We start from the raw sequence: 54254 nt of genomic DNA, 5'->3' as shown, positions 1-54254 counted from the left end.
GCTGATCGTGGGTGGCGGCCTTCTGGCGCTCGCCGCGCTCGGCGGGTTCATCTTCGCGCGCTCGATCAGCCGGCCGATCTCGCGCCTGACCGGCACCATGCAGGCCCTGGCTGAAGGCGATCTCAATATCGAGGTTGAGGGTGCGCGCCGTTCCGATGAGATCGGCGCCATGGCGCGCACGGTCGAAGTGTTCCGCGAGAACGCGCTCAAGGTCAACCAGATGACCGAGGCCGAGGCGGCCCAGATCATCGCACGGCAGGCAGAGCGCACCGACATGATGCAGGCGCTGCAGCTCGCCTTCGGGCTGGTGGTCGACGCGGCTATCGCAGGGGATTTCTCGCAGCGTGTCGAAGCGACATTCGCCGACGAGGAACTCAATGCCCTTGCCCGCTCGGTCAATGACCTGGTCGAGACCGTCGATCGCGGCATCGGCGAGACGGGCGAGGTCCTGGCGGCGCTGGCGGACACGAACCTGACCGTGCGTATGGAAGGCGACTATGAGGGCGCGTTCGCGCGCCTCAAGCAAGACACCAACGCGGTTGCCGACAAGCTCGCCGACATCGTTGGGCAGCTGAAGGCGACCTCAGGGGCGCTGAAGGTTGCGACCGGCGAGATCCTGTCGGGCGCCAACGATCTCTCCGAGCGTACCACGAGGCAGGCCGCGACCATCGAGGAAACCTCGGCGGCGATGGAGCAGCTTGCCTCGACCGTGATGGAAAATGCCGGGCAGGCGCGCGTCGCCAGCGATGCGGCGGAGGGCGTAACGCGCACGGCCGAGGAAGGCGGGCAGGTGATGCAAGCGGCAACGCAAGCCATGGAGCGGATCACTACTTCCTCGGCAAAGATCTCCAACATCATCGGCATGATCGACGACATCGCCTTCCAGACAAACCTGTTGGCCCTCAACGCCTCGGTCGAGGCGGCGCGGGCCGGCGAGGCCGGCAAGGGCTTCGCGGTGGTTGCCGTCGAGGTCCGGCGCCTGGCGCAGTCGGCGGCTGAGGCTTCTTCCGAGGTCAAGGTGCTGATCGAGCAGTCGGCAGACGAGGTCAGGGGCGGCTCGCGGCTTGTTGCCGATGCGGCCTCCAAGCTCGAAGCGATGCTTTCGGTCGCGCGCGAAGCCAATACGCTGATGGGTGGCATCGCGCGGCAAAGTCACGAGCAGGCCTCGGCAATCGAGGAGGTCAACTCCGCGGTGCGGCAGATGGACGAGATGACCCAGCACAACGCCGCGCTCGTCGAGCAAACCAATGCGGCTATCGAGCAGACCGAGGAGCAGGCCAGCGAGCTCGACCGCATCGTCGACATCTTTGCCATCGACGGACGCAGAAAGGCAAAGGCGCCTGCGATGCGTGAAGCCCGCAAGGCCGGCGCCTACCGTGCCGACGGCAATGCGGCGCTCGCAGAGGAATGGTCGGAGTTCTAAGCCAGCTCTTTCTTTGGACGGCACCTGCATGAGGCGGCGCCGTCAATAACACTCGCTTAAGTTCAAGTTGCTAGGTTTGTTGTTGATCTGGGGCAGGAGCCCCTTGCAACGGCGCTGAAATAAGCCCTGGGGGATACTCAATTGGCAAAGCTCGCGCGATTCTTCGGAAACATCCGCATGACCACGGCCATCGCAGCCCTGGTCCTGATCTCGATCATCGCATCGATCGCGGCGGTTTCGACGACGCTCTACATCAATCTCCATGCCAGCTCGGTGGAATCGAGCCGCAACCAGCAGGCGATCAACGTCCAGGTGGCGTCTACCATCCTCGAGCGACGCATCTCGGGCTCGGTGCTGAGCTGGACCGAGGAGGGCGAGATCGGCGCCTTCCAGAGCTGGGCCATCCCGCCCTTCTACGACAATGAGACCATCGACTCGGTCGCGCGCGTCACCAAGCAGCACGCCTCGATCTACGTGCTCGATGCCGCCACCGGCGAATTCGTCACCAAGACCACCAATCTCGAAACCCCGACCGGTGAGCGGGCCATCGATACCGTCATCGCACCGGGCAGCGCTCTCTACGACACGCTGATGGCCGGCGAGCGCTATGTGGGCGAAGCCGAGATCAACGGCGAGATGTTCTTCGTGGGCTTGCAGCCCATCGTCAAGATGTCCGGCGAGATCATGGGTGCGATCTTTGTCGGCGAGCACAAGGCCGATGCCGAGGCGGTGGCGACCCAGACGCTGGGGTTGATTCTCATCGCCGGCGCTGTGGTGACAGTAGTGCTCGGCGCTCTCGGCTTCCTCGCCTCGCGCCTCATCACCCGTCCGATCCCGCGCATCGCGGCTTCCATGGCGCAGATCGCCGAGGGCGATTATGCAACGCAAGTGCCCTATACCGCGCTTGGCAATGAGGTCGGCTCGATGGCTCGGGCCGTGGAGGTCTTCCGCGAGAACGGCCAGAAAGTAGCCGAGATGACCGAGGCGGAGGCCGCCCGGATCGTCAAGGACCAGGAAGACCGCCAGCGCATGATGAGCGAACTACAGAACGCCTTCGGCCAGGTGGTCGACGCGGCGGTCGCCGGCGATTTCTCGCAGCGCGTGACCGTCGAGTTCCCCGATGCCGAGCTCAACAGCCTTGCGCATTCGGTCAACAACCTGGTCGAGACCGTCGACCGCGGCGTCACCGAAACCGGCACGGTGCTCTCTGCACTCGCCGACACGGACCTCACCAAGCGCATGCACGGCGACTACCAGGGCGCGTTTGCGCGCCTCAAGGCCGACACCAATGCGGTGGCCGAGAAGCTCTCCGAGATCGTCGGGCAGTTGCGCACGACCTCACGGGCACTCAAGACCGCGACGGGCGAGATCCTTTCGGGCGCCAACGACCTTTCCGAGCGCACCACCAAGCAGGCGGCGACGATCGAAGAGACCTCGGCGGCCATGGAGCAACTTGCCACCACGGTGATGCAGAACGCCGAACGCGCCAACGGCGCCAGCGTCAACGCCACGCAGGTGACGCGCACTGCCGAGGAAGGCGGGCAGGTGATGCACGAGGCGACCGAGGCCATGGAGCGGATCACCGCTTCATCGGCCAAGATCTCCAACATCATCGGCATGATCGACGATATCGCCTTCCAGACAAACCTCCTGGCGCTCAACGCCTCGGTCGAGGCGGCGCGGGCGGGCGACGCCGGCAAGGGCTTTGCGGTCGTTGCTGTCGAGGTGCGGCGTCTGGCCCAGTCGGCGGCTTCCGCCTCTTCCGATGTCAAGGCGCTCATCGAGCAGTCGGCCGGCGAGGTCAAGGGCGGCAGCAAGCTAGTGGCGGACGCGGCCGCCAAGCTCGAGGCGATGCTGGACGCGGCGCGCGCCAACAGTGAGCTCCTCTCCGAGATCGCCACCGAAAGCCGCGAGCAGGCGTCCTCCATCGAGGAAGTCAACACGGCCGTCAGGCAGATGGACGAGATGACCCAGCACAACGCAGCGCTCGTCGAAGAGACCAACGCTGCCATCGAGCAGACCGAGGCGCAGGCGAGCGAGCTCGACAAGATCGTCGATATCTTTGCCGTAGATGAAGAGCAGGTGCCGGTCCGGCACGCGCCCGGCCCGGTGCAGGTGGCTGCGCGAGCGGTTAGCGAAGGCGCGCGCGGGCTGCAGCAGAAGCTCAAGGGCGCGGCTGCCGCCTATCTCACCCAGGGCAACGCTGCCATCGACAAGGAATGGTCCGAGTTCTAGAGCGGACAGAGCGATGAATCGGTGAGGGGGAAGGGACCGCGGTCCCTTCCCCCTTACTGCTTTCATAGTGAATAGCGAATAGCGAAATAGCGAATGGATTTTCGCAGGCACTGTTCTCTCTGCCCTATTCGCTATTCGCTTCTTTTTGGAGCTTGGCGTCGACGGTTCATGAAGCCTTAAGGGGAATCGCTTAAATTAAGTTCTGGACGCAGAAGTAATGGACTCGGTGCCATCCATTCGTGGCGTACACCGAAATCGAGGCCCCTTCCGCGCCGTCCGTTCCAGACGCTTGCGGTACTGTCGATGCCAGCGCGGGCGACTTCTCGCGCCGGTAGCTGTTGCCTCGAAATCGGCGCGGGAGTGGTGGCGGCATTTGGAGCTGACAGGTGAATATCCGTAATCGAATATATTCCATCGTTGTGCTGATGGGCCTGGTGGCCGTTCTTATCGGCGGCATGGCGGCCTATGTAGCCTTTGAATACCACAGCAAGGTCGAGCGCCTCGAGCAGGTGGCCGAGCGGGTGCATCTGGGTGAGCGTCTCAACCGGTTCGTGACCGCGGTGGTCATGGACGCGCGTGGTATCTATGCTTCGCGGACTGTCGAGCAGGCGACCCCTTTCGCCGAAGGCCTGGTGCGCTTCCTCGATGAGATCGACGGCGTGCTCGAGGAGTGGCGGCCGCTGGTTGATGCCGACCAGCAGGCGGCGTTCGATGCCGTCGTCTCCCGCACCGCGGAGTTCCGCGCCTTCCGCGCCGAGACGGCGCGGCTTGGGCGGGAGGTTTCGCCGGCCGAGGCCAACACCCAAGGCAACAATGACGCCAACCGCGCCAACCGGCGCGCTTATCAGGGCGAGATCGACGCGGTCGTCGTGGACGACCAGGAGAAACTGGCCGAACTCAAAGCGGAGATGGAAGCCTTCCAGATGCGCATGCTGATGATCATCGGCGCAACGATCGTCGTCGGGCTCGGGGCGGGCGTTGCTGTTGCCGGTCATATCGCGGGCGCAAAGCTCAGCCGGCCGATCCTGGCGTTGACCGAGAGCATGCAAAAGCTCGCCGGCGGCGATCTCGACACCGAGGTGCCGCTTGCGGGACGCAAGGACGAGATCGGCGCGATGGCCGATGCGCTGCAGGTCTTCAAGGACAACGGGCTGCGCATGCGCGAGATGACCGGTGAGGAACAGTCGCGGGCCCGGCTGACGGCGGAGCGCGCACGCACCATGGAGACCTTCCAGCAGGAGTTCGACGCGCTGGTTGCCGCCTCGATCGAAGGCGACTTCTCGGGGCGGATCGAGAGCCGGTTCGAGGACGCGGACATCGCGCGGATCGCCGCCAACTTCAACTCGCTGCTCGAAAGCGTCGACGGGGGGCTGGCGGAAGCGGGCAATGTGCTCTCGGCACTGGCCCGCACGGACCTGACGCAACGCATGACCGGCAACCATCGCGGCGCGTTCCTGAGACTCAAGGACGATATGAACCGCGTCGCCGACACGCTGACCGATGTGGTGGGGAAGCTCCGCGCCACGTCGCGAGCCGTCAAGGCTGCTACGGGCGAGATCCTGGCGGGCGCCAACGACCTCTCGCAGCGTACCACGCGGCAGGCCGCGACCATCGAGGAGACCTCGGCGGCCATGGAGCAGCTGGCGGCGACCGTGCTCGGCAATGCCGAGCGAGCCGGTGAAGCCAACCGCAATGCCGCTTCGGTCACCCGCACCGCTGAGGATGGCGGGGTGGTGATGGGCCGGGCGAACGAGGCCATGGAGCGGATCACCGCTTCGTCGGCCAAGATCTCCAACATTATCGGCATGATCGACGACATCGCCTTCCAGACCAACCTTCTGGCGCTCAATGCCTCGGTCGAGGCGGCGCGCGCGGGCGAAGCCGGGAAGGGCTTTGCGGTCGTCGCCGTCGAGGTCCGGCGCCTGGCGCAGTCGGCGGCCGAGGCCTCCTCGGAGGTCAAGGTCTTGATCGAGCAGTCGGCCAATGAAGTGGGCTCCGGATCGCGGCTCGTGGCGGAAGCGGCCGGCAAACTCGCCGCCATGCTCGAGGCGGCTCGCGCCAACAACGCGCTGATCGACGGCATCGCCAATGAGAGCCGCGAGCAGGCGACCGCCATCGAGGAGATCACGGTGGCCGTCCGGCAGATGGATGAGATGACCCAGCACAACGCCGCGCTCGTCGAGGAGACCAACGCTGCCATCGAGCAGACCGAGGCGCAGGCCAACGAACTCGACCGCATCGTCGATGTCTTTACCCTCTCCGAAACCGGTGAAGCGCATGAGCGGGCTGCGATGCGGGTGATCCCAGGGGGTCGGCAGCGCCCGGCGCGAGGCCATGCCGTCGCGGGAAACACCGCGATCTCGTCGGACTGGAGCGAGCTCTAGGCTTCAAACCAGCCGCAACGGTCTTGCCGCCCGCCCGGTTGCCGGGACGGGCGGCTCGTGCTTTTAAGATACCAATCGACCGGGAGATCGCTGATGGCGCGGATCGGACTCGTCGCTCACGACGACAAGAAGCAGCAGATGGCCGAATGGGCGTCGGTCAACCGCGCCGCGCTTGCCCGCCATGTGCTCTATGGCACGGGCACCACCGGCGGGCGGGTGAGGCAGGAGACCGGCCTCGAGGTGACGCTCTTAAAGAGCGGACCGCTGGGCGGGGACCAGCAGCTCGGCGCTATGATCGCCGAGGGGCTCCTCGATGCGCTGATTTTCTTCATCGACCCGCTGACGGCGCTGCCGCACGATGTCGACGTCAAGGCGCTGACCCGGCTTGCAACGCTCTACAACACGTTATTCGCCTGCAATCCGGCAACCGCCGACGCGGTGCTGAAGGCGCTCTGAGCGCTTGGCCTTCCGTTCCGGCTGCCGGCGCTCATGTGCGAAGCGGCTGGGAACGACGAGGCCGCAAGCGTATTGTGCCCAGAGCGTTTCGCGTTCCGATTGGAGCGGAACCGCAAAAGTGGTGACCACTTGCTGAAAACGCGGTAGGCGCGCCGGTGGCGCGGTGCAGTCCTAAAAGCGGTTGAGAACCCCGCATCGGCTGGGCTTGTGGCGATTTTGTCCGGATGGTCAAGGTTGACCGCGTGAGGCTCTTGTGAGCAGATGCCACAAAATCGCCACCGGAAACTATCCAGGGCGCAGCGCATCAGGAAACACCAGGACGGGACCTTATTGTCGCAAGACGCAGTTATCGACGTCATCAACGTCTCCAAACATTTCGGCGGGCTGGCCGCGGTCAACAACTGCTCACTGTCGGTCCGGCGCGGATCGGTCACTGGGCTTATCGGGCCGAACGGCGCCGGCAAGTCGACGCTCTTCAACATGGTCGCCGGCAACATCGTGCCGGACGAAGGCCAGGTCATCTTCGACGGCCAGGACGTCACGGGGCTTGCTCCGCACCAGCTCTTCCGGCTGGGCATGCTGCGCACTTTCCAGATCGCGCATGAATTCTCAAACATGACGGCACTCGAGAACCTGATGATGGTGCCGGGCGATCAGCCCGGCGAGTCCCTGGCCAATGTCTGGTTTCGCCCGTTCCTTGCCCGTTCGCGCGAGACGGCGGTGAGGAAGAAGGCCCTCGACGTCATCGATTTTTTAAAGCTCGGACATGTACGAAACGAGCTGGCCGGCAATCTTTCGGGTGGGCAGAAGAAGCTCCTCGAGCTCGGCCGCACCATGATGGTCGATGCCAAGGTGGTGCTGCTCGACGAGGTGGCGGCGGGTGTCAACAAGACCCTGCTCAACGATCTTGCCGCAAATATCGAGCGTATGAACCGAGAGCTCGGCTATACCTTCTTCGTCATCGAGCACGACATGGACCTCATCGCCCGGCTCTGCGACCCGGTGATCGTGATGGCCGAGGGCCGCAAGATCGCCGAAGGCTCGATGGAAGAGGTCCGCGCCAATCCCGAGATCGTCGAGGCCTATTTCGGCGCGCCGGTGGAGGCCGCCTGATGCGCGCATTCCCCGATCCGGATACCGGCTTCCACATTTCGAGGGAGCGCTGAAGTCATGGCTCTCATCGAACTGAAACACGTCGTCGGCGGTTATGGCGGCGCGCCGATCCTCAATGGCGTCGACATCGCCATCGAGCAGTCGGACATCGGCGTCATCGTCGGCCCGAACGGTGCGGGCAAGTCGACGACGCTCAAGGCCATCTTCGGGCTCCTCAAGGTCATGGGCGGCACCATCACCTTTGCCGGCGAAGAGATAACCAATTCGCTGCCCGACAGGTTGGTGCCCAAGGGGCTCTCGTTCGTTCCGCAGGAAAAGAACGTCTTTACCTCGATGACCGTCGAGGAGAACCTCGAGATGGGGGCGTTCACCCGCACCGACGACTTTTCCGATACCATGGGCTGGGTCTACCAGATGTTCCCGATCCTTAGGGAAAAGCGCCGGCAGCCGGCCGGTGAACTTTCCGGGGGGCAACGGCAGATGGTGGCCATGGGCCGGGCGCTGATGAGCAAGCCGAGGCTCCTGATGCTCGACGAGCCTTCCGCGGGCTTGTCGCCGCGATACGTCATCGAGATCTTCGAAACGATCGTCAAGATCAACGGCGAAGGCGTCGGCATCCTGATGGTCGAGCAGAACGCGCGCCAGGCACTGGCGTTCGCCTCGCGCGGGTTCGTCCTCGCCAACGGGCAGAACCGCTTCACCGGCACGGGCCAGGAACTCATCGCCGACCCCGAAGTCGCCAGATCGTTCCTCGGGGGCTAAAGCATGGACGAACTGATCTTCTTTATAAACCGCGTGTTGATCTCGGGCACGGTGCTGGGGTCGATCTACGCGCTCGGTGCCATCGGTATCACGCTGATCTTTGGGATCCTGCGCTTCGCGCATTTTGCCCATGGCGACATGATGACGATGGGCGCCTTCATCGCCTTTGTGCTGGCGGGCGTGTTGGCGAGCGCGGGGATCGTCACGCCGCTGCCGACCGGCGTCGTCGTTCTGCCCGTTGCCATGGTGCTGGCGGCGATCATTGCGCTCGGTATCGACAAGAGTTTTTACGCACCGCTTCGCCAGCGTGGCGCGCGCCCGGTGACACTCCTCATCGCCTCGATCGGTGTCACGCTGATGATCCAGGGGGTCATTCGCCTGATCTTCGGCTCGGGCACGCGCAGCTTCTTTGCCGACGAGACGAAGGACATCTTCCGCATCGACATGAGCTGGGCAGGCGCGCAGCGGCCGATTTCGGTCACCGAGCCGCAGGTCATCATGTTCGTCGTCACTGCGCTGCTGGTTGTCGCGCTGCACCTCTTCCTTACCCGTTCGCGGCTCGGCAAGGCCATGCGCGCCATGGCGGACAATGCCGATCTCGCCCAGGTCTCCGGTATCAACACTGCCCTCGTCGTGCGCGTCACATGGGTGATCGCGGGGAGCCTCGCCTGCGTTGCCGGCACGATGCTGGCGCTCGACGTGGCGCTGATGCCCGATCTTGCCTTCAATATCGTGCTACCGATCTTCGCGGCCGCGATCGTCGGCGGACTGGGGCATGCCTACGGAGCGATCGTGGGCGGCTTCCTCATCGCCTTTGCCGAAACGCTGGCGGTATTCAACTGGACGGCCGTGCTGCGTCCGCTCAACGCCGTGCTACCCGAAGGCATGGCATTGCCGCCAAACCTGTCGCTGGTGCCGACGGAATACAAACTCACCGTGGCCTTCATTATCCTGGTCATAACCCTGCTGGCGCGACCCACGGGCATCTTCAAGGGAGCTTCAACATGAGCGCCGCTTCCACCGGTACCGGTTGGGACACGTCGCTCAGGCGTGGCCTGCTGCTGTTTGTTGCCATGTTCGTCATGATCGTGATGGTCGGCATGGTGCAGGGAACGGCCTCGATGCTGCTGATCCTGACGCAGGCCACCGCCTATGCCCTCATCGCGCTGGGACTGAACATCCAATGGGGCTATGGCGGCCTGTTCAATTTCGCCATCATGGGCTTCCTGATGGTCGGCGGGGCCTCGACGGTCTTCCTTTCCTATCCGGTCAATACGGCGTTTTGGGACAGCGACGGGCCGATGCTCCTCGGGCGTGCCCTGGTCGCGCTGCTGATCGGCCTCGGGCTTGTGATGCTCGCCCGGCAGAGCCGCCGGATCGGGATTTCCGGCCGCATCAGGACCGCGCTGATCGTACTGGCCTGGTTTGCCGGCTACGTGATCTATCGCAGCCAGATCGATCCGGCTGCCGCCTATATCGAGTCGACCGCCGGCTTCATTGGCGGGCTCGGCCTGCATCCGGTGCTCGGCTGGGCCTTCGGCGGGCTGGTCTCGGCTGTCATCGCCTTCTTCGTCGGTCGCATCAGCCTTGGGCTGCGCACCGACTATCTCGCCATCGCCACCATCGGTATCTCGGAAATCATCCGGGCGCTGATCAAGAACATGGACTGGCTGACGCGCGGCACCATGACGGTCTCGCCAATGCCCTGGCCAACACCGCTGCCGCAGGAACTGCGGGCGCTGGGGTTCACCATTCAGGACAGCTTCATCATTGCGCGGCTCGGGTTCCTGGCGCTGACGGCGTTGATCCTTGTCGGCATGTTCTTCTTCGTGCAGCGCGCCTATGGTGGCCCCTGGGGCCGCATGATGCGGGCGATCCGCGACAATCACATCGCCGCGGCCTCGATGGGCAAGAACGTCACCGGTCGTCAGCTCGAGCTCTTCGTCCTCGGCTCCATCCTGATGGGCATAGGTGGCGCGATCCTCGCCACCTTCACGCAGATCTTCGACCCTTCCGGCTACCAACCCATCAACCACACCTTCATGATCTGGGTCATGGTCATCGTTGGCGGGGCCGGCAACAATTGGGGCGTGGTGCTGGGCGCCTTCCTCATCTACATCGTCTGGGTGATTTCCGACCCCTTGGCGCAGCTTATCTTCGTCAACCTGTCGGTGCTGACCCAAGAGCTGGGTTGGGGCGCCATTCCCGAAATCGATTCGCGCGCGCTGCAGATGCGCGTCTTCGTGCTCGGCGTCGTCATTACCATCGCGTTGCGCTATGCCCCGCGGGGCATTCTGCCGGAGACGGTCAGGCGCGAGGCCTGAGGCGAATAAATGATCTGAAGCAGGCGTTCTTGCATTTGTCCAAAATTGGACTATATCCGAGTTCGGACGATGCAAGGAGGCTCTTATGGCCCGGTCCAATGTCAAGCACCAGGGAATCTCGGACGCGCCGCAGACGGGTTTCGTTGCGGGAGGTCCGGCAATGCTCGATACGACGCGTTTCGCGCCGGCAAACCGCAAGCGGCTGAGCGCTCCGGCGTTGCGCACCTTCCTTGCCATCGCCGGCCTTTGGGGCCTCAACGAGGAGCAGAGGCGGCTGGTGCTGGGCTATCCCTCGCGCTCGACCTACCACAACTGGGCCAGGATCGCACGCGAGCACGGTGCCATAACCCTCGATGTCGACACGCTGACGCGCCTGTCCGCCTTGCTCGGCATCCATCAGGCGCTCGCCCTCCTCTTCGAGCGCGAAGCGGAGGGCGTTGAGTGGCTCAACGATCCGCACGATGCGCCGGTCTTCGGCGGCCAGCCGCCCATGGCGCTGGTGACGAGCGGCACGCTCGACGGGCTGTTGGCGGTGCGGCGCTTCCTCGATGCGGCGCGCGGGGGGCTCTACATGCCGCCCAATGCGCTCGATGCGGATTTCGCGCCGCTTGCTGACAAGGAGATCGTCTGGCGGTGAGAGTGCCCGACACCGAGGCGCCCCAGCCCAGCCACCGGCTGATCCCCTCGCGCTTTCCGCCGGTCGGCCTCTTCGATACGGTCACCCGTGCCGCCGACCTCGAGGCGGTGATGGAGCTTGCCGGCTGGACCAACGACCGGCTGGTCGCCGAGCGCGTTGCGCGCCTGCCGCGGCGGGAATGGGTATTCGGCCGGCCTAATGCCTCCATCGTCATGGCCGCCTTCCTCCACGCACCGCCCGGCGGCACGCGCTTTGCGGGGCCGGACCTTGGCGCGTGGTACGCTTCTGCAAGGCTCGAGACGGCGGTTGCCGAGGTTGGCCATCATCTGCGCCGCGAAGCTGTGGCACGCCGCAGGAGCGAACTCACCCGCCGCTACCGCGCCTACCGGGGCCGGCTCGATGGGCGCTATCGCGACATAACAGGCTTGGCCGGCGAGATGCCCGAGATCTATGCCTCCGACGACTGCACCCGATCACAGGCCTTCGGCGAAAGCTTACGCAAATCGGGCGCCGACGGCATCGTCTATGATAGCCTGCGCCACGCCGGCGGCGTCAATGTCGTCGCCTATCGCCCGACGAAGGTTCTCGACGTGGTGCAGGCCGAACATCTCGAGGTCACGGTGCGCCGCGACGAGCGGCAGATCACCGTGCGCCGGCTTACCGCCGCGCCATGACCCAGAGCCAGCGCGTCGGCCGGCCGTCATAGCCGCCGCCGTCGACCTCCTCGATGTCGAGTTCGGCCCAGGCGGCAGCATCGCGATAGTGGACGAGCAGTTCTTCCCGGCCTGGATAGTTATAGTAACGCCCGAAGCCGTCATGGCCGGGGCCGTTGCCCGCCTTGAAGCTGGCAAGGAAATGTCCCTGCGGCTTGAGGGCGCGGTGGATGCGCCTGAGGTCCTCGGTCAGCTCCTCTGGCGGGGCGTGCAGCAGGCAGGCACTGGCCCACACGCCGTCATAGGCGGCTTCCGCCTCGAGCTCGTCGAAACGCATCACAGCGACCGGCCGACCGATGAGCCTCTCGGCCTCGACCGCCAGTTCCGGCGAAGCATCAGTCGGGGTCACGTCGAACCCTTGCGACAACATCGCCAAGGCATCCTGGCCACCGCCGGTGCCGAGCTCAAGGATGGACGCGCCGGGTGCCATGAGGGCGAGGAAGGTAGCAAGCCGCTCGCCCGGCAAGTTACGCTGGCGGCGGGCATAGGCCGCCGCATTATCGGCATAAAAGCGGAGCGTCGCTTCGTCGGCCACACGTTTCTCCGACAGGGAAAGGCCCGGGAGCGTACCCCCGGGCCGAAAATCCCGTTAGCGACCCGCCTACTCGATCAGACCCTTGTTGACCACTTCGCCGCCTTCGATGACGAAGTAATTGATGGCGCCGGCGACGTCGCCCACGTCATCGAACTCGATGGTGCCCGAGGCGCCCTCGTAGTTGATGTCCGTGCCAGCCGCGATCAGTTCCTTGGCCTTCGCCCATTCACCGGGCAGGATGGTCTCGCCCGGAGCGTTGGCGACCTCACGCAGGGCGGCAGAGACACCTTCACGGTCGGCCGTTCCTGATTTCTCGATGGCCAGGCCCAGCAGGAATACGGCGTCGTAGGACGTGGTCACATAGGTGCCGTTAACATCCTGACCAGCCGATTCGGTGAGGGCGGCCAGCGCATCGAACGCAGGGCCAGCGGCCGGAGCCGCCTGGGTGAGGATCATTCCTTCGAGGGACGCGGGATCGCGGTTGGCGACCAGCGCTTCGCCGGCCATGCCGTCCCCACCCACGAACTGGGTGAAGGAGCCCGCCTCGACCGCCTGGTTGAGGATCGCGCCGCCGCCGGCATTCTCATAGCCATAGATGACGAGCGTGGTGGCGCCCGAGGCTTCGACCTGGCCAATTTCCGGGCGGTAGTCGGCCTTGCCGTCCTCATGGGCGACATTGGCAAGCACAGTGCCGCCGCCGGCTTCGAAAGCATCGACGAAGGCGGTAGCAAGGCCCGAGCCGTAGTCGTTGTTGACATACGTCACGCCGACTTCGTCGATGCCCTGAGCAAGCAGCAGCTCGGCAGCCTTCACGCCCTGGATCGAATCCGGAACCACAACGCGGAAGACGAGGTCGTTGTCGTTGAGTTCGGCAACCGCCGGAGCGGTCGAGGCCGGCGAGATCATCACCACATCGCCCGGAATGGCCGAGCCGTTGGCGCCGGCGATCGTCGCGCCGGAGCAATAGCCGCCGAAGATGGCGACGACCTGCTCGGTGTTGACCAAGCGGTCGGCCGCCGGACCGGCGGCGCCGCCGTCACAGGCGCTGTCGGCCAGCACCGAACTCAGGTTCTGGCCGTCAAGCACGCCGCCCTGCTCGTTGATGTTCGCGATGGCAAGGTTGCCCGCATCCACCATGCCGGGCGCAAAGCCGGCGATCGGACCGGTGACGTCGGCCAGGAAGCCGAGCTTGACTTCCTGCCCAAGTGCCGGCGCGGCGGCGGCCAGGACGGCGGCGGCCACGGCGAATGAAAGGCTGGTCTTGAACTTTTGCATAGATGTCCCTCTATTTGCTTGCCCGCGCCGGGCGGCCTTCCGGGGCTGCCTTCTGATCAGCGCGAACAATGATACCGGGGGCACGCCCCCGTGCCCCGCTGGGGGGCGACTTTGGCACACTTTTCATTTGCGAGTCACGGGACTAATGCGGGCAGGATTATGACGTGGATGTGTTGCTTAACACGGGTGGCGCCCGTCCTTACGGTCCTCTGCGCGACGCTTTCCCCTGTCGCGGCTCAGCAAGGCTTTACTGTGCTCGACGAGGCGCAGGATGCGTTGACGGTCCCCCAGGGCGAGGCAGCGCCCTGCGGCGGTCGGCCGCTGGCGATCGCGCGCATGCAGTGGCCCTCGGCGGCGGTGCTGGCGGAAATCCATGCGAGGTTGCTCGCGAGGCATTTCGATTGCGAGGTGCAGGTGGTGCCGGGCGACATGGCTGGCAGCGGTTCGGCGATGGCGGCGACCGGCCAGCCGGCGGTGGCGCCCGAGCTCTGGATCGCCCGTATAGCCGACGTCTGGAACCAGGCGGTCGAAACGCAAACCGTTCGCGCTGCCGCCAACACCTATGACATGCAGGTGTTCGAGGGGTGGTACATCCCCGGTTACCTTGCCGAGCAACATCCGGATCTGACGGGCACCGCCGCGCTCGCGACAGGCCCGGCGTTCGATGCAACGCAGGGGGGGCGGGCGCGGTTCATCTCCTGTCCGCCGGACTGGGGTTGCGCCATCATAAACAGGAACCTGGTGGCCGCGCTCGGGCTCGAAGACAGGTTCGAGCTCGTCGAACCCGCCAACCGCTTCGAGATGGACCGGCTGATTGCCGAAGCGGTCAGCCGGCGCGAGGCTTTCGTTGCCTATTACTGGGCGCCTAACGCGGTCATCGACCAGTTCGGGTTCAAGAGGCTCGACCTTGGCGCATATGACGCCGAAGCGATGCAGTGCCTCGCCGATGCCGAATGCGCGGCGCCCGCCGTTTCGGACTTTCCCGCCGAGACGGTCGTGGTGGCGCTTGCCGAATGGGTGTTCGACGAGGCGCCGCGGGTCGCTGGCTATTTCCAGCGCGCCAGCCTGCCGCTTGCCGAGATGGACAAGCTTCTGGCCGAAATCGGGACGTCCGGCGCCACGCCTGAGGCGGTGGCCGAACGCTTCGTTGCCGAAAAGGCAGACATATGGTCGGCGTGGGTCGGTGCAGAAAGCCAGGAGGGGCAGGCAAGCGACTAGAGCGCGATGCGATTTGATTGAATCAAATCGCGCTATCGCGCGCTCTAACTCTTTGTTGTCGCGGGATTCGTTGCGAAAAAACCGGTGCCCACTTTTTTCGCATCCCGCTCAAAAAAACCGGGCCTTTAGCGGCCCGGTTCGCGTTTGGTCGCACTGTTGCGTCGTTACGATGCGGCGGCACGGGCCTCTTCGAGCCAGCCGTCGACGAGATCGCGGTTCTCCTCGATCCAGGCCGAGGCCTGAGCCTCGATGTCGTCTTCGCCCGCGTTCATGGCCGCGTTCTGCTCGAAGATGTCGGTGAGCGGAATGGAGACGGCCTCCAGCAGGGCCCCGACAGCGGGGTTCTGCTCAAGGAATTCCGAGTTGACCACCGGCACGATATCGTTGGCCGGGAAGCCCAGCGTGCACGGATCCTCGACGCATCCCTCGACGCCTTCAAGGGTGGCGGCGTCGGCCAGAGACATGTCGGGCAGGTCGACCTCGGGCACCTCGATCCACATCACGTCTTCACCCGGAACCAGGGCATTGACGGTCCAGTTGGGCGTCCAGGTGTAGAAGAGGATGTGCTCGCCGTTCTCATAGGCGGCGACCGCGTCGGCCATCGAGGCCGAATAGCCGGCCTTGATCGGATTGATGTGGTCGCGCAGGTCGTAGGCATCGAGGTGATGCTCGATGTTGACCTCGCAGCCCCAGCCCGGCGGGCAGGCGACGAGATCGGCCTTGCCGTCGCCATTGCGGTCGAAGGCTTCCTTGACCTCGGGGCGCTTGAAGTCCTCGAGAGTCTTGATGTCGAACTCCTCGATGGCGGCTTGGTCGACCAGGTAGCCCTCGAGGGCTCCACCCTCGGCGACGGCACCAACCTTTTCGGCCCCGCTCGAGAAGGTATCCTCATAAGTGTTGTGCAGCGGGAACCAGCCGTTGACCCAGAGGTCCATGTCGCCCTGGGCGACGGCCTGGTAGAACGGCGGGTTGTCGAGCGTCGTCGGCCCTTCGACGGTGTAGCCCAACTCCTCGAGGAGCTGCTTGTAGATTTCGGCATGGAACCAACCGGTGTCCCAGGTGGCGCGGCCCATCTCGACCGTGGTGCCTTCGCCGGGAGCATCCTGGGCAAGGGCGGGGCTGAAGCTGGCGGCGCCGAGAAGCGCGGCGGCGATGGTCGCGGAAATGGTTTTGAGACTGAACATGAAGTCTGCGTCTCCCTTTTTCGTTTTGAGGATCCGCAATTGAGCGGATGGTGGAGGAAGGCTCAGCCTCCCATCTAGAGACGCGGGATTGTCAGCGAAAAACCGGTACCCACTTTTTCGCATCCCGCTTTGTGACGGGCTGTCAGCCCGCCTTCTTGGTTTCGTCCGCCATGGGGCGTAGGCGAAACAAAGAAGCTAGTGTGGCGCGCAGCGACACCGTCTCGACCGCGTTCTGCTCGCCCAGTCCCTGGGTAATGCGGTCGAGGATGATGGCGAGGATGACGATGCCCACGCCCCCGGCCGTCGCGCCGCCGACATCGAGGCGCCCGAGGCCGGTGTTGACGACGAGGCCGAGGCCGCCCGCACCGATCAGGGCGGCGATCACCACCATCGAGAGCGCCAGCATCAGGGTCTGGTTGAGGCCGGCCATGATCGTGCGCAGCGCCAGGGGAAACTGCACCTCGGTCAGCATCTGCCAGGCGGTCGATCCGAACGCCTCGGCGGCCTCGATGAGATCGGCCCTGACGTTGCGGATGCCGAGATTGGTCAGCCGGATGATCGGGGGCAGCGCAAAGATGATGGTGGCGATGATTCCAGGGGCCATGCCGACGCCGAAGAGCATAACGATCGGCACCAGGTAAACGAAGGATGGGATCGTCTGCATGATGTCGAGGATCGGGCGCGTGACCTTCCAGACGACGTCGTTGCGCGCCGCCAGGATCCCGACCGGAATGCCGATGATTGCGCAGAACAGCACAGAGGTGATGATCATGGACAGTGTCGTCATGGTCTCGGACCAGAGATCGATCATGTCGATGAAGATGAAGCCGACGATGGTGAAGAGCGCCATCCAGCGCCCGGCAAACTTGAACGCCAAAAGCGCGAAGACGATCGTGGTGATCGGCATCGGCACGAAGGCGAAGAAGTCGTCCAGCCAGTTGAGGACCAAGGTGATCGGCACCTGCAGTGCCCGGAAGAATGGCCGGAAATTGGGCACGAGCCAGTCGCGGACCAGGAAGTTCACCCAGTCGTCGAAGGGGATGATGTAAAGATCGGAGGGGCTCAAGCCGCGTCTCCTTTCCTGGATGGTTTTTCTGCAGTGTCTGCCGTCTTGGCAGTCTCAGGGATTTCGACACTCTCACCGTTGGGCGTCACCTCGTTCGAGAGCTGGGCGAACACGGCCTGCGGTTCGACGACGCCGACCAGGCGGTTCTCCTCGTCGGTCACGGCGATAGGCAGGCCCGCGCTTGCAGACCCATAAAGGTCGGCCAGGTGCGTATCGGGATCCGTGCTCGGATACTCGGTGATCAGCACCTCGTTCAGCACGGCCTCGTTCGCGCCGCCGTTCTCGCGGCCGGCGGCAGTCAGATCCTGGTAGGTCACGACCCCGGCGATCTCGTCGCCATCGAGTACATAGAGGGCGTTGCGGTTCAAATCCTCCATGTTCTTGATGGCGTCCTCGGCACTGTCGGTCTTGAGCTGGAGAGCGGCCGGCGCGTCGGCGACCGTCTCGGCGGTAAAGACGCGCCCGCGGTCGATGTCGGCAACGAAGGCGGCCACATAGTCGTCGGCCGGCTCGGAAACGATCTCCTGCGCGGTGCCAACCTGCACGAACAGCCCATCCTTCATAATGGCGATGCGGTCGCCCAGGATCAGCGCCTCGTTGAGGTCGTGGGTGATGAAGACGATGGTTTTCTTCAGCGTCTTCTGCAGGGTCAGCAGCTCTTCCTGCATCTCCTTGCGAATGAGCGGGTCGAGAGCGCCGAAGGGCTCGTCCATCAACAGGATCTGCGGCTCGGTCGCAAGGCCCCGTGCCAGGCCCACCCGCTGCTGCATGCCGCCCGACAGGTCGGAGGGACGGCTGTCGGCCCAGGCGGCAAGGCCTACCTGCTCGAGGGCGGCCAGCGCGCGCTCGCGGCGCTCGGCGGGCTTGACGCCCTTGATCTTGAGGCCGAACGCCGCGTTCTCGGCAATGGTGCGGTGCGGAAAGAGCGCGAAGTGCTGGAAGACCATGGAGATCTTGTTGCGGCGGACCTGGCGCAGCCGGTCGGCCGAGCAGCTGGCGACGTCGTCGTCGTCGATGAGGATCGCTCCCGAGCTCGGCTTGATGAGACCGTTGAGCATGCGCACGAGCGTCGACTTGCCGGAGCCGGAAAGCCCCATGACCACGAAGATCTGGCCTTCTTCGACTTCGAAATCGGCATCTTGGACGCCGACGGTGAGGCCCGTCTCGGCAAAGATTTCTTCCTTGGACTCGCCGCGCTCCAGGCGCTCCAGGGCGAGCGACGGATCACCGCCGAAGATCTTGTAGACGTCCTTCACTCTTAACTTGGCTGTCATCGGCCCTCTTTTTGCGGGGTTCTCATGAATATAGTTTTCGGGCAGGTGAATAGTCCTATGGCTTTCAAGCGCGAAAACGACCTTTGCCAAAATCCTCTTCGGAAGTTGGCTCAGGAATTCCAAATGCTACTTGCGTTGACGGGGACAATAGGGATGGGTGGCGACTGATTCAACCATAAAAATGTCGAAATGTGATTCAGGTGCCTGCCTGGGGCGCCATTTCTATGCGTCACGATCCGCGACAATGCCGCCTAAATGCTGGAAAAATACTGATCACTGGCGAGCCAGGGGAGTGCGCCGTTTCGGACTGAGTTCCGTCGGTCGCAAACGAACCTGGGTTAAGGGTGTCGGCAAAACGGCGGCGCCGCTGCCTGGTAACGGCTCGTTTCGAGGCGCGGCAGTGCGCGTCTTTGTGGAACGGCTTTGGTGCAAGCGGCCTCAAGCCTTCTTCCAACGTCGCAGTTGCGTCATAAACGCACCGGTGGATATAAAGGCGCCCATATGCCGGCCGGCGGGAATTGGGAGTAGACGCCTTGGACGTGAAGCGGATCAACGATCACATCAGCGTTTCGGGCCAGATTGCGCCCGAGGATATCGCGGCGCTCAAGGCTCAAGGGTACACCACCATCATCAACAACCGGCCGGACGACGAGGCGCCCGACCAGCCGGCGGCCGCCGAGATCGAGGCCGCGGCGACGGCCGCAGGCCTTGCCTACCATCACATTCCCCTGGGGCGCACGGGCGTCACCGCCGAAATGGTCGAGCAGACCAAAGCCGCGCTCGCGCAAAGCCAGGGCCCTGTCTTTGCGTTCTGCCGCTCGGGCACGCGCTCGACGACGCTCTGGGCCCTATCGCAGGCCGGTGAGATGGAGGCCGGCGACATCATCGGCCAGGCCGCGCGTGCGGGCTATGATCTCAGCCATCTGGCGGGCCATCTCGGCCAGAAATAAATTTGTCGGGACTGTGACGCGGGCCCCAAAAAGCCTCCGCCGGGCGCGGTCGCCCTTTTCGCCTCCCTTTGCTCGGGACTGACCCATGCCGATCAAGAAGATCCTCGTCGCCAACCGCAGCGAAATCGCCATCCGCGTGTTCCGCGCCGCCAACGAACTCGGCCTCAAGACCGTCGCGGTCTTTGCCGAAGAGGACAAGCTGGCCCTGCACCGGTTCAAGGCGGACGAGGCCTATCTCATCGGCAAGGGCAAGGGACCGGTCGAGGCCTACCTGCAGATCGACGAATATATCCGCATCGCCCGGATCTCGGGGGCCGATGCCATCCACCCGGGCTACGGGCTTCTCTCCGAGAGCCCGGAATTCGCCGACGCCTGTGAGGATGCCGGCATCACCTTCATCGGTCCGCGCGCCCAGACCATGCGCGACCTCGGCAACAAGGTTGCCGCGCGCAACATGGCGATCGCGGCGGGCGTGCCGGTGGTGCCGGCGACCGACGCGCTGCCCGACAATCTCGAGGAGGTCGCTCTGATGGCGGCCGAGATCGGCTACCCGCTGATGCTCAAGGCCTCCTGGGGCGGAGGCGGGCGCGGCATGCGCCGCATCATGAATGAGAAGGATTTGAGGAGCGAGGTTTCCGAGGGCAAGCGCGAGGCCAAGGCCGCCTTCGGCAAGGACGAGATGTATCTCGAAAAGCTGGTTGAGCGTGCCCGCCACGTCGAGGTGCAACTGATCGGTGACGATCACGGCAATCTCGTCCACCTGTTCGAGCGCGACTGTTCGGTGCAGCGCCGCAACCAGAAGGTCGTCGAGCGGGCGCCCGCGCCCTATATGTCCGAGGAGGTGCGCAGGAAGCTCACGGAGGCGGCCGTGCGGCTGGGCAAGGCGGCCAACTATCGCGGTGCCGGCACCGTCGAATTCCTGATGGATGCCGACAGCGATGCGTTCTATTTCATCGAGGTCAATCCGCGCATCCAGGTCGAGCATACGGTCACCGAAGAGGTCACCGGTATCGACATCGTCAAGGCTCAGATCCACGTGCTCGACGGGGCGGTGCTCGGCACGCCGGAATCGGGTGTGCCGGCTCAGGAGGACATCCATCTCCACGGCCATGCCGTCCAGTGCCGGGTGACCACCGAGGATCCGGAAGAGAATTTCATTCCCGATTATGGTCGCATCACCGCCTATCGCGGCGCGACAGGGTTTGGCGTCCGCCTCGACGGTGGCACGGCCTATGCCGGCGCCGTCATCACCCGCTATTACGATCCGCTTCTCGAGAAGGTCACCTGCTGGGCGCCGACGCCCGAAGAGGCGATCGCGCGCATGCACCGGGCGCTGCGCGAGTTCCGCATAAGGGGCGTTTCAACCAACCTCGCCTTCCTTGAGAACGTCATCACCCACCCGGACTTCGTCTCGAACCGCTATACGACGCGCTTCATCGACACGACGCCCGCGCTCTTCGATATCAAGAAGCGCAAGGACCGGGCGACGAAGCTCCTGACCTATATCGCCGACGTCACCGTCAACGGCCATCCCGAGGTTCGCGACAGGCCGCGTCCGCCGGCCGATGCGCCCGAGCCGGTGGTGCCCGACTATCCGCCGCTCGCCGTGGTCGACGGCAGCCGGCAGGTGCTCGAACGCGAGGGTCCGGAGGGGCTCGCCCGTTGGATGAAGGCGCAGGATCGGGTGCTCATCACCGATACGACCATGCGCGACGCGCACCAGTCGCTGCTGGCCACCCGTATGCGCTCGTTCGACATCACCCGTATCGCGCGCGCCTATGGAAGCGGCCTGCCCAACCTCTTCTCGCTCGAGTGCTGGGGCGGGGCGACGTTCGATGTCGCCATGCGTTTCCTCAACGAGGATCCGTGGGAGCGCCTCAACCGGATCCGCGAGGGCGCGCCAAATATCCTGACGCAAATGCTGCTGCGCGGCTCGAACGGGGTCGGCTACACCAACTATCCAGACAATGTCGTCAAATTCTTCGTCCGCCAGGCCGCGGCAGGCGGCGTCGACATCTTCCGCGTGTTCGACTGCCTCAACTGGGTCGAGAACATGCGCGTCTCCATGGACGCGGTGGTCGAGGCCGGTAAGGTTTGCGAGGGTGTGCTCTGCTACACCGGTGACATGCTCGATCCCGATCGGGCCAAATACGACCTCAAATACTATGTCGGGCTCGCCAGGGAACTCGAGGCGGCCGGCGCCCATGTGCTCGGCATCAAGGACATGGCGGGGCTGCTGAAGCCCGCGGCGGCAACAAAGCTCATCGAGACGCTGAAGCAGGAGGTGGGCTTGCCGATCCACCTTCATACCCACGATACGTCGGGAGCGTCGGCCGCCACGGTGATGGCGGCGGTCGCGGCCGGGGTCGACGCAGTCGATGCGGCCATGGATGCGCTTTCGGGCACCACAAGCCAGCCGACGCTCGGCTCGATCGTTGCCGCGCTCGCCGATACCGGGCGCGATCCGCAGCTCGACGCCAAGGTGATCCGGCAGATCTCGTTCTACTGGGAAGCCGTCAGGACCCAGTACCGCGCCTTCGAAAGCGACCTCAAGGGCGGCGCCTCGGAGGTTTATCTCCACGAGATGCCCGGCGGCCAGTTCACCAACCTCAAGGAGCAGGCGCGTTCGCTGGGGCTCGAAAGCCGCTGGCACGAAGTGGCGCAGACCTATGCCGACGTCAACCAGATGTTCGGCGATATCGTCAAGGTGACGCCCTCGTCAAAGGTCGTCGGCGACATGGCGCTCGCCATGGTTTCAGCGGGGCTGACCCGCGCCGAGGTCGAGGACCCGAACCGCGACATCGCCTTCCCCGATTCAGTCGTCGGATTCTTTGCCGGCGATCTCGGCCAGCCGCCGGGTGGCTTCCCGCCGGCTTTACAGAAAAAGGTGCTCAAGGGTCGCGAGCCGATGCGTGAGCGCCCCGGCTCCTACCTTAGGGACGTCGACCTCGAGGCCGAGCGGCGGAAGGTTGCCGACGAAACGGGCATGGAGATCGACGATTTCCGCCTCGCCTCCTATCTCATGTATCCCAAGGTCTTCACCGACTTCGCCAGGACCCAGGATCATTATGGACCCACCGAGGTGCTGCCGACCCCGGTCTATTTCTATGGGTTGGCCGAAGGGGATGAACTGCTCGTCGATATCGAGAAGGGCAAGACGCTGGTCCTCCAGTATCTCGGGCGCACGCCCACCAACGAGAAGGGAGAGGTCAAGGTCTTCTTCGACCTCAACGGCCAGCCGCGCACCATTGCGGTGCCGGATCGGCTGAAGGCCGGCGAGGTCGTCGCCCGCGCCAAGGCCGCTCCGGGCGATCCGAGGCAAGTGGGCGCGCCGATGCCCGGCGTCATCTCGACCCTTGCCATCAAGCCGGGCCAGTCGATCGTTGCCGGCGACGTGCTGCTTTCGATCGAAGCCATGAAGATGGAAACGGCGCTGCACGCGGAGGTCGACGGCATCGTCGTTGAGGTGCTGGTCAAGCCCGGCGACCAGATCGACGCCAAGGACCTGCTGGTCAGATTCGAATAGGCAGCAAAAAGCCCGGCAGCGCCGGGCTTTTTCGTCAGAGCCGCCGTGCGGTGCCGTCGATCGTCCGATCGCGGTTGGCGCGGGCTTCGGCCCGGCGAGGCAGGCGCGAGACGATCCAGCTCACCATCAGCGGTACCAGCACCAGGTCATCGATGATGCCGAAGAACGGCAGGAACTCGGGAATCACGTCGAGCGGATTGACGAGATAGAAGACGACGAACAGCGTCGCAGCCTTCAGGTGGAGCGGCGTTTCCGGCGCGCGGAAAGCGTGCCAAAGCATCACCGCTTCCTTGCGGAAGCGCAGGATGCGGGGAACGAAGGTCGAAGTCAGTAGCTTGAACATAGCCCTTAAATGGGGAACGTCGGCGGCGGTTCAAGCCCTTCTCCTGGCGCGGAGCCTGCCCCCGGGGGCAACGCGACCTGGGGTGACATTTTTCGCCCTGAGGGACGAGGTGAGGGCGGATCACTCCGGCATCGGATCGAGCTGCGGCCAGCCGTCCTCGTCGAAGCGAAGCGGCGCCACCTGGAGCTTGGGCATGCCGCCCTGGTCGCGGTCGTAATAGTGGTAGGCGAGCCACGGTTCGTCGCCGACCATGAACACCTCCTGTCCGCCCGGCCCGCGATAGCGGCCCTCAGCCGCCTGCACCAGCGTGCCGCCGCCTTCGAGCATCGGCTTGCCGTCGCGGTCGAGATAGGGGCCGGTCACCTCATCGGCGCGGCCGACCATGATGCGGTAAGTCGACGCGATGCCCCGGCAGCAGGAATCGAAGGAGACGAAGAGGTAGAACCGCCCGTCGTGCTCGAGCAGGGCCGGCGCCTCGATGGCCCCGCCCCCGCGTGAGGCAATGGGGATGAGTTCAGCGTTGGCTGCGGGCTTGCCCGATTGTGGGTCGAGCTCGATCATGCGAATGCCGTTCCAGAACGAGCCGAAGGCGAGGAAGGCGCGCCCGCCGGTGTCGATGCGGAAGGGGTCGATGGCATTGAAATCGTCGCCGCGGTGCGAGCGCAACACCATGCCCTGGTCCTGCCAGCCTTCGGTCGGGTTCTTGGGATCGAAGGCTTCGTTGGTCATCAGGCCGATGGCGCTCTCGTTGGAGCCGAAGGTCGAGGCCGAATAGTAGAGGTAGACGGTTCGCTCGCCCGCAAAGACGGAAGGCGCCCAGAGGTTCTTCGGCCGATAGCCGAGTTCCTCCTCGATCCAATCGGACAATCCGCCGGGCAGGGGGCCACTCTCTGTCCAGGCGAGGCCGTCCGGCGAGGTCTTGGTGCGCGGTGTGCCCTCGTCGGGAGCGTTCTCGACGCCGGTTGCAAAGGACACCCAGCCCGCGTCGGTGACGAGGATCGACGGGTCGTGGATGGCGATGTTGCCGGAAAGCGCCGGCTGCGTCTGCGCCGCGGCCGGGCCGATCATGGCCAAAGCCAGCAGCATCGTGGCTGCGATCACATGCATGGCATCGTCTCCCCCGTCATCACCCGGCAACATTGCGTGGTTAGGCGCTTGGGTCTATCTCTGGCGCGCGTAGAGCCGTTTCCGGCTCGACAAGGCGCCTTAAAGAACACAATCGGTGAAGTTATGGCAGGCCCGGCAGAACGGCGGAAATCGGTAGGTGTCAATGTCGGCGGCGTCATGGTCGGCGGCGGCGCACCTATCGTTGTGCAGTCGATGACCAATACCGACACCGCCGATATCGATGCGACCGTCCGGCAGGTGATGCAGCTGGCCCGCGCCGGCTCGGAGATCGTCAGGATCACCGTCGATCGCGACGAATCGGCGGCCGCCGTGCCGCATATCCGCGACCGCCTCGCCTCGATGGGCTATGACGTGCCGCTGGTTGGCGACTTCCACTATATCGGCCACAAGCTCCTGACCGATCATCCGGCCTGCGCCGAGGCGCTCGCCAAGTATCGGATCAATCCGGGTAATGTCGGTTTCAAGGCCAAGCGCGACCTGCAGTTCGGCACGTTGATCGAGCTGGCGATCAAAAACGGCAAACCGGTGCGTATCGGCGTCAACTGGGGCTCGCTCGATGAGGAGCTGCTGACTCGGCTGATGGACGAGAACGCCACCTCGCCCAATCCGATGTCGGCCGCGGCGGTACAGCGCGAGGCGATCATCCAGTCGGCGCTGCTTTCGGCCCAGCGGGCCGAGGAGATTGGCCTCCCGCGCGAGCGCATCATTCTTTCGACCAAAGTGTCGGACGTCCAGCACCTCATCGCGGTTTACAAGGATCTGGCCAGCCGCTGCGACTATGCGCTTCATCTCGGCCTCACCGAAGCGGGGATGGGCTCGAAGGGCATCGTTGCCTCCTCGGCCGCCATGGGCATCCTGCTGCAGCAGGGGATCGGCGATACCATCCGCATCTCGTTGACCCCGGAGCCGGGCGGTGACCGCACGCTCGAGGTCAAAGTCGCGCAAGAGCTGCTGCAGACCATGGGCTTCCGCCAGTTCCTGCCGGTGGTTGCCGCGTGCCCTGGGTGCGGGCGCACCACCTCGACCACCTTTCAGACGCTCGCCAAGGACATCCAGGATCACCTCAATACCTCGATGCCCGAATGGCGCGAGCGCTATCCGGGCGTCGAGACGCTGTCGGTCGCGGTCATGGGCTGCATCGTCAACGGCCCGGGCGAGTCCAAGCACGCCAATATCGGCATCTCGCTGCCCGGTACCGGCGAGCAGCCGGCCGCTCCGGTGTTCATCGACGGCGAAAAGGTCGCAACGTTGCGCGGTGCGGACGTTGCCGACCAGTTCAAGGCGATGGTCGCCGACTATATCGAGAGGAAGTTCGGCGCCGGTCGAAAGGCAGCGGAGTAAGGCCTGTGACCGGCAAGATCATTTTCCTGCATGGTGCGTCCAGCAGTGGCAAGTCGACGATTGCCCGCCGCCTGCAAGCGCGGATCGATCAGCCGTTCTTCCACTATTCGATCGATCATCTGCGCGACTCGGGTGTCCTGCCCATGGCGCGTGTTGCCGCGGGCGAACTCCAGTGGAAGGAGATTCGCGCTCCGTTCTTCGACGGGTTCCATCGCTCCATTGCGGCGTTCGCATCGGCCGGCAACAATCTCATCCTCGAACATATCCTTGATACGCCGGGATGGCGCGAACAACTGGCCGAACTCCTCGCTCGGCAGGACATGTTCTTCGTTGGTGTACACGCCTCACTTGCCGAGCTCATCCGCCGCGAGAAGGCGCGGGGTGACCGCAAGGTCGGCAGCGCCGAGGTCGACTTTCATAGCATCCACAAAGACGTGCGGTACGATCTGGAGCTCAGCGGGGAGGCGGATGCCGACGAGAACGTCGATCGCCTCATTGCGGCATGGCACGCGCAGCGGGTGCGAAGCGCGTTCTTCGATCCTGCGTGATGCTGGGGCTCGAATGAGCGATCCTTTCATCGAGATGAGCGAGGCTGAGCCGGAACTCGTCGACGAAATCGAGCGCAAGCTCCTCGCTGCGATCCGGTCCAGCCAGAAGCAGGCGCTCAATTCGAGCTTTACCCTCGGTATGCGCGACGAGAGCGGCGTGCTGATCGCCGGGCTTGCTGCCTCCACCGCCTATGGCTGGCTGCTGATCAAGCTCATCTGGGTTGACGAAGGCCACCGGGACAAGGGGCTCGGCAGGCGTCTGATGGCCGAGGCGGAAGCGGAGGGCATCCGGCGCGGCTGTCATGGTGCTTGGCTCGATACCTCGATGCCCGACTCGGCAGGGTTCTACGTGCGGCTGGGCTATGAGACGTTCGGAACGCTGGAGAATGCGGCGGGCGATGTGGTGCCGGGGCACAGGCGTTGGTTCATGCGGAAGCGGTTGGTCTAATCGTCCCCTCATGCCACCTCCACCGGCACCGCGCACGCATCCGCCCACTTGCCCCCGCACAGTTCCGCCAACCGCGTCACCGTCAGGCGCACCGACGAATGCGTCGATCCGGCTGCCGGGATGACCTCGTCATAAATCCTGAGCGAGACGTCGCAATAGATCGGCAGCTTCTGCGGCAGGCCGAAGGGGCAGACGCCACCGACCTTGTGGCTGGTCAGAGCCTCGACCTCCTCGGCCCCGAGCATGCGCGGGCGCCCGCCGAAGGCGGCCTTTGCCTTCTGGTTGTCGAGCCGCGCATCGCCTCTCGTCACCAGCAGCACCACCTCGCCGTTGACGCGAATGCAGAGCGTCTTGGCGATCTGGCCGGGCTCGCATCCGTGCACTTCGGCGGCGAGCTGTACCGTTGCGGTCGAGGCCTCGGTTTCAATGACGGAGAGGTCGGGAGCGCGGGCGGCGAGGTCGGCTTTGACGGAGGCAAGGCTCATGGAATTATTCTCTGGCAAATCTACAATGAATGAAATCAGCTGTTGCGGCTGGCAAAATAGCGGGCGGTCGCGCGCAGCCCGTCGGCACGCGGGCCGAAGGTGCGCAGCGCCATCACCGCGTCGTTGACGATGGTATCGAGCTCGCGGCGAGCCGCTTCGAGGCCCATCTGTGCGACCAGTGTCTGCTTGCCTTTTCCGGCGTCTTTGCCGGTCGCCTTGCCCATGGCCTCCGAAGTGGCGGTGACGTCGAGAATGTCGTCGGCGAGCTGGAAGGCGCGGCCGGCGGCTTGCGCATAGGCAGTCATGGCCGAAAGAGCGCGCGGGTCGGCGCCGCCGAGGATGGCGCCCATCCTGACGCTGGCGCGGATCAGCGCGCCGGTTTTCATCGCCTGCATCACTTCGATGTCGCCGTTGGAAAAGCCGCCCTTCTCCCCCTCGATGTCGCGCATCTGCCCGCCGACCATCCCGCCCACGCCACTGCCGGCGGCAAGCTCGGCAACGAGGCGTATCCGCACGGTCGGGTCCGGATGACAGGTCTCGTCGGCGAGCAGCGCAAAGGCGTGAGTCAGAAGTGCATCGCCGGCAAGGATGGCGGTCGCCTCGTCGAAGGCGACGTGCACCGTCGGCTGGCCGCGGCGCAGGTCGTCGTCGTCCATGGCCGGCAGGTCATCGTGGAGCAGCGAATAGCAGTGCACCGCTTCGACCGCGAGGCCCGCGGGCATTGCAGCCTCCGCCGGGACGCCAAAGACCTGCGCGGCCTGGCGCACGAGGAGCGGCCGCAGGCGCTTGCCGCCGTTAAGGCTGCCGTGGCGCATGGCCGCGACGACGCGCCGGGCCGCGGGTCCGGGGCCGGAAAGGCGCTCCTCGACCAGAAGACGGTCGAGCGCGGCCTCGACAGCGCGGGCACAATCGGCGATTTCAGCAGCAAAATCGTAGGACGGCGGCATGACACGACAGCTAACCAATTGCCGCGGTGGGGGCAAGACAAGGCGGCCCCATTGTGGCATCAAGCCGGCTGATGGCAGAACGCAGGAAACATAAGCGGCCGCTGCGCCGCGCCCTCGGCTGGGTGGCGACCGTTCTCGCCGTCCTTGCTGCCATACCGCTCATTCTGACTCCGCTCTATATCGTCGTCGATCCGGTTTCCGCGCCGATGCTGACGCGCTACCTCACTGGACAGCCCGTCCGGCGCGAATGGCGCGATATCTCGGACATTTCCGACCGGCTGAAGGCGGCGGTGGTGATGAGTGAGGACGGACAGTTCTGCCGCCACTGGGGCATCGACCTCGCTGCCCTGCAGACCGAGATCGAGGATTTCTTCGCCGGCCGGCCGACCCGCGGCGCCTCGACCATCACCATGCAGGTGGCCAGGAACCTCTTCCTCTGGAACGATCGTTCGGTCATCCGCAAGGGTCTCGAGGTTCCGCTGGCGGTCTATATCGATCTCGTGCTTTCCAAAGAGCGCATCCTCGAGATCTATCTCAACATCGCCGAGTGGGGACCGGACGGCGAGTTCGGCGTCGTTGCAGGGGCGCAAGCCGGCTTCGGCATCGAGCCGCAGAACCTGCCCTGGGACCGGGCGAGCCTGCTGGTCACGGCGCTGCCCAATCCGCATGTGCGCCTGCCGGGTAACCCCGGACCAAACGTGCGGCGTATCGCCGGCATCATCGAGGAGCGGGCAAGGGAATATGGGCAGCGAGCGGCATGCGTGTCGCCCCAACTGCGGCTGGAGCTTTAGGCATCGGCTTGCGTGCACACTGCCAACTACCCTCTAGCCAAGGGGCTCCCGTTTCTGTATAGAGGCCGCCAATTCCAAGACAGACATGCGTCTGTTGGCCGCCATGCGGCGCGAACCTTATTGAATTCGGAGTAACAGCCATGGCAGTGCCAAAACGCAAGACCTCGCCGATGAAGCGTGGTTTCCGCCGCTCGGCCGATGCGATTGCCGCGCCGGCCTATGTCGAGGACAAGGATTCGGGCGAGCTGCGCCGTCCGCACCACGTTGACCTGAAGACCGGCATGTATCGCGGCCGGCAGGTTCTCGAGCCGCGCAAGAGCTGAAGGCTTTTTTGCCTTTGCGGCCGAAAGTCACAAGAAAGGGCCGGTTTCCCCAGGGAAACCGGCCCTTTCTCTTTGTCAAATCGTCTTGTATTTGCCGGCGCGCAGCGCTAGGCCAAGCGCGCAAACCAGCGGAGACAACAAAGCCGATGAGCATGCGGGTTGAATCGGATTCCATGGGCACCATCAACGTGCCGGCCGAGAAATATTACGGCGCACAGACGGCGCGGAGCCTGGCTAATTTCGATATCGGCGGCGAGCGCATGCCCACCGAGATCGTCACCGCCTTCGGCATCCTCAAGAAAGCCGCAGCGCTGGCCAACCACAAGCTCGGCCTGATGGACGAGGCAACGCGCGATCTGATCATTGCGGCCGCCGACGAGGTGATCGCCGGTAAGCTCGCCGACCACTTCCCGCTCGTCGTCTGGCAGACGGGCTCGGGCACCCAGTCCAACATGAACGTCAACGAGGTCATCTCCAACCGCGCCATCGAGATGGCCGGCGGGCAGATGGGATCGAAAAAGCCTGTCCATCCCAACGATCACGTCAACATGAGCCAGTCGTCCAACGACACTTATCCGACGGCCATGCACATCGCCGCAGTCGAGGCGCTGGAGGGCTATCTCTTCCCGCGCGTCGAGGTGCTTCGCGCAACGCTCGATGCCAAAGCCAAAGAGTTCGCCGAAATTGTCAAGATCGGCCGCACGCACCTGCAGGATGCAACGCCGCTGACGCTCGGCCAGGAGATGAGCGGGTGGGTCGCTCAGCTCGAGCTGGCCGTCAAGGCGATCAAGGCGACGCTCCCGCAGTTGAAGGAGCTGGCGCTCGGCGGCACCGCTGTCGGCACGGGGCTCAATGCGCATCCGGACTACGGCGTCACGGTTGCCGGTGAGATCGCCCGGCTCACCGGCCACGACTTCGTCACCGCGCCCAACAAATTCGCCGTTATGGCCGGGCACGACGCGTTCGTTGGCACTTCGGGCGCGTTGAAGCAGCTTGCTGCTGCGTTGATGAAGATCGCCAATGATGTGCGCTGGCTGGCGTCCGGGCCGCGCTCGGGCCTTGGCGAGATCACCATTCCCGAGAACGAGCCCGGCTCCTCCATCATGCCCGGCAAGGTCAATCCCACCCAGTCGGAGGCCATGACCATGGTTGCCGTGCAGGTGATGGGCAATGATGCGACCATCGGCTTTGCAGCGAGCCAGGGCAATTTCGAGCTCAACGTCTTCAAGCCGGTCATCGCCTACAATTTCCTGCAGTCGGTGCGGCTCCTAGCCGATGCGGCCAAGAGCTTCAACGACCACTGCGCCATCGGTATCGAGCCCGACCGCAAGCGCATCGCCGAGCACCTCAACAACTCGCTGATGCTGGTCACTGCCCTCAACCGCAAGATCGGCTATGACAACTCAGCAAAGATCGCCAAGAACGCCCACAAGAAGGGGACGACCCTGAAGGAATCGGCGATCGAGCTGGGCCTGCTGACGGGTGAGGAGTTCGACGCGGAAGTGCGCCCCGAACGGATGGTGGGGCCGATGGCGGGCGAGAAGTAGAAGCCCGCTACCGGCTCTCAACAGAACCTCACCCCGACCCTTTCCGACGAGCAGAGAAGGGAGAGTGCAGGTTTCCCTTCACGCCCTCTTTGCTCTCTGGCATGCTGGCGCTGCTGACCGAGACGGGAGAGACGCCTTGACCGAACATGTCTATGTGCCGCCGACTGGCGTTCGTCCGGGCAGGCGTGGGCCGTTCATCCCGCCGCTGCTGATCATCCCGTTCCTTATCTACAATGTGGTGGCGTTCCTGTTCCTCGGCGGCAATCCGGCCGGCTGGAACAACGTGATCCTCAACGTCGCCATGGTCTCGGGCACGCCCTGGGCGGTGACGCTCGGGGACCTGCTGCTCGTCGGCTCGCTGATTCTTCTCTTTTTCGAACTGTTGAAGTCGACGCGGATCGGAACGGTCTCGATCCTCGAGCACATGATCTCGATGATCGTGTTCGTGCTCTTTCTCGTCGAGTTCCTGCTGGTCGGCGCAGCCTCGAGCTCGGTTTTCTTCCTGCTGCTGGTGATGAGCGCCATCGACGTCGTTGCGGGCTTTACCATGTCGATCGCCAGCGCCACGCGCGACATGGCGGTGGGATAGCGGGCCCTCCCTGAAGCGTCAGATCACCAGGGTCTTGCGGTAGCCCGTGGGCATGCGGCGCACAGTAATGGCCGAGCCGGTGCGGTAGGCATCGAGGGCGATGTCGATCGGCGCGCGGCGCAGAACGCGCTGCGGGTCGAGCCGTGAGCGGGCAGCCAGCAACTGGCTGAGGAATTCGACCGCGGCCGAGGTGCGCAACAGCGACGGACGCGGCGCCTGCGGCTCGAGTGGTACCGGCAAGGCAAATACCGGTTCGGCAAGCTTTGGCGCCTCTTCGTGGGACATTTCTGGGCAACCTGTTCCGTTGCGGGCCGCCCGTCCCTTTATGGGACTGTCTCTCGGCCCTATGCCAATAACGTGGCAATCGGCGTGCCGGCTGCAATGGAATTGAGAGAGAACTGCCCAGGAACCTGGCGGCGTGGTTAACGCCGACGAGAGCGCTCAGAGGGCCAGCCGCATAACGTGGCGGCGCGTGCCGGCCATGCCAGCATGGGCAAAGCCTGCCGCCTCGAAGGCGGGAACGAACCCCATGAAGCGGTAGCTCGGCGAGTCCGGATCGACCGGGTAAGCTTCGAGAACGGTTGCGCCGCCACTGTGCGCGTGCGCGATCGCGGCGGCGATCAACTCGTGGGCTAGGCCTTGCCCGCGCAATGGACGCGGCACGAACATGCAGGTCAAAGACCATGCCTGCTCGTTCGGCTCCGGCAGCGGACCGCCGAGGCCTCGGAAGATCGCTTTAGGTGCTACTGATACCCAACCGACCGGTGTACCGTCCCGATAGGCGAGGAGCCCGACGGGTGTGCCGGCGGCGATCCTGCCCAGCATTTGCTGGCGTCGCGCCGGCCCCTTGGCGTCACGCAGTTCCTGGCTCGTTGCCCGCCAAGCCATGCACCAACAGTAGCTGGGGCTGCCGCGGGCGCTGAACAGCGCCTCGAAATCGGCCTGCGTCTCGTGTGTTACCGGCCGAAAGACCAGATGCGCAGACATGGGTTCAGGAAAAGTTGTCCTTGGCCTTGCGGATGGCGGCGAAGACCTCGGCCGGGTCGGCATCTTCGAGCCCATAGAGCTGCGCAAAATAGGGGTCGTCGGCTCTGAGGAACGGGTTGGCGGCCTTTTCGATGTCGAGCTGGGCGGGAATGGTGAACTTGCCGGCGGCGCGTAACGCCTCGATCTCGGCGGCGCGGGTCTTCAGCGTCTCGTTGCCCGGGTCGATCGAGAGGGCGAAGCGGGCATTGGCGGCACTATATTCGTGTCCGCAATAGACGAGGGTCTCGTCGGGCAGGGCGCGCAGGCGCTTGAGGCCTTGCCACATCGGGCCGGGCATGCCCTCGAACATGCGCCCGCAGCCGAGAGAGAAGAGCGCATCGCCGCAAAAGAGGTGCCTGCCCTCCGGCTCGAAATAGACGATGTGGCCGAGCGTATGGCCGGGCGTGGCGATGACTTCGAAGCGGCTTTCGCCTAGAAGCACCGTGTCACCTGCCTCAACCAGCCGGTCGAGGCCCCCGATCTTGCCTTCTTCGGCGGCTGGCCCCGTTACCGTCGCGCCGAACTCGGACTTGAGCGCGGGGATCGCCTCGATGTGGTCGCCATGGTGGTGGGTGATGAGGATGTCGGTCAATCGCCAGCCGCGATGGAGGAGGGCACTGCGAATCGGTTCGGCCTCGGGCGCATCGATGGCGGCGGTGCGGCCGGTCCCCGCGTCATGGGCGAGATAGCCGAAATTGTCCTGGCGGGCAGCGAAGACATCGACGATGAGGGACATGGGAGGGCTCCGCGCTATGGTTTGGCCCCAAGGCTAGCGGTTCGCTCGCCCTCGTGACAAGCACCTCGGCTTGCGGCAGACTTCGCGTCTCATGAGCATCGACGTCACGCGCCTCATCGCCTATTACAAGTCGCCTCTCGGGCGCCTCTCGCGTGCGTTGGTGCGCGAGCAGGTGATTGCGCTTGCCGGCTCGGTCAGGGGCCGGCGGGTGCTGGGCTTGGGCTTTGCCACGCCCTACCTGCGCTTCACCATCGCCGATGCCGAGCGGGTCATTGCCTTCATGCCCGCCCGCCAGGGCGCCTCGGCCTGGCCGCGCGAGGGCCCGTCACACACTGTACTCTGCGATCCGCTCGAGATGCCGCTGACCGACGCCGCGATCGATCTCGTCATCGCCGTTCACGCCTTCGAGCATATTTCGGATGCCGAGGAGCTGATGCGCGAGCTCTGGCGAGTGGTGGCGCCGGGCGGGCATCTTATCCTCGTCGTACCGCGCCGGCGAGGCATTTGGGCGCAGCGGGACAATACGCCCTTCGGCCAGGGTCACCCCTATTCGGCCGGGCAGATCGAAAAGCTCCTGCGCGACCACTCATTCGTGCCGGAAAGCTGGCGGGACGCGCTGTTCCTGCCACCCTTCCAGTCCGGCCTCGTGCTGCGCTGGACTCGGGTGTTCGAACGGGTCGGGAGACTCTTCGGCCCGGCCATGTCCGGGGTCATTTGCGTGCGGGCCAAGAAGGAGAACTTCCCGGCCGTGCCGCGCCGCAAACGCGCTGAGCGCTATGTGCGGGTGCCGGGGTTGAGCGCGCAGGCGGCGCGGGAGATGACGGCGCGGGAACCGATGCCGCCTGTCGCGCTTTGAGCTCCAAATTCCTTGAATTGTCGCGTTTTCGAACCGCAAAAGTGGTGTCCACTTTTGCTGAAAACGCTCCAAAGGAGAGCGCCAATGGCCACAAAACGGCAATGGTCGCAGGATGTCACCGAGAACAGCGATGCCCTCGATCTTGAGGAAAACGTCTTCGAATCGCATGATCCCAAGCGCATCGCCCGCTCGCTCAAGCGCTCGGCGGAGGCCAGCCAACGACGCAAGAGCGAACCCCATCGCTCGGCCATGTCCATGCTGACCTTCTACATCAATCGGGCCGGCAAGAACCTGCCGACAAAACAGAAGAAGGTGCTCGAAGCTGCCAAGGACGAATTGCGCGCCGCCTTCGGACGCAGCCAAGCGCATTGAGCGGCGAAGCGTTTCGAACCGACTTCCCCTGCGGCTGCAACCGCACTATGGTCCGCCCGGTTTTTAAGGCCTAAGGCGTTCCAATGACAGCCCCTTCCGCTCTACCAGACCGTCCGACGCCGCAGCCGGGTGTCCGCGCGATCGCGGCCTACGTACCCGGCAAGTCCGGAGCGCCTGGCGCCAATTCGATCAAGCTTTCAGCCAATGAGAGCCCGCTCGGTGCCAGCCCGAAGGCCATCGATGCCTTCCGCGCGGCGGCGGACCATCTCGAAATCTATCCCGAAGGCTCGTCGAGGGTGTTGCGGATGGCCCTGGCCGAGGTGCATGGCATCGATCCCAATTCGGTCGTCTGCGGCAACGGTTCGGGCGATCTGCTGCTCCTCCTCGCCCAGTGCTACCTCGGTGAGGGCGACGAGGCGGTGATGAACCGGTATGGCTTCTCGCTCTATCCCATCGTGACCAAGGCGGCGGGCGCCACCATCGTCATGGTGGACGAGACGGACTATACCGCCGACGTCGATGCGCTGCTGGCGGCTGTGACCGAGCGGACCCGTATCGTCTGGCTGGCCAATCCCAACAACCCGACCGGCACCTACCTCACCAGCGCACAGGTGCGGCGATTGCATGCGGGGCTGCGCAAGGACATCCTCCTCGTCATTGATAGCGCCTATGCCGAATACGTGACTGCCGCCGACTATTCGGTGGGTCTCGATTTGGTCGGCAAGTCCGATAACGTCGTCATGGTGCGCACCTTCTCCAAGATGGGGCTGGCAGCGGCCCGCATCGGCTGGATGGTCGGTCCCGCGCATGTCGTCGACGCGGTCAACCGCATTCGCGGACCGTTCAACGTCAACCTGCCCGCGCAACTGGCGGGGGCCGCCGCGGCCCGCGATGTCGCGTTCACCGAGCGGCTCAAGGCGCACAATGCGCAATGGCGTGACTGGATCGCCGCCGAACTCGATACCAATCACATGCGGGTGGTGCCGAGCCAAGCCAATTTCGTCATGGTGCTGTTTCCCGATGCCGAGCATGCGACCAAAGCCTTTCAGGCGCTGTGGGAGCGCGGACTCATCGTGCGTGAGATCGGCAATTCCTACGGCATCCCGCAGGGGTTGCGCATTTCCATCGGTACGGAGAGCGCCATGCGCGCCGTCGCCGAGGTGTTGAAGGACTTTCAATGACGGTCAAATTCCGCAAGCTCGCCCTCATCGGCATCGGCCTCATCGGTTCGTCCATCGCGCTTGCCGCGCGCCGGCAGGGCCTTGCCGACGTCATCTCGATCACAACGCGCAAGGCAGAGACGCTCGAGGAGGCGCGCGCGCTCAACCTTGGAGACGTCTATTCCCTCGATCCCGCTGAGGCGGTGGCCGGGGCCGATCTGGTGATCCTGTGCACGCCGGTCGGCGCCTATGAATCCGTGATGAAGGCGATTGCTCCGGCGCTGAAGCCCGGCACAATCCTGTCCGATGTGGGCTCGGTTAAGCGGCATGTGCATCAGGTGGTCGGGCCTTTCGTACCCGAGGGCGTCCACTTCATTCCCGGGCATCCGATGGCCGGCACGGAACATTCGGGGCCTTCGGCCGGGTTTGCCGAACTCTTTTCAGGGCGCTGGTCCATCCTGACACCGGAGCCACAGGTGGACCGGGCGGCGGTTGAGCGCGTGGTCGCGTTCTGGGAGGCAATGGGGTCCGATGTCGAGCTGATGGATGCCGCGCACCACGATCTCGTTGTGGCCATCACCAGCCATGTTCCGCATCTGATTGCCTACAATATCGTCGGCACGGCCGACGAACTGGAATCGGTCACCAAATCGGAAGTCATCAAGTTCTCGGCGGGCGGCTTCCGCGATTTCACCCGTATCGCGGCGTCCGATCCGGTCATGTGGCGCGACGTGTTCCTCACCAACCGCGATGCGGTGCTCGAGATGCTCGGGCGGTTCCTCGAGGATCTCTCCATGCTGCAGCGGGCGGTGCGCGTCGGTGACGGGCCGGCACTGGAAGAGCTCTTCACCCGCACCCGCGCCATCCGCCGCTCGATCATCGACGCCGGCCAGGAAACCGCCGCTCCCGACTTCGGCCGCCCGCACGAAGCCCCGCCCGCCCCGGAGCTGCCCAGATTCGTCAAGGAGCATGGCGGCGGCGAGGACGCTTAGGCCAGATCAGAACAGCGGTGGGATCATGCCGGCGGGCATCAGCCCTGAGGTGATGACGCCGCCGCGGAAGTTGACGGTGTTGGTGTAGCTGCCGTCCTGCGCAGGGTTGCCGAGCAGCAGGCGGCGATAGGGCTCGGGAAAGAGCCCCTCGATGCGCTCGACCACCCCGAGCGAGGCGATGCGCAACTGCCCTTCCACCTGACCGGCGTCATTGAGCATCAGCTCGCCATCAGCGCGCAGGTAATCGGTGTCGTCCGTGGCGTTGAGCGAGACGATGCGCAACTGGCCGTCCGCCTGCTGCCAGAGCCGAAGCCCGTCGGGCTCGCCGAGGACCCTGATGTCGGCCGGCAGCCCGGTCAGCTCGATTTCGAGTTCGGCCTCCCCCCCGTTGATTGCAAAGCCCGGCGCGGTGACCGCCTGGAAGCGGGCATAGCCGGCGAGCGCGGCGCGGCCGGCTTCGGCATCGAGGGCTTCGGGCATATCGATGAGGTGGATTTCCCCGTGCTCGCTCGAGGCGATCAGCGCTTCGCCGAACAGCGTGTCGGTCCAGGAAATATCGTCTGCGACCAGCGAGACGCGCTCGATGCGCCAGTCGGTGAGCCGCAGGCTCGCATCGAGCCCGCTCCAGGCGATCTCATTGCGAGCGCCGGTGAACGCGTCGGTCAGCGTAGCCGGCCCTTGCGCGGCAGCGATCAGGTGGGTCGGGCGATAGACCAGCGCGCTGGCCCCGATCTCAGGCATGGTGAGCCGCAGATCGCCCGAGATGATCTCAGCGCCGGCGCAGTCGATATCGAAGCGGAAAGGAAAGCCGCCGACGTCGAGCCGCTCGCAGGTCAGCCGCGCCGTGATTTCGCCGTCGGCGCTCGCAAGGGCCTCGACGTTTCGGCGCACTTCGCCGGCAAAGTAGAACCAGCCGCCCGCCCAGAGCGCGACGAGGAGAAGGAGGCCGAGGGCGAGATAGGCGAATCGGTTCATGGAGGCCTTTTATCCTGACAGGTGCTGTCGGGCGAGATCGATATTGGGTGCTTTCCGGGTCGCGGCAGGAGCGCTTTTCGGGCAGGGTCTGCACCGCTGCATGGCCGCCAGACGAACCCGTGGATTGCGGTCGGCGGGCGGGCGCACAATGTTTGTCCGGCGCGCTTTTGAAGCAAATGGTGTCCACTTTGCCGAAAGCGCTCTAGAATTGGGGTCAGGTTATGGCAATGGACGCAATCGAGATCGAATCAACCGCCCATTGGGTCTTCGGCTACGGGTCGCTGATCTGGAATCCGGGATTTGCGCATCTGGCTGCCCGGCCGGCGGTGCTGTTCGGTGCCCACAGGAGCCTCTGCATCTATTCGCATCGCCATCGCGGCACGTCGGAGCGGCCAGGGCTTGTCTTCGGCCTCGTTTCCGGGGGCTCATGCCGCGGTATGGCCTTCGCCGTCGCCGATGAGGAGTGGCCGCAGGTGCGCGATTATCTGAGGGATCGCGAGCAGGTCACCGGCGTCTATCGGGAGGCGCGCAGGCAGGTGCGGCTTGACGACGGCCGGCAGGTCGAGGCACTCGCCTTTCTGGTCGACCAGCAGCATGCCCAGTTTGCCGGGCGCCTGCCGCTTGCCGAGCAGGCACAGATGGTGGCCGGCGCTGTCGGCGCCTCGGGCCACAATGTCGACTATGTGCGCAACACAGCGCTGCACCTTGCGGAACTCGGCATCCGCGATCGTCAGGTGATGGCGCTCGCGTCGCTGCTCGAAGCAGCGAAGGCGGAAGACGTGGAGCTGGCGCCGGCCTGATCAAACTTAGGCGGCGGATAACTCCGCCGCCGGTTCGGCGCCTTCGAGGTCCCAGATGGTGGCCAGGCGCGTCGCCTCGTCCTCGGTCTCATCGACCCGGTAGATGCGGTCGGCGCAATCGAGCGCGAGGCGGAAGCGGGTGCGGCTCATGGGATCGGCGACCAGATCCTCCGAGGAGCCGACCCAGAGCACCAGATTGCCCTTGGCGATGAGGTAGAGTGCTTCGTCGACGAGGGCGAAGCGGTCGAGGCTCTCGATTGCGAGGGCATAAGCCCGGCCGGAGCGTCCGTGCCAATTGGTCCGCCGCCGGTAGGGTGGGATCGGACCTGTCATGTCGGCGACTGGAGCCATCGGCGTTCCCTCTCGTGCCGCGGAAAAGAAGAACAAAATTAGAACAAAATGCAAGGCATGTCAAGTGCCTCGTCAGCGGCACGCTACATCTATGGAGATGGATACAGTTTTTGTCAATATATTGTGGCTAATCACCATCCTGGCGCAAGGCGTCAAGGCGCACGCGCAAATCCGGCGGCATCGGGCGGTCGAGGCCGCGTTCATCGGCCGATCGGATCAGCGCGTTGCTCCCGCTCTCGATCGCTTCCTTCAAGCGGGCGAGGAAGACATCCGGCTTCAGGCCCGGCTCGATGGCGGGCAGAAACCTGGCCTCGGCTTCGCCCGGCCAGAGGACGAGGCTGTTGCGGCCCCAAAACAGGCCCGAATTGAGGGCGACCGGCACCACGGGGACCTTGAGCTCGTCATAAAGGCGCGCCACCCCGAAGCGGTAGTCCGGCGGGGCGAGAGGCGCCCTGCGCGTGCCTTCGGGGAAGATGACGATGCGGCAACCGCGCTCGATGGCGCCCCTGGCCTGGCGCATCATCTCGGGGATCGCCTCGGCGCCCTTCCTGCGGTCGACCTCGATGCAATCGAGCGAGCGGGCGGCCCATCCGAAGAAAGGGATGCGCATCAGCTCCTTCTTGACGATATAGGCCGGACGCCCGGTATGCGGGAACACCGCGAAGACGTCCCAGTCGCTCTGGTGCTTGCTGGCGATGATGCAACCGCCTTCGGGGATGTTCTCCTCGCCCGTCACCCTGGTGCCGACCCCGGCGACCATCTTCATCAGCCAGGTGTTGGAGCGGCACCAATAGCTGGCGAGGGCCCAGCCGACGGAGGTGCGCCGGCGCGCGAGGATGCCGATGGTGCCTATGACGATGGCCAGCACCACCGTCTGGCCGAGGAACAGCAGATAGAACAGGGCCGAGCGTACGGCCTGGATAGCGGTCTTCACATGTATTCTCCGGCCGGCCTCACACCGGCCTCTCCTCATAGCGGCGCGCGGCGACGATGGCGAGGAGACCGCGCAAATAGGGTGAACTGTGGCGGGCTTGGTGAGGTTGCGACCGCGCGCAGACTATCTGCGTGAGCAGCCTAACTCAGAAATCCAGCGTTTGCCGGATGCTCTCAGGAGGTCTGCGAGAGGAACCGGCGTACGGTCATACGCGAAGTCACCGCGGTCAGGGCCGCGATGACGAGGACGACGGCGAGGACGCCGACAATTCCATCCCAGCCCAACACGAAGCGGCCGAAGAGAAAGCCCACCTGAGCGCCCGCCGCCTCGGGGATGACGCTGCCGGCCGCCATGCCGACAAGGAGGAAGAAAACGACGGCGGCGAGACCCCCGATAATGCCGCCGCGCAGGCCAATGGCGAGAAACCGCCCTTGAAACTCGCCGGCGATGAAACCGTTGGAGGCGCCGATGAAATGCAGGACGTCGACGATCTCGCGGTTGGAGGCCATGGTGCCGCGCGTGGCAAAGATGATGGCGAGCACCGTCGCCACCGCGATCAGCGCCAGCGCCAGGAGCCCCGAGACGACGATGGTACCGGCCATGGTGTTGAGCTGCTGGCGCCACGCGGCGTGGGTATCGAGGCTCGCCCCGTTGATCGCGCCAAGGTTGCGTCGCAGCCCCTCGATGTCGGCGTCCACCGGGTCGGCGAGCTCGACAACGACGAGCCGAGGGATTTCGATGGCGGTAAGGTCGAGCCCAGCCCCGAGCCACGGCTCGAGCAGTTGCTGGCTCTCCTCGAGCGTCAGGGCGCGGGCCGAAGCGACGCCGGGCGTCGATTGGGCGAGCGATACGGCGGTGCGTAGATTGCTCTCCATCACCTCGCCGGCGATCGGGCGGATCTGGATGGTCACCTCGCGCCCGACCTCGGCGGACCAGGCGATGGCGGACTTCTGCACCAGCAACACGCCGCCGAGGGTCACCGCCGAGAGAAACGTCATGATGGCGATGAGTAGCAGGAGCGTGCGCCCGGCCACGGATTTATCCGGCACGATCGGCGCGCCCCGCTTGGCGAGCGGCAGGCGGAACGGCAGGCGGTCGAGAAGGCTGCTCATCGGTTCTCACTCATGATCGTTCACTCGTGGATCTCGAGCTCGCCCTTGGTGAGCACCATGCGTGGAAAGGAAAATCGCTCGAGCAGCGGGATTTCGTGGGTGGCGAGGATGATGGTCATGCCCAGCGTACGGTTGAGCTCGGCGAAAAGGTGCACCAGCCGCGAGGACAATTCCGGATCGACATTGCCGGTCGGCTCGTCGGCAAGCAGCACCTTGGGCCGGCCGATCACCGCCCGGGCGATGGCGGCACGCTGCTTCTCGCCGCCCGAGAGCAGTGAGGGCAGGGCGTCCATGCGTTCGCCCAGCCCTACCCAATCGAGGAGCTCGGTCACGTTGGAGCGGTATTCGCTCTCGGCCTGGCCGAGCACGCGCAGCGGCAGCGCCACGTTCTCGTAGGTCGTCAGGTGGTCGAGCAGCCGGAACTCCTGGAAGACGATGCCGATATGGCGGCGCATCTGCAGGAGCGCGTCCTGCGAGAGGTCGGACACATCCTCGCCGAACATGGTGACCTTGCCGCGTGTCGGCTTCAAGGAGAGGAGCAGCAGCCGCAGAAGCGACGTCTTGCCCGAACCCGACGGGCCGGTCAGGAAATGGAAGGTTCCCGGCTCGATGGCGAATGTCAGGTCGCGCAGGATTTCCGGTCCGTTGCCGTAGCGCAAGCCGACGTCGGAAAATTCGATCAAGGCGCTTGGGCTCCAGGTTGGCGAAGGCGAATCAACTCGGCCGCATCATATCAGCACCAGCGAACCTGACGCGGCCATCCGGGGCTTTGGGTGTGGATTGCGACGCAAATGTGATGCGGCGCGATGCGATTGGATAAAAATCAAATCGCGTGCTGGGGGATGTTTCATGAAAAACTGGTTCCCATCCCGGATCAAGGCCGGGACAGGCTTTTTCGCCTCCCGCTTTAGCGGATATCCGGTTTGAGGAGTTTTAACCTCGCGCCGTCTAGGGTGACGCCTTCCGCAACCGGCCGGCGCCGCCATGATCATCACCTGTCCGCACTGCAGCACGCGCTACCAGGTGGCCTCCGAGGCCATCGGCGCGGCCGGCCGCAAGGTGCAATGCGCCACCTGCCACCAGGATTGGCAGGAGCAGCGGCACCCCCCCGAGCCGGAAAGCGCGGACGATGCGCTCTTTGACAGTCTTTCCGAGGATGGGCTCGACGAGGCTCTGATGGCTGAGGAGCGCGCCGTCTCGGTGCGAATCGAATCCCGGCTCGCCGTCGAGAGGGCAAAGTCGGAGGCTGCGGTTGCGCCTCACCCTTCCCCGCATGCCCCGGACGATCCGACCACGGCCCGGCGCCGGCAGCGCGCCTTCAGCAAGCGGCGCAAGCTCCTCAACCGCGACCTGCCGATGGCCCGCATGCGGCGCATTGCCCGCTGGTCGGTGCTCCTGATTTTGACCGCACTTGTCGGCGGGCTCTATTTCGGGCGCACACCGGTGGTGCGGCAGTTCCCCGAGCTTGCCGGGCTCTATGCCGCGCTCGGCATGAAGGTCAACGTCCTCGGGCTGAATTTTGCCGGCGTCGAGGCGCAGCGGGTCGTGCGTGACGGCCGCGAAGTGCTCAATGTCGGAGCCAGGGTCGCCGGGCTCGAAGCGCGGCCCGTGGTGGTCCCGCCGGTGCTGGTGGCGTTGACCGATGCCGAAGGGTCCACGGTCTACCAGTGGAGCGTCACCCCGTCGGTGCGAACGTTGATCGCCGGCGAGGACGTGCGGATCGAGACCCAACTTCCCGCGCCTCCGGCCGAAGCGGTTGGCATAAGGCTGAGTTTTGCGGGCGCAGCGGCGGCGGCCGTCTCCAATCCCGCCAATGCAGGAGCACGCTGATGGCAAGAATTCTGGTGGCTGAAGACGACGACTCGGTGCGCGCCTTCATCGACAGCGCCTTGAGGATCAAGGGTCACGACGTGGTGCTTGCCGAGGATGGCGGCCTTGCCGCTGAGATCCTCGGCGAGGAAGAGGGGCGCTTCGACTTGCTGCTCTCGGACATCAAGATGCCGATCATGGACGGAATCGCCCTTGCTCTCGACGTCGGCGCGCGTTTCCCGAAACTGACCATCCTGTTGATGACCGGATTTGCCGACCAGCGCGAGCGCGCCCATGGGCTTGACGCGCTGATCTACGACGTCATCACCAAGCCCTTTACACTGACGGACCTGATGGCGAAGGTCGAAGACGCACTTGCCGGTACGCCGGTCGAGGTCGTCTCGCTCGGGCGCCGGGCGCTCGACGGTTGACATTACATTTGTATGTACAAATGTATAGCGAGCCGGTATGATCGGCGAGATTGCCGGTTTCGACTGGGACGACGGCAACTGGCCCAAATGCGGCAAGCATGGGGTGTTGCGCGAGGAGATCGAGAGCGTGTTGCTCGGTCGTTCGCGATCCGGCACCGGATGAGACGCGTTTCCGTGCCATTGGGCGGTCGGCTCTATGGGCGCTATGTCTTCATCGCCTTTACGATCCGCGAGATCGAAGGCGCCAAGCATATCCGTCCCATCAGCGCCCGCTATATGCACCGCAAGGAGATCGAGCGTTATGAAAAAGGCTGAACTGAAGCAGATGCCTCCCCTGACGAGCGACGAGGAAGCGGAGCGGTTCGTGGAAGAGGCCGACCTTTCCGAGTACGACCTCAGCGTCTTCAAGCCGATGCGGTTTGAATTCGCCAAGAAGTCCGCGGTCCTCAACATGCGCATTCCACCGAAGCTGCTCGAGGCGGTCAGGCGCAAGGCCCAATCCAAGGGCATGCCCGTCACCCGCTATGTGCGCATGCTGATGGAAGAGGACGTATCGCGGCAGTAGCCTTCGGCCTCGCTGTTTATTGCGGCGCGTACTTTATCTCACCGCCCTTTCCGTCAGTCATGAAGCCGACGAACGCCTCGGCCTCTGCTTCCAACGCAGCCTTGTCGCGCCCGACGAGGGGAGAGCCGACGCGGATGTCGAGTGTGGCGCCCGCCTTCGTCCTGGAAAATCCCCAACTCGCCCCGACCATGCCGTCGATCAGCACCGAGCCGCGATTGGTCTCGCCCTGCAAGAGCCGGCCGACATCGGCGGCATCGATGATGCGCGAGCGGTCGGCGTAGCCGAGAATGACGTTGTCGTAGACTGGGAGAAACCGAACCGGCGCAGCCGTATCGGCAGGCGGGCGTGGCGCATCGGGCAGGTCGTAGAGGGTGCGGCCGGTTTCATCGGCGAACGTGATCAGTTGGTTGCGGACCGCAGCAAAGTCGGCGTCGAGCTTGGTCAGTCCGCACCAGGTCTGCATGTCGGCAACGCTCGCGGGGCCGAAAGCGGCGAGATAACGCAGCACGAGCTCCCGCCGGGTGATGGCGGGCTTGGGCGGTTCGATCCAGTTGCCGATGCGGGTGAGGATCGGGGCGTGACCGGAGCCCCAGATGCGGGTCGGCGGGATTTGCACGAGGATATCGCTGACCTGCAGCAGCACTGTCATCGACAGCGGATCGGGTTCGGGGAAGCGCTTCACCAGCCCCTTGCGTAATGCGTTGGCAGTCATCGGTCCCTTGTCGAGCAGGCGCCGTCCCGCCCGGATCACCGCCGGCCGATTACCATCACCGAACCTCTTGGCGAAGTTGCTTTGCCACATGCGGTCGAGCACCGGCTGCACGAGCTTCCTGATGCCGACCATGTCGGGAACGGTATGGAGATGCAGCGTGCCACGCATGGAGGTGGCGCGCAGCAGTGTCTTGTCTTCGATGAGCCGCGTCAGCTCCTGATGGCGGAAGCCACGGAGCCGGCTCCACAGCGCCTGGTACGGCCCCTCGCTGATCTGCGCCTGCGGCCCGAGAAGGAACGCGATGGTCTCGGCGATCGGCCGATCGGCACGCTCGAGCAGCATCTGCCGGGCGAGGGTGGCGCGGTTCAACTGGCGCCGGGTGAGGACGGGCGCGGACATGATCGGTCTCCCAATGTGACGAACATAATCCTCTACCAGGGGTGCTGACAGAGTGTGGCAGCAGACCCTGCGCTGGAACTATCCGGTTCTAGGGACGGCCCAGCAGCATCGGTATCCACGGCCCCAGCAGGCGCGCAATCATTGAGACGGGATAGCGACGGTAGCTCGGGATGCTTGTGGTGACCGGAGCGGGCGCCGAGCGATATTGGGTCTGGACGTTCATTTCGGGCGGCGGTGCGCCGCCGGCAAAACTGCAGTCGAAAGCCGAGACCCAGAAGGGACCACCATCGAAGTCGACGAGCATGGCGGTGTTGCAACAGCTTGCAACGTTCCGTTTGGTTGGCGAACCGGGCTTGAGCTTGATCGGGCGCAGCAGGTCCCTGCCGGCAACATAGTCGACCCGGTCCCGCCGGAAGAGCACCAGAGGTGTGCCGCCATCCTCGGTGCGGCAGGGTTGGGCACGTGGCAGCGCCTCGATCAGCCTGCCGCCCGCCTGACAGTCGTCGCAATAGCAGATGACACTGGCGATCGGGTCACCGCGATAGTCGATGCGGACCTTGCCACACGCGCAGTGCGTTTGCGTCTGCACCGATTCCGCGCTCATGCTGCATCCTTTCGTGCGTGCGAACCCCTAGCCCAGCCACTCTGGCACGCTGTCGAGAGCAATCAGCTCCTCGATGCTCTTTCTCGGCCGGATGACGTGGTAGCGGCCGCCGTCGACCAGCACCTCGGGCACTAACAGGCGCGAATTATAGGTCGAGGCCATCACCGCGCCATAGGCGCCCGCGCTCATCACCGCCAGCAGGTCGCCTTCCTCCACCCCGGCGATGGTGCGGCCCCTGGCCAGATAGTCGCCGGTCTCGCAGACCGGGCCGACGATGTCGGCGGTGAGCGGCGGCAGGTTGGAGGGGTTGACCGGCTCGATGTCGTGATGCGCCTCATAGAGGGTCGGGCGGATGAGATCGTTCATGGCCGCATCGACGATGACGAAATTGCTCGCGCCGCGCTTGACGTATTCAACCCGCGTCACCAGCACACCGGCATTGCCGACGATGAGGCGCCCCGGCTCGATGACGAGCTTGCAATCCAGCTGTCCGACCTTATCGCGCACCATGGCGGCATAGGCCTGCGGGTGGGGTGGCGCCTCCTGGTCGTGGTCGTAGGGAATGCCGAGCCCGCCGCCGACATCGACATGCTCGATATGGTGCCCGTCGGCCCTGAGGTCCTTTACAAGCTCGGCCATCAATTGGAAGGCGTTGCCGAAGGGCTCGAGGTCGGTGATCTGGCTGCCGATATGCATGTCGACGCCAACCGCCTCCACATTGGGCAGCTCGGCGATGCGCCGATAGACTTCGCGGGCGCGCTGGTAGGGGATGCCGAACTTGTTCTGCGCCTTGCCGGTCGAGATCTTGGCGTGGGTGCGCGCATCGACGTCCGGATTGATGCGGACCGAGACACGCGCGGTCAGCCCCATGTTGGTGGCGGTTGCCGACAGGCGCTCGATCTCGGGCTCGCTCTCGACATTGAAGCAGGCAATGCCCGCCTCGAGGCCCCGGCGCATTTCGGCTGCTGTCTTGGCGACGCCGGAAAAGACGATCATCTCGGGCGCGATACCGGCGGCGAGCGCCCGCTCGAGCTCCCCGAGCGAGACGACGTCGGCGCCCGCGCCCTCATTGGCCATGAGCCTCAAGACCGCCTGGTTGGAATTGGCCTTCATGGCGTAGGCGAGGAGCGTCGGGATCCCTTCGAACGCGTCCTTGACCACCCGCACGTGCCGGCGCAGCGTTGCCGCCGAATAGACGTAGAAGGGCGTGCCGACCGCCTCGGCCAACTGGTTGAGGTCGATACCCTCGGCGTAGAGGACGCCGTCGCGGCGGGTAAAGTGGTGGACCAAGGGTGTCTCCTGTCGAGATCGGTTTGCGCTGGCGATTCGGACCCCTCGGCCGTCTCGTCTTCAGGCGGATGCGGGGTGCTCCAGCACCGATCTGCCGACGGTCCTAAATCACCCCCGGCGAAAACGAAAGCCAATCAGTTCAATCGCTGCCATAAACGGCTTCAATGTGCTCGGCCACCAACTCCTGCAGCTCCCAGAGATGGGTGTCGTGCAGGCCCAGTTCCTCGAGGTGGCTGACGGTGGCGTAGAGATATTCAGCCATCGAGCCGCGCGAGCCAGCGGCTTTGGCGAGCACGGCGGCGACTTCATGGGGCGTGAGGCCGGTCACGTACCGGCCTGAATTGCGATTGACGCAGAAGGTCATGGCCCGCACGTTGCCATGGCTGGCGGCCACGTTCACCCAGCGCGGCGGGAAGGCCGAGGGCTTCCAGGCCATCTCGCGCTCGAAGAGTTTGACGATATTCTCCTCGAGTGTCTCCGACGGCAGGCGGTAGAGCACACCCTTGCAGGCGCCGCCCCGGTCGAGGGCCAGCATCAGGCCGGGGTTCTCCTCGCTGCCGCGCCAGCGGGTATTCCAGCCGAGGCAGAAGGCGCGGTGCCAGCCGCGCAGCAGCCCCACCTCGATGTCTGTGACTTCGCAAGCCGGTTTCCAGATCAGCGAACCGTAGGCGAAGATCCAGACGTCGGCCAGGTCTGGTTCCTGGGCGGCGAGCCGGGCCCAGGTCGCCAGGTGATCATCGAGCGTTGCGCGCTCATAGCCCGGCTGCGGGTCGGGCATCTCCTCGTCGATGATCTGCGGCTGGACGAAGGCGACGTGCCTTTGGGTCAATCGCAGCGGACGGCGCTTGGGCATGGTTCCCCTGTCGCGTCACTCAACCCCGCCGTCACCATGCCCGTGGCCGCTCCTGCCCGTCAAGGCGCGCGGCTCGACCTTCTTGCCGGTGAGGATTTCCTTCCAGCGTGCCGCCTGCGCCAGGACATTGGCGGGCGCGGTGCCGCCATAGCTCGAGCGCGCGGCAACGGAAGCTTCGACCGTCACCACTTTATGGATGCGGCTGTCGATGCGCTGGTCGATGAACTTGAAGTCCTCGATGGTCAGTCCTTCGAGCCCGCAACCCTTCTGCTCGGCCAGCGCCACGATCTGCCCGGTAATGTGGTGCGCGTCGCGAAACGGGATGCCAGCCTGGCGTACCAGCCAGTCGGCAACGTCCGTCGCCGTCGAGAAGCCGGCGCTGGCGGCAGCCCGCATCGCCTCGCGGTTGACCGTCAGATCGCCAACCATGCCGGTCATGGCAGCAAGCGACAGCGAGAGCGCATCGAGGGCGTCGAAGGCGACTTCCTTATCCTCCTGCATGTCCTTGGAATAGGCGAGCGGCAGGCCCTTCATGACGACGAGAAGGCTGGTCAGTGCACCCATGATGCGGCCGACCTTGGCTCGGATCAGTTCGGCGGCGTCGGGATTACGCTTTTGCGGCATGATCGAGGAGCCGGTGGTGAACTTGTCCGAGAGCCGCACGAAAGCGAACTGGGCCGAGGACCAGACCACCAGTTCCTCGGCAAAGCGCGACAGGTGCATGGCGCAGATGCTGGCGGCCGTGAGCGTTTCAAGCACGAAGTCGCGGTCCGAGACGGCATCAAGCGAATTGGCGGTCGGCCGGTCGAACCCCAGGGCCCTGGCCGTCATGTCGCGATCGATGGGATAGGGAGTGCCAGCAAGGGCAGCCGAACCCAGCGGGCTCTCGTTGAGGCGCTTTCTTGCGTCCTCCAGTCTGCCGACGTCGCGCCCGAGCATTTCGACATAGGCGAGCAGGTGATGGCCGAAAGTCACCGGTTGGGCGCTCTGCAGGTGGGTGAAGCCGGGCATGATGGTCTCGGCCTCGTCCTCGGCTCGCTCGATGAGCTTTGCCTGCAGCGTCCTGATCTGGGCCACCAGCATGTCGATGCAGTCGCGCACATAGAGGCGGAAGTCGGTCGCCACCTGGTCGTTGCGCGAGCGGGCCGTGTGGAGCCGGCCAGCGGCTTCGCCGATCTTTTCCTTCAGCCGCGCCTCCACATTCATGTGGATGTCCTCGAGCGCGCGCGAGAACGTGAACGTTCCTGCCTCGATTTCAGCCTCTACCTCGGCTAGACCGGCAACGATAGCATCGCGGTCGTTTTGGGTGAGGATCCCGGTCTCGGCGAGCATTCTGGCATGCGCGATCGAGCCGGCAATGTCCTGGCGGTAGAGGCGCTTGTCGAAGCCGATCGAGGCATTGATCTCTTCCATGACGGCGTCGGGGCCGGAGGAGAACCTGCCGCCCCACATGCGATTGCTCATAAAAGGCGTCCCGGAGTTGAAAGAGTGACCGAAAGCAACGCGCGCACCCAGGAAAAATCGCCGCTGCCGCGGCTGATCCTGACCTTGGGGCTCGCCATTGTCGCGGTTGGTATATCGGTCTGGGTATTCCTAAGCAATGCCGCGCCCTCGGCGCGCGAATGCCCGGTGCAGACGGAGGCCGCCGGCAAGCTTGACGCGGCGGCGGTCGGCGAACTTGCTGCCCTTCTCGGTACCGGCGAGGGGCGCGGCTACAGGAGCCTGACCTTCAAGAAGGCCGACGGCACCGACACCTCGATCTCAGCGTTCTCGGGCAAGCGCCTGCTCGTCAATTTCTGGGCGAGCTGGTGCGTGCCCTGCCGCGAGGAGATGCCGGCGCTCGATGCCATTGCCGGCAAGTACAACTCGGACACCTTCATGGTCCTGCCGATCAATCTCGACATGGGCGAGGGCGGTCTGACCAAGGCCCAGGAGTTCCTGGCCGAAGGCGCCTACCAAAACCTGCCGCTCTATGCGGACAACACCTTTGCCGCCTTCGAGCGCCTCAAGACCGACGCCGTCGCCATCGGCCTGCCGGTGACGCTCCTGCTCGATGAGATGGGCTGCGAACTCGCCGTGCTGCCGGGTCCAGCCGAATGGGCGACGCCCGACGGCGAGGCGGTGGTCGAGGCGCTGATCGGACTCTAGAGCACTTCCCGTTCCGACTGAATCGGAACGGGAGCTCTAACTTATTGAATTGGCGCGTTTTCGAACCGCAAAAGTGGTATCCACTTTTGCTGAAAACGCTCTAGCAGGTTCTTCAGCCGCGAGCCCCGGCCGGTCAAGCCGTCTTGTCGACGGCAATGGCGGTGCTGGCTGGGGGGTCGGTATTGGCGGCGTGCGCCAGCCGATCCATGATTGAATTTTGCACCTGGCCACGGCGCAGAGCGATCAGCGCGAGGCGCGTCTCTACTGAAACGGCTTCCTGGCTGGCGATACGGTGGACACCGAGGTCGAGGTTTGTGCTGGCGCTCATGGCGTCACGCCTGCTTGTCGACCGCCAGTCCCTGGCCGGCGGGTGCCGGTGCTTTGACCGCGGCTTCGAGCATGGTGACGACGTTCATCTCCATCTCGTGGGCCTTCTTGACCATGGCGATCTGGGCCGCGTGGTGTGTGGAGGCGGTTTGCGCGGCAACGAGCTGGGCTGCAAGATCCGTGTTCATGGCGCACCGAGGCGGTTGCAATACGCCGTGGAGCCTAGACCCTCAGTGTAAACGAAGAGTTGCCGGGTGCTCGCTCTAGCGCCCGCCGAGCAGAACGACTTCCCGGCGCTTCAAGGCCAGCGCCAGCGCCACGCCGCCGGCAAAGCCACCCAGATGCGCCCACCAGGCGACCGGCGCATCGGGCGCGGCAAAGAGATAGAAGAGCTGGGTCAATATCCAGAAGCCCAGCATCCAGAACGCCGGCACCGGCAGCGGGATGGGGATGATTATGCGGGCGAGCACGAACACGCGTGCGTGCGGATAGAGAAGCACATAGGCGCCCATCACCCCGGCCACCGCTCCCGAGGCGCCGATCAGCGGCCCGTTGGCATCGAGGTTGAAGGTGAGGTGGGCGAGGGCGGCGATGACTGCACAGGCGAGGTAGAAGAAGAGGAACCGCAGATGCCCCATGGCGTCTTCGATATTATCGCCGAAGATCCACAGGAACAGCATGTTGGTCAGGAGATGCATCCAGTCGGCGTGGAGGAACGCGTAGGTTATGAGCGTTGCCCAATCCGGCAGCCAGGGCAGGGGCTGCGGGTAGACGTCGCGCACGACGATGGGGATCATGCCGAAATAGATGGTTGCCTCGTCGAAGGCTTGAGGGGGCAGCAGCCACTGGACGAGAAAGACGAGTGTCGTCACCGCCATGAGGGCGTAGGTGACATAGGGGAATTTGACGTGGCGGATAGGGTTTCTGTCGTGCAGCGGCAGGAACATTACGGTTCCGCCCTAGAGCGCAATGCGATTTGACAGAGTCAAATCGTGCACTTTGGTTCTTTGTTGCCGCGGGACTTCCCGCGAAAACCTGATTCCCACTTTTTCACAGCCCGCTTCAGTCGCCATTGGACTGGGTGAAACTGCCCGGCACCCAGAGCACGTCCTTCTCGCCATTGGCGTTGGCAAGGCGGGCGAGCACGAACAACAGGTCCGAGAGCCGGTTGAGATAGACGATCACCTCTGTGTTGACGTCCGGCTCGACGCTCGTCAGTTCCACGGTGATGCGTTCGGCGCGGCGCACGACCGTTCGCGCGATGTGGCAGGCGATGGCCAGTGCGCTGCCGCCGGGCAGGACGAAGCTCTTCAGCGGCGCGAGCTTTTCGTTGGCGTGGTCGATCTCGCGCTCGAGCCATTTGGTCTGTGCCTGCGTCACGCGCAGGGACTTGGCGCCGTCCGGAGGGTCCTCGCCCGGAGTGGCGAGATCGGATCCGAGGTCGAAGAGATCGTTCTGGATGCGCGCCAGGATCCTGTCGATCCTCGGCATGCCGCCCGTAGACAGCCGCGCCTGCCCGATGAAGGCATTGGCCTCGTCGACCGTGCCATAGGCCTCGACCCGCAGGTCAAACTTCTCGCGCCGGGGCCCGCGCACGAGGCCGGTCGTGCCATCGTCGCCGGTTCTGGTGTAGATCTTGTTGAGCTTGACCATCGCTATCCCGGCCGTCCGAAGAGGAAGAGGGCGCCCAAAAGCAGCACGATGGCCACCGCCTGGCCGATGACGCGCAGGCGCATCAGCTTTTGGCTGGTGTTGCCCGGCCCACCCTTGATCATGTTCCAGAGGCCGAGGCCCAGGACGCCGACCACGAAGATCAGGGCGATGGCGATGGCGAAGTTGATGGCGTATTCCATGGATGACCTGCCTCCCTGCGCTTGCGGTCCACACGCCCTCATAGGTGCTGACCGCAGGCTCGTTTCCGCCCGTTGCGACCGTCATGCGAATTTATCACAACGCTGCAAAGCATTGGACCGGCGCCACGCCCGATCAAGCTATCCCCCTCATAACGTCTCCCGCAAGGGGGAGGCGAAGCGTAGGCTTCGACTATCCGATATATCCCGTCAGCGCCTCGGCCAGCGCATCGTAGATCGCCCGTATCCGATGGCTGGTGGCGAGCTCACGGTGGCTGGTCAGCCAGACCTCGAGCGGTGCCACCTGCATTTGCGGCAGCAGCGCGCGCATGCCGGGCGTCGCCCGCACCAGCTGCGCCTGGCCGAAGCCGATGCCTAGGCCTGCGCGGATCAGTTCCCACAGATGCGTCTGGCTGTCCGAGCGCAGGCGGAAGTGCTCGCGCTTGAGGTCGTAACCTTTCTCGCGCGCGATGCGGATGATGAGGTCGGAGCGGTCGAGCCCGATGAGGTCGTGGGCGGCCAATTCGGCAACCTCGCTCGGCGTGCCATGCCGCTGCAGATAGCTTTCATGGGCGCAGCAGACGATGGGGACCTCGCCAAGCTTTCTGGTCACCAGTTCGAGCTGGGTTGGGCGGAACATGCGGATGGCGATGTCGGCCTCGCGCAGCAGGAGGTTTTCGGCTGAGTCGGAGGGCACGATCTCGAGAGCGATGGCGGGATAGGCCTCGCGGATAGGCTTGAGCATCTGCGGCAGCACATAGTTGGAGACCATGGTCGAGGCGGTGATGCGCACCGTGCCGCCCGGGTCCGGCTGGGCGCCCTCGGCGCGGATCGCCGCTTCGGCAAGCGCGCGTTCGGCCGTCTCGACCGGCTCGTAGAGCCTCAGTGCCGTCTCGTTGGCCTTGAGGCCGGAGAGCGTGCGCTCGAAGAGCGTCACGCCCAGCGTTGCCTCCAGCGCCTCGATATGCCGCCCGACGGTCGGCTGCGAAAGGCCGAGCTTGCGGGCAGCAGCCGAGAGCGAGCCCTCGCTCACCACGGCGGCGAAGCTGCGCCACAGCGCCCAATCCGGCTCTCTATTCACTATTGTATCTCGTCGCTGCGCACATGGTAGATGTTAAAACGATTGTGAATGGCACACCTTGTCCTCGTCAACCACAAGGAGAATGGAAATGCGCAAGGACAGGGTTCTCATCATCGGTATCAACGGGCATGTCGGACATGCCGCGGCTCAGGCGTTCGTCGATGCCGGCTGGAGCGTGACCGGCTTCGGACGCTCGAACCGGCAGCCGATCGCAGGCGTCGATTTCGTTGCGGGCGATGCCGACGATGTTGGCGCGCTGAAGGGGGCCATCGCCGACGCCGACGTCGTCTTCAACGGGCTCAACCTGCCCTATGACAAGTGGTTCGACGGCCGCGCCGAGGCGCAGCTCGCCCGCGTCATCGAGGCGATGGGGTCTTCGGGCAAGACCATGCTCTTTCCCGGCAACGTCTACAATTACGCCGCCAGCCAAGAGCTGCTGACGCCCGATGCGCCCGTGCGTCCCGAGCGCCCGCGCGGAGAGATCCGCGTGCGCATGGAAGCAATGCTGAAGGCTGCCGCGGCGCGTGGCGCGTTCCAGGCGATCGTCGTGCGAGCGGGAGATTTCTTCGGGCCGAAGTCGCACAATGACTGGCACGATCTCTTAATCCTGCGCGAGGCGGGCAAGGGGCGCGTGGCGCTCGCGGCCCACGAGACCCCGCACAGCTGGGCGTATCTGCCCGACCTCGGACGCGCGTTCGTCAGGCTGGCAGAGAGGCGCGGCGCCCTCGCCGGCTACGAAGCCTTCCACTTCGCCGGCCATTACGTCACCGCCGGGCAGATGTTTCATGCCATCCAGGCGGTCACGCCAATGAAGCTCAAGCGCGTGCCCACCCCGTGGCTGATGCTCTCGGCCGTCGGTCTCGCCATGCCGTTGATGCGCGAGCTCGTCAAGATGCGCTATCTCTGGGACAACCCCATGCGCCTCGCCGATCCGCGGCTCGATGCGATGCTCGGCCCTGATTTCGGCACGCCCTTCGAAGAGGCCGTCGCCGCCACCGTCGAGAAGTTCTTCGAGGGTGAGAAGGCGGCGGCGTGAGAGGGAAGGTACCCTTCAAAACCCCAGCCGCCGGCGCACCTCATCCGAGGTCCAGCCGGCGGCGCGGAGGTCCTTGAGGCCTGCTGAACCGCGTGACTTGGAGAGCTTGAGGTCTCCCTCGTCGGCCATGAGCTTGTGGTGGCAGTAGAGCGGTGCCGGCAGGTCGAGCAGGGCCTGCAGCAGCCGGTGGAGGTCAGTCGCGCGATAAAGGTCCATGCCGCGGGTGACGTGGGTGACGCCCTGGAAGGCGTCGTCGACCGTGACCGCAAG

General features: G+C 64.7%; 61 protein-coding genes (2 of these 61 running past the window's edge). 32 read left to right on the top strand and 29 right to left on the bottom strand.

The features are described from left to right. The 10 genes from QQK18_RS07495 to QQK18_RS07450 all read left to right on the top strand — a co-directional run. Window positions 1–1423, top strand: the 3' portion of a protein-coding gene (locus QQK18_RS07495) for a methyl-accepting chemotaxis protein (RefSeq protein WP_284339681.1). The gene continues 1049 nt to the left of window position 1, outside the view; the window shows 1423 of its 2472 coding nt (coding positions 1050–2472); the start codon falls outside the window, past its left edge; its stop codon occupies window positions 1421–1423. Window positions 1424–1600: 177 nt separating this feature from the next. Beyond that, entirely contained in the window at window positions 1601–3658 is a 2058-nt protein-coding gene (locus QQK18_RS07490; RefSeq protein WP_284339680.1) for a methyl-accepting chemotaxis protein, read from the top strand. 386 nt (window positions 3659–4044) lie between these two features. Then, window positions 4045–6042: a methyl-accepting chemotaxis protein gene (locus QQK18_RS07485; RefSeq protein WP_284339678.1), complete on the top strand. Its 1998-nt coding sequence runs from the start codon at window positions 4045–4047 to the stop codon at window positions 6040–6042. A 93-nt stretch (window positions 6043–6135) separates the two neighbouring features. Next, window positions 6136–6498, top strand: a complete 363-nt coding sequence (locus tag QQK18_RS07480) for a methylglyoxal synthase (protein ID WP_284339677.1) — start codon at window positions 6136–6138, stop codon at window positions 6496–6498. A gap of 330 nt (window positions 6499–6828) precedes the next feature. Continuing rightward, complete coding sequence (locus QQK18_RS07475; RefSeq protein WP_284339676.1) at window positions 6829–7611, top strand: ABC transporter ATP-binding protein; 783 nt, start codon at window positions 6829–6831, stop codon at window positions 7609–7611. A gap of 57 nt (window positions 7612–7668) precedes the next feature. Beyond that, window positions 7669–8373, top strand: a complete 705-nt coding sequence (locus QQK18_RS07470) for an ABC transporter ATP-binding protein (RefSeq protein ID WP_284339675.1) — start codon at window positions 7669–7671, stop codon at window positions 8371–8373. Window positions 8374–8376: 3 nt separating this feature from the next. Next, window positions 8377–9381, top strand: a complete 1005-nt coding sequence (locus tag QQK18_RS07465) for a branched-chain amino acid ABC transporter permease (protein ID WP_284339674.1) — start codon at window positions 8377–8379, stop codon at window positions 9379–9381. Next, window positions 9378–10697: a branched-chain amino acid ABC transporter permease gene (locus tag QQK18_RS07460; RefSeq protein ID WP_284339673.1), complete on the top strand. Its 1320-nt coding sequence runs from the start codon at window positions 9378–9380 to the stop codon at window positions 10695–10697. Before QQK18_RS07465 ends, QQK18_RS07460 begins: the two co-directional genes overlap by 4 nt. A 160-nt stretch (window positions 10698–10857) precedes the next feature. Beyond that, entirely contained in the window at window positions 10858–11334 is a 477-nt protein-coding gene (locus tag QQK18_RS07455; RefSeq protein ID WP_284339996.1) for an MbcA/ParS/Xre antitoxin family protein, read from the top strand. Window positions 11335–11336: 2 nt separating this feature from the next. Beyond that, entirely contained in the window at window positions 11337–12008 is a 672-nt protein-coding gene (locus QQK18_RS07450; RefSeq protein WP_379994092.1) for an RES family NAD+ phosphorylase, read from the top strand. On the opposite strand, the gene QQK18_RS07445 is transcribed toward QQK18_RS07450, so the two are convergent. Both QQK18_RS07445 and QQK18_RS07440 read right to left on the bottom strand, forming a co-directional pair. After that, window positions 11992–12582: a class I SAM-dependent methyltransferase gene (locus tag QQK18_RS07445; RefSeq protein WP_284339670.1), complete on the bottom strand. Its 591-nt coding sequence runs from the start codon at window positions 12580–12582 to the stop codon at window positions 11992–11994. The two genes, QQK18_RS07450 and QQK18_RS07445, sit on opposite strands and share 17 nt — an antisense overlap. Window positions 12583–12648: 66 nt before the next feature. Continuing rightward, the gene (locus QQK18_RS07440) at window positions 12649–13857 is read right to left on the bottom strand and encodes an ABC transporter substrate-binding protein (RefSeq protein ID WP_284339668.1); all 1209 of its coding nucleotides are present in this window, start codon (window positions 13855–13857) and stop codon (window positions 12649–12651) included. A 186-nt stretch (window positions 13858–14043) separates the two neighbouring features. Between QQK18_RS07440 and QQK18_RS07435 the strand changes: the two genes are divergently transcribed. Next, window positions 14044–15075, top strand: coding sequence for a glycine betaine ABC transporter substrate-binding protein (locus tag QQK18_RS07435; RefSeq protein WP_284339666.1), 1032 nt, complete (start codon window positions 14044–14046; stop codon window positions 15073–15075). A 164-nt stretch (window positions 15076–15239) separates the two neighbouring features. Here the strand turns inward: QQK18_RS07435 and proX are convergent, their stop codons facing one another. From proX to QQK18_RS07420, 3 genes are all read right to left on the bottom strand, one after another. Further along, window positions 15240–16259, bottom strand: coding sequence for a glycine betaine/L-proline ABC transporter substrate-binding protein ProX (gene proX, locus QQK18_RS07430; protein ID WP_284339665.1), 1020 nt, complete (start codon window positions 16257–16259; stop codon window positions 15240–15242). Window positions 16260–16401: 142 nt separating this feature from the next. Next, window positions 16402–17325 carry an ABC transporter permease gene (locus tag QQK18_RS07425; protein WP_284339664.1) on the bottom strand — a complete coding sequence of 308 codons (924 nt, stop codon included), beginning with the start codon at window positions 17323–17325 and terminating at the stop codon, window positions 16402–16404. Then, a complete protein-coding gene (locus tag QQK18_RS07420; RefSeq protein WP_284339663.1) occupies window positions 17322–18599 on the bottom strand; it encodes a quaternary amine ABC transporter ATP-binding protein in 1278 nt (425 codons plus the stop codon). Before QQK18_RS07420 ends, QQK18_RS07425 begins: the two co-directional genes overlap by 4 nt. 539 nt (window positions 18600–19138) lie before the next feature. Between QQK18_RS07420 and QQK18_RS07415 the strand changes: the two genes are divergently transcribed. Together QQK18_RS07415 and pyc are read left to right on the top strand one after the other, a co-directional pair. Further along, entirely contained in the window at window positions 19139–19549 is a 411-nt protein-coding gene (locus QQK18_RS07415; RefSeq protein ID WP_284339995.1) for a protein tyrosine phosphatase family protein, read from the top strand. Between the two features lie 85 nt (window positions 19550–19634). Then, window positions 19635–23075 (top strand): pyruvate carboxylase, encoded by a 3441-nt coding sequence (gene pyc / locus QQK18_RS07410; RefSeq protein ID WP_284339662.1) that lies wholly within the window; start codon window positions 19635–19637, stop codon window positions 23073–23075. A 34-nt stretch (window positions 23076–23109) separates the two neighbouring features. On the opposite strand, the gene QQK18_RS07405 is transcribed toward pyc, so the two are convergent. Next, window positions 23110–23418 carry a YkvA family protein gene (locus tag QQK18_RS07405; RefSeq protein WP_284339661.1) on the bottom strand — a complete coding sequence of 103 codons (309 nt, stop codon included), beginning with the start codon at window positions 23416–23418 and terminating at the stop codon, window positions 23110–23112. Between the two features lie 120 nt (window positions 23419–23538). Further along, entirely contained in the window at window positions 23539–24525 is a 987-nt protein-coding gene (locus QQK18_RS07400) for an arabinan endo-1,5-alpha-L-arabinosidase (RefSeq protein WP_284339660.1), read from the bottom strand. Between the two features lie 123 nt (window positions 24526–24648). Between QQK18_RS07400 and ispG the strand changes: the two genes are divergently transcribed. Genes ispG through QQK18_RS07385 form a run of 3 tightly spaced genes read left to right on the top strand, consistent with a single transcriptional unit; the run spans window position 24649 to window position 26883 of the window. Then, window positions 24649–25887 (top strand): flavodoxin-dependent (E)-4-hydroxy-3-methylbut-2-enyl-diphosphate synthase, encoded by a 1239-nt coding sequence (gene ispG, locus QQK18_RS07395; RefSeq protein WP_284339659.1) that lies wholly within the window; start codon window positions 24649–24651, stop codon window positions 25885–25887. 5 nt (window positions 25888–25892) lie between these two features. Further along, the gene (locus QQK18_RS07390; protein WP_284339658.1) at window positions 25893–26435 is read left to right on the top strand and encodes a chloramphenicol phosphotransferase CPT family protein; all 543 of its coding nucleotides are present in this window, start codon (window positions 25893–25895) and stop codon (window positions 26433–26435) included. 13 nt (window positions 26436–26448) lie between these two features. Continuing rightward, window positions 26449–26883 carry a GNAT family N-acetyltransferase gene (locus tag QQK18_RS07385; RefSeq protein WP_284339657.1) on the top strand — a complete coding sequence of 145 codons (435 nt, stop codon included), beginning with the start codon at window positions 26449–26451 and terminating at the stop codon, window positions 26881–26883. An 8-nt stretch (window positions 26884–26891) separates the two neighbouring features. Here QQK18_RS07385 and QQK18_RS07380 read toward each other — a convergent pair whose 3' ends face one another. Continuing rightward, entirely contained in the window at window positions 26892–27368 is a 477-nt protein-coding gene (locus QQK18_RS07380; protein WP_284339656.1) for a YbaK/EbsC family protein, read from the bottom strand. 35 nt (window positions 27369–27403) lie between these two features. Next, window positions 27404–28315: a polyprenyl synthetase family protein gene (locus QQK18_RS07375; protein WP_284339654.1), complete on the bottom strand. Its 912-nt coding sequence runs from the start codon at window positions 28313–28315 to the stop codon at window positions 27404–27406. A gap of 71 nt (window positions 28316–28386) precedes the next feature. Between QQK18_RS07375 and QQK18_RS07370 the strand changes: the two genes are divergently transcribed. The 4 genes from QQK18_RS07370 to QQK18_RS07355 all read left to right on the top strand — a co-directional run bounded on the left by QQK18_RS07370 (window position 28387) and on the right by QQK18_RS07355 (window position 31565). Further along, on the top strand, window positions 28387–29106 hold the full coding sequence (locus QQK18_RS07370; protein ID WP_284339653.1) for a transglycosylase domain-containing protein: 720 nt from the start codon (window positions 28387–28389) through the stop codon (window positions 29104–29106). 140 nt (window positions 29107–29246) lie between these two features. Next, the gene (rpmF, locus tag QQK18_RS07365) at window positions 29247–29429 is read left to right on the top strand and encodes a 50S ribosomal protein L32 (RefSeq protein WP_284339652.1); all 183 of its coding nucleotides are present in this window, start codon (window positions 29247–29249) and stop codon (window positions 29427–29429) included. A gap of 146 nt (window positions 29430–29575) precedes the next feature. Beyond that, complete coding sequence (gene fumC, locus QQK18_RS07360) at window positions 29576–30976, top strand: class II fumarate hydratase (protein ID WP_284339651.1); 1401 nt, start codon at window positions 29576–29578, stop codon at window positions 30974–30976. Between the two features lie 136 nt (window positions 30977–31112). Beyond that, window positions 31113–31565, top strand: a complete 453-nt coding sequence (locus QQK18_RS07355; protein WP_284339650.1) for a hypothetical protein — start codon at window positions 31113–31115, stop codon at window positions 31563–31565. Window positions 31566–31583: 18 nt separating this feature from the next. Here the strand turns inward: QQK18_RS07355 and QQK18_RS07350 are convergent, their stop codons facing one another. The 3 genes from QQK18_RS07350 to gloB all read right to left on the bottom strand — a co-directional run bounded on the left by QQK18_RS07350 (window position 31584) and on the right by gloB (window position 33327). Then, entirely contained in the window at window positions 31584–31850 is a 267-nt protein-coding gene (locus QQK18_RS07350) for a hypothetical protein (protein WP_284339649.1), read from the bottom strand. Window positions 31851–32006: 156 nt separating this feature from the next. Then, complete coding sequence (locus QQK18_RS07345; protein WP_284339648.1) at window positions 32007–32552, bottom strand: GNAT family N-acetyltransferase; 546 nt, start codon at window positions 32550–32552, stop codon at window positions 32007–32009. Between the two features lie 4 nt (window positions 32553–32556). Further along, a complete protein-coding gene (gloB, locus tag QQK18_RS07340; RefSeq protein WP_284339647.1) occupies window positions 32557–33327 on the bottom strand; it encodes a hydroxyacylglutathione hydrolase in 771 nt (256 codons plus the stop codon). A 91-nt stretch (window positions 33328–33418) separates the two neighbouring features. Here gloB and QQK18_RS07335 point away from each other — a divergent pair, with 91 nt between their 5' ends. The 4 genes from QQK18_RS07335 to QQK18_RS07320 all read left to right on the top strand — a co-directional run bounded on the left by QQK18_RS07335 (window position 33419) and on the right by QQK18_RS07320 (window position 36707). After that, window positions 33419–34183, top strand: a complete 765-nt coding sequence (locus QQK18_RS07335) for a class I SAM-dependent methyltransferase (protein ID WP_284339646.1) — start codon at window positions 33419–33421, stop codon at window positions 34181–34183. Between the two features lie 84 nt (window positions 34184–34267). After that, a complete protein-coding gene (locus tag QQK18_RS07330) occupies window positions 34268–34555 on the top strand; it encodes a DUF3175 domain-containing protein (protein ID WP_284339645.1) in 288 nt (95 codons plus the stop codon). An 83-nt stretch (window positions 34556–34638) separates the two neighbouring features. Continuing rightward, window positions 34639–35736, top strand: a complete 1098-nt coding sequence (hisC, locus tag QQK18_RS07325) for a histidinol-phosphate transaminase (protein WP_284339644.1) — start codon at window positions 34639–34641, stop codon at window positions 35734–35736. After that, complete coding sequence (locus QQK18_RS07320; protein ID WP_284339643.1) at window positions 35733–36707, top strand: prephenate/arogenate dehydrogenase family protein; 975 nt, start codon at window positions 35733–35735, stop codon at window positions 36705–36707. The genes hisC and QQK18_RS07320 overlap by 4 nt, the downstream gene beginning before the upstream one ends. Before the next feature lie 6 nt (window positions 36708–36713). On the opposite strand, the gene QQK18_RS07315 is transcribed toward QQK18_RS07320, so the two are convergent. Continuing rightward, window positions 36714–37682 carry a DUF2125 domain-containing protein gene (locus QQK18_RS07315; protein ID WP_284339642.1) on the bottom strand — a complete coding sequence of 323 codons (969 nt, stop codon included), beginning with the start codon at window positions 37680–37682 and terminating at the stop codon, window positions 36714–36716. A gap of 221 nt (window positions 37683–37903) precedes the next feature. On the opposite strand from QQK18_RS07315, the gene QQK18_RS07310 reads away from it, so the two are divergent. After that, window positions 37904–38482, top strand: coding sequence for a gamma-glutamylcyclotransferase (locus QQK18_RS07310; protein ID WP_284339641.1), 579 nt, complete (start codon window positions 37904–37906; stop codon window positions 38480–38482). 6 nt (window positions 38483–38488) lie between these two features. Here QQK18_RS07310 and QQK18_RS07305 read toward each other — a convergent pair whose 3' ends face one another. The 4 genes from QQK18_RS07305 to QQK18_RS07290 all read right to left on the bottom strand — a co-directional run bounded on the left by QQK18_RS07305 (window position 38489) and on the right by QQK18_RS07290 (window position 41562). Then, the gene (locus QQK18_RS07305) at window positions 38489–38833 is read right to left on the bottom strand and encodes a hypothetical protein (protein WP_284339640.1); all 345 of its coding nucleotides are present in this window, start codon (window positions 38831–38833) and stop codon (window positions 38489–38491) included. Window positions 38834–38960: 127 nt separating this feature from the next. After that, window positions 38961–39767: a lysophospholipid acyltransferase family protein gene (locus QQK18_RS07300; RefSeq protein ID WP_284339639.1), complete on the bottom strand. Its 807-nt coding sequence runs from the start codon at window positions 39765–39767 to the stop codon at window positions 38961–38963. 173 nt (window positions 39768–39940) lie between these two features. Next, the gene (locus tag QQK18_RS07295; protein WP_284339638.1) at window positions 39941–40879 is read right to left on the bottom strand and encodes a cell division protein FtsX; all 939 of its coding nucleotides are present in this window, start codon (window positions 40877–40879) and stop codon (window positions 39941–39943) included. Between the two features lie 20 nt (window positions 40880–40899). Next, complete coding sequence (locus tag QQK18_RS07290; RefSeq protein ID WP_284339637.1) at window positions 40900–41562, bottom strand: cell division ATP-binding protein FtsE; 663 nt, start codon at window positions 41560–41562, stop codon at window positions 40900–40902. A 301-nt stretch (window positions 41563–41863) separates the two neighbouring features. On the opposite strand from QQK18_RS07290, the gene QQK18_RS07285 reads away from it, so the two are divergent. The 5 genes from QQK18_RS07285 to QQK18_RS07270 are packed head-to-tail and all read left to right on the top strand — an operon-like array spanning window position 41864 to window position 43684. Beyond that, the gene (locus tag QQK18_RS07285; RefSeq protein ID WP_284339636.1) at window positions 41864–42709 is read left to right on the top strand and encodes a zinc-ribbon domain-containing protein; all 846 of its coding nucleotides are present in this window, start codon (window positions 41864–41866) and stop codon (window positions 42707–42709) included. After that, window positions 42709–43119 (top strand): response regulator, encoded by a 411-nt coding sequence (locus QQK18_RS07280; RefSeq protein WP_284339635.1) that lies wholly within the window; start codon window positions 42709–42711, stop codon window positions 43117–43119. Before QQK18_RS07285 ends, QQK18_RS07280 begins: the two co-directional genes overlap by 1 nt. Window positions 43120–43156: 37 nt before the next feature. After that, entirely contained in the window at window positions 43157–43282 is a 126-nt protein-coding gene (locus QQK18_RS27395; protein WP_348523215.1) for a hypothetical protein, read from the top strand. Next, window positions 43279–43434, top strand: coding sequence for a BrnT family toxin (locus QQK18_RS27390; RefSeq protein ID WP_348523214.1), 156 nt, complete (start codon window positions 43279–43281; stop codon window positions 43432–43434). Before QQK18_RS27395 ends, QQK18_RS27390 begins: the two co-directional genes overlap by 4 nt. Further along, complete coding sequence (locus QQK18_RS07270; RefSeq protein WP_284339634.1) at window positions 43421–43684, top strand: CopG family antitoxin; 264 nt, start codon at window positions 43421–43423, stop codon at window positions 43682–43684. Before QQK18_RS27390 ends, QQK18_RS07270 begins: the two co-directional genes overlap by 14 nt. 16 nt (window positions 43685–43700) lie before the next feature. Here the strand turns inward: QQK18_RS07270 and QQK18_RS07265 are convergent, their stop codons facing one another. The 5 genes from QQK18_RS07265 to argH form a co-directional block, all read right to left on the bottom strand. Then, window positions 43701–44795 carry a winged helix DNA-binding domain-containing protein gene (locus QQK18_RS07265; RefSeq protein WP_284339633.1) on the bottom strand — a complete coding sequence of 365 codons (1095 nt, stop codon included), beginning with the start codon at window positions 44793–44795 and terminating at the stop codon, window positions 43701–43703. Between the two features lie 88 nt (window positions 44796–44883). Further along, window positions 44884–45399 carry a GFA family protein gene (locus tag QQK18_RS07260; protein WP_284339631.1) on the bottom strand — a complete coding sequence of 172 codons (516 nt, stop codon included), beginning with the start codon at window positions 45397–45399 and terminating at the stop codon, window positions 44884–44886. Between the two features lie 27 nt (window positions 45400–45426). Continuing rightward, window positions 45427–46689: a diaminopimelate decarboxylase gene (lysA, locus tag QQK18_RS07255; RefSeq protein ID WP_284339630.1), complete on the bottom strand. Its 1263-nt coding sequence runs from the start codon at window positions 46687–46689 to the stop codon at window positions 45427–45429. A gap of 139 nt (window positions 46690–46828) precedes the next feature. Beyond that, complete coding sequence (locus tag QQK18_RS07250) at window positions 46829–47542, bottom strand: gamma-glutamylcyclotransferase (RefSeq protein ID WP_284339629.1); 714 nt, start codon at window positions 47540–47542, stop codon at window positions 46829–46831. A gap of 15 nt (window positions 47543–47557) precedes the next feature. Further along, on the bottom strand, window positions 47558–49006 hold the full coding sequence (gene argH / locus QQK18_RS07245) for an argininosuccinate lyase (RefSeq protein ID WP_284339628.1): 1449 nt from the start codon (window positions 49004–49006) through the stop codon (window positions 47558–47560). A gap of 24 nt (window positions 49007–49030) precedes the next feature. Between argH and QQK18_RS07240 the strand changes: the two genes are divergently transcribed. Continuing rightward, window positions 49031–49690, top strand: a complete 660-nt coding sequence (locus QQK18_RS07240; protein ID WP_284339627.1) for a redoxin family protein — start codon at window positions 49031–49033, stop codon at window positions 49688–49690. A gap of 133 nt (window positions 49691–49823) precedes the next feature. Here the strand turns inward: QQK18_RS07240 and QQK18_RS07235 are convergent, their stop codons facing one another. The 6 genes from QQK18_RS07235 to QQK18_RS07210 all read right to left on the bottom strand — a co-directional run bounded on the left by QQK18_RS07235 (window position 49824) and on the right by QQK18_RS07210 (window position 52948). Continuing rightward, on the bottom strand, window positions 49824–50018 hold the full coding sequence (locus tag QQK18_RS07235; RefSeq protein ID WP_284339626.1) for a hypothetical protein: 195 nt from the start codon (window positions 50016–50018) through the stop codon (window positions 49824–49826). A gap of 4 nt (window positions 50019–50022) precedes the next feature. After that, the gene (locus QQK18_RS07230) at window positions 50023–50205 is read right to left on the bottom strand and encodes a hypothetical protein (protein ID WP_284339625.1); all 183 of its coding nucleotides are present in this window, start codon (window positions 50203–50205) and stop codon (window positions 50023–50025) included. Window positions 50206–50280: 75 nt separating this feature from the next. Then, the gene (locus tag QQK18_RS07225) at window positions 50281–50964 is read right to left on the bottom strand and encodes a rhomboid family intramembrane serine protease (RefSeq protein ID WP_284339624.1); all 684 of its coding nucleotides are present in this window, start codon (window positions 50962–50964) and stop codon (window positions 50281–50283) included. Window positions 50965–51079: 115 nt separating this feature from the next. Then, on the bottom strand, window positions 51080–51670 hold the full coding sequence (locus QQK18_RS07220) for a cob(I)yrinic acid a,c-diamide adenosyltransferase (protein ID WP_284339623.1): 591 nt from the start codon (window positions 51668–51670) through the stop codon (window positions 51080–51082). 2 nt (window positions 51671–51672) lie between these two features. After that, a complete protein-coding gene (locus tag QQK18_RS07215; protein WP_284339622.1) occupies window positions 51673–51870 on the bottom strand; it encodes a twin transmembrane helix small protein in 198 nt (65 codons plus the stop codon). 190 nt (window positions 51871–52060) lie between these two features. Then, window positions 52061–52948, bottom strand: coding sequence for a LysR family transcriptional regulator (locus tag QQK18_RS07210; protein ID WP_284339621.1), 888 nt, complete (start codon window positions 52946–52948; stop codon window positions 52061–52063). An 88-nt stretch (window positions 52949–53036) separates the two neighbouring features. On the opposite strand from QQK18_RS07210, the gene QQK18_RS07205 reads away from it, so the two are divergent. Further along, window positions 53037–53984: an NAD-dependent epimerase/dehydratase family protein gene (locus QQK18_RS07205; protein WP_284339620.1), complete on the top strand. Its 948-nt coding sequence runs from the start codon at window positions 53037–53039 to the stop codon at window positions 53982–53984. Between the two features lie 15 nt (window positions 53985–53999). On the opposite strand, the gene gluQRS is transcribed toward QQK18_RS07205, so the two are convergent. Further along, window positions 54000–54254 carry the 3' portion of a tRNA glutamyl-Q(34) synthetase GluQRS gene (gene gluQRS / locus QQK18_RS07200; RefSeq protein ID WP_284339619.1) on the bottom strand. Its footprint extends 588 nt past the window's final position, so 255 of the gene's 843 nt are visible here — the last part of the coding sequence; its start codon lies off the right edge, out of view — the gene reads right to left on this strand; the stop codon is at window positions 54000–54002.

Source organism: Devosia nitrariae (genome assembly GCF_030160115.1).
In the GTDB taxonomy this organism is placed as follows: Bacteria; Pseudomonadota; Alphaproteobacteria; order Rhizobiales; family Devosiaceae; genus Devosia; species Devosia nitrariae.
The sequence above is the reverse complement of the archived record's forward strand: the minus strand, read 5'-3'. Positions and strand labels throughout refer to the sequence as shown.

What these genes read in the sequence shown, in the direction of transcription:
- QQK18_RS07490 (WP_284339680.1), top strand. Translation starts at nt 1,601, where the DNA reads ATGACCACGGCCATCGCAGCCCTGGTCCTGATCTCGATCATCGCATCG.
- QQK18_RS07480 (WP_284339677.1), top strand. Translation starts at nt 6,136, where the DNA reads ATGGCGCGGATCGGACTCGTCGCTCACGACGACAAGAAGCAGCAGATG.
- QQK18_RS07470 (WP_284339675.1), top strand. Translation starts at nt 7,669, where the DNA reads ATGGCTCTCATCGAACTGAAACACGTCGTCGGCGGTTATGGCGGCGCG.
- QQK18_RS07465 (WP_284339674.1), top strand. Translation starts at nt 8,377, where the DNA reads ATGGACGAACTGATCTTCTTTATAAACCGCGTGTTGATCTCGGGCACG.
- QQK18_RS07460 (WP_284339673.1), top strand. Translation starts at nt 9,378, where the DNA reads ATGAGCGCCGCTTCCACCGGTACCGGTTGGGACACGTCGCTCAGGCGT.
- QQK18_RS07455 (WP_284339996.1), top strand. Translation starts at nt 10,858, where the DNA reads ATGCTCGATACGACGCGTTTCGCGCCGGCAAACCGCAAGCGGCTGAGC.
- QQK18_RS07440 (WP_284339668.1), bottom strand. Translation starts at nt 13,857, where the DNA reads ATGCAAAAGTTCAAGACCAGCCTTTCATTCGCCGTGGCCGCCGCCGTC.
- proX (WP_284339665.1), bottom strand. Translation starts at nt 16,259, where the DNA reads ATGTTCAGTCTCAAAACCATTTCCGCGACCATCGCCGCCGCGCTTCTC.
- QQK18_RS07420 (WP_284339663.1), bottom strand. Translation starts at nt 18,599, where the DNA reads ATGACAGCCAAGTTAAGAGTGAAGGACGTCTACAAGATCTTCGGCGGT.
- pyc (WP_284339662.1), top strand. Translation starts at nt 19,635, where the DNA reads ATGCCGATCAAGAAGATCCTCGTCGCCAACCGCAGCGAAATCGCCATC.
- QQK18_RS07405 (WP_284339661.1), bottom strand. Translation starts at nt 23,418, where the DNA reads ATGTTCAAGCTACTGACTTCGACCTTCGTTCCCCGCATCCTGCGCTTC.
- QQK18_RS07400 (WP_284339660.1), bottom strand. Translation starts at nt 24,525, where the DNA reads ATGCATGTGATCGCAGCCACGATGCTGCTGGCTTTGGCCATGATCGGC.
- ispG (WP_284339659.1), top strand. Translation starts at nt 24,649, where the DNA reads ATGGCAGGCCCGGCAGAACGGCGGAAATCGGTAGGTGTCAATGTCGGC.
- QQK18_RS07385 (WP_284339657.1), top strand. Translation starts at nt 26,449, where the DNA reads ATGAGCGATCCTTTCATCGAGATGAGCGAGGCTGAGCCGGAACTCGTC.
- QQK18_RS07380 (WP_284339656.1), bottom strand. Translation starts at nt 27,368, where the DNA reads ATGAGCCTTGCCTCCGTCAAAGCCGACCTCGCCGCCCGCGCTCCCGAC.
- QQK18_RS07375 (WP_284339654.1), bottom strand. Translation starts at nt 28,315, where the DNA reads ATGCCGCCGTCCTACGATTTTGCTGCTGAAATCGCCGATTGTGCCCGC.
- QQK18_RS07370 (WP_284339653.1), top strand. Translation starts at nt 28,387, where the DNA reads ATGGCAGAACGCAGGAAACATAAGCGGCCGCTGCGCCGCGCCCTCGGC.
- rpmF (WP_284339652.1), top strand. Translation starts at nt 29,247, where the DNA reads ATGGCAGTGCCAAAACGCAAGACCTCGCCGATGAAGCGTGGTTTCCGC.
- fumC (WP_284339651.1), top strand. Translation starts at nt 29,576, where the DNA reads ATGAGCATGCGGGTTGAATCGGATTCCATGGGCACCATCAACGTGCCG.
- QQK18_RS07350 (WP_284339649.1), bottom strand. Translation starts at nt 31,850, where the DNA reads ATGTCCCACGAAGAGGCGCCAAAGCTTGCCGAACCGGTATTTGCCTTG.
- QQK18_RS07345 (WP_284339648.1), bottom strand. Translation starts at nt 32,552, where the DNA reads ATGTCTGCGCATCTGGTCTTTCGGCCGGTAACACACGAGACGCAGGCC.
- gloB (WP_284339647.1), bottom strand. Translation starts at nt 33,327, where the DNA reads ATGTCCCTCATCGTCGATGTCTTCGCTGCCCGCCAGGACAATTTCGGC.
- QQK18_RS07335 (WP_284339646.1), top strand. Translation starts at nt 33,419, where the DNA reads ATGAGCATCGACGTCACGCGCCTCATCGCCTATTACAAGTCGCCTCTC.
- QQK18_RS07330 (WP_284339645.1), top strand. Translation starts at nt 34,268, where the DNA reads ATGGCCACAAAACGGCAATGGTCGCAGGATGTCACCGAGAACAGCGAT.
- hisC (WP_284339644.1), top strand. Translation starts at nt 34,639, where the DNA reads ATGACAGCCCCTTCCGCTCTACCAGACCGTCCGACGCCGCAGCCGGGT.
- QQK18_RS07320 (WP_284339643.1), top strand. Translation starts at nt 35,733, where the DNA reads ATGACGGTCAAATTCCGCAAGCTCGCCCTCATCGGCATCGGCCTCATC.
- QQK18_RS07315 (WP_284339642.1), bottom strand. Translation starts at nt 37,682, where the DNA reads ATGAACCGATTCGCCTATCTCGCCCTCGGCCTCCTTCTCCTCGTCGCG.
- QQK18_RS07310 (WP_284339641.1), top strand. Translation starts at nt 37,904, where the DNA reads ATGGCAATGGACGCAATCGAGATCGAATCAACCGCCCATTGGGTCTTC.
- QQK18_RS07305 (WP_284339640.1), bottom strand. Translation starts at nt 38,833, where the DNA reads ATGGCTCCAGTCGCCGACATGACAGGTCCGATCCCACCCTACCGGCGG.
- QQK18_RS07295 (WP_284339638.1), bottom strand. Translation starts at nt 40,879, where the DNA reads ATGAGCAGCCTTCTCGACCGCCTGCCGTTCCGCCTGCCGCTCGCCAAG.
- QQK18_RS07285 (WP_284339636.1), top strand. Translation starts at nt 41,864, where the DNA reads ATGATCATCACCTGTCCGCACTGCAGCACGCGCTACCAGGTGGCCTCC.
- QQK18_RS07280 (WP_284339635.1), top strand. Translation starts at nt 42,709, where the DNA reads ATGGCAAGAATTCTGGTGGCTGAAGACGACGACTCGGTGCGCGCCTTC.
- QQK18_RS27395 (WP_348523215.1), top strand. Translation starts at nt 43,157, where the DNA reads ATGATCGGCGAGATTGCCGGTTTCGACTGGGACGACGGCAACTGGCCC.
- QQK18_RS27390 (WP_348523214.1), top strand. Translation starts at nt 43,279, where the DNA reads ATGAGACGCGTTTCCGTGCCATTGGGCGGTCGGCTCTATGGGCGCTAT.
- QQK18_RS07270 (WP_284339634.1), top strand. Translation starts at nt 43,421, where the DNA reads ATGAAAAAGGCTGAACTGAAGCAGATGCCTCCCCTGACGAGCGACGAG.
- QQK18_RS07265 (WP_284339633.1), bottom strand. Translation starts at nt 44,795, where the DNA reads ATGTCCGCGCCCGTCCTCACCCGGCGCCAGTTGAACCGCGCCACCCTC.
- QQK18_RS07260 (WP_284339631.1), bottom strand. Translation starts at nt 45,399, where the DNA reads ATGAGCGCGGAATCGGTGCAGACGCAAACGCACTGCGCGTGTGGCAAG.
- QQK18_RS07250 (WP_284339629.1), bottom strand. Translation starts at nt 47,542, where the DNA reads ATGCCCAAGCGCCGTCCGCTGCGATTGACCCAAAGGCACGTCGCCTTC.
- argH (WP_284339628.1), bottom strand. Translation starts at nt 49,006, where the DNA reads ATGAGCAATCGCATGTGGGGCGGCAGGTTCTCCTCCGGCCCCGACGCC.
- QQK18_RS07235 (WP_284339626.1), bottom strand. Translation starts at nt 50,018, where the DNA reads ATGAGCGCCAGCACAAACCTCGACCTCGGTGTCCACCGTATCGCCAGC.
- QQK18_RS07230 (WP_284339625.1), bottom strand. Translation starts at nt 50,205, where the DNA reads ATGAACACGGATCTTGCAGCCCAGCTCGTTGCCGCGCAAACCGCCTCC.
- QQK18_RS07225 (WP_284339624.1), bottom strand. Translation starts at nt 50,964, where the DNA reads ATGTTCCTGCCGCTGCACGACAGAAACCCTATCCGCCACGTCAAATTC.
- QQK18_RS07220 (WP_284339623.1), bottom strand. Translation starts at nt 51,670, where the DNA reads ATGGTCAAGCTCAACAAGATCTACACCAGAACCGGCGACGATGGCACG.
- QQK18_RS07215 (WP_284339622.1), bottom strand. Translation starts at nt 51,870, where the DNA reads ATGGAATACGCCATCAACTTCGCCATCGCCATCGCCCTGATCTTCGTG.
- QQK18_RS07205 (WP_284339620.1), top strand. Translation starts at nt 53,037, where the DNA reads ATGCGCAAGGACAGGGTTCTCATCATCGGTATCAACGGGCATGTCGGA.